The organism is Streptomyces xylophagus (assembly GCF_000716435.1).
GTDB classification, from domain to species: domain Bacteria; phylum Actinomycetota; class Actinomycetes; order Streptomycetales; family Streptomycetaceae; genus Streptomyces; species Streptomyces xylophagus.
The window spans coordinates 169602-227272 of the sequence record NZ_JNWO01000009.1; the positions used below are offsets into that span (position 1 = coordinate 169602).

47 protein-coding genes and 2 tRNA genes (2 of these 49 cut by a window edge) are annotated in these 57671 nt (G+C 69.8%); 20 read left to right on the plus strand and 29 right to left on the minus strand.

The genetic code is table 11. The features are described 5' to 3' along the window. The 11 genes from OO70_RS22850 to OO70_RS22885 all read left to right on the plus strand — a co-directional run. Positions 1 to 113 carry the 3' end of a DUF6879 family protein gene (locus tag OO70_RS22850; protein ID WP_043674515.1) on the plus strand. The gene continues 415 nt to the left of window position 1, outside the view, so the window shows 113 of its 528 coding nt (coding positions 416-528); the start codon falls outside the window, past its left edge; it ends in the stop codon at positions 111 to 113. A 24-nt stretch (positions 114 to 137) separates the two neighbouring features. Further along, complete coding sequence (locus tag OO70_RS22855; protein WP_043674521.1) at positions 138 to 989, plus strand: helix-turn-helix domain-containing protein; 852 nt, start codon at positions 138 to 140, stop codon at positions 987 to 989. Positions 990 to 1663: 674 nt separating this feature from the next. Beyond that, complete coding sequence (locus OO70_RS22860; RefSeq protein ID WP_043674524.1) at positions 1664 to 2758, plus strand: ComEC/Rec2 family competence protein; 1095 nt, start codon at positions 1664 to 1666, stop codon at positions 2756 to 2758. Next, positions 2755 to 3525, plus strand: coding sequence for a hypothetical protein (locus OO70_RS54680; RefSeq protein ID WP_158711508.1), 771 nt, complete (start codon positions 2755 to 2757; stop codon positions 3523 to 3525). The genes OO70_RS22860 and OO70_RS54680 overlap by 4 nt, the downstream gene beginning before the upstream one ends. A 480-nt stretch (positions 3526 to 4005) precedes the next feature. Beyond that, the gene (locus OO70_RS54685; protein ID WP_158711509.1) at positions 4006 to 4497 is read left to right on the plus strand and encodes a hypothetical protein; all 492 of its coding nucleotides are present in this window, start codon (positions 4006 to 4008) and stop codon (positions 4495 to 4497) included. Positions 4498 to 4507: 10 nt separating this feature from the next. Beyond that, positions 4508 to 5392, plus strand: a complete 885-nt coding sequence (locus OO70_RS52605; RefSeq protein ID WP_234336909.1) for a pentapeptide repeat-containing protein — start codon at positions 4508 to 4510, stop codon at positions 5390 to 5392. 1090 nt (positions 5393 to 6482) lie between these two features. After that, positions 6483 to 6899 carry a CBS domain-containing protein gene (locus OO70_RS22865; RefSeq protein ID WP_043674526.1) on the plus strand — a complete coding sequence of 139 codons (417 nt, stop codon included), beginning with the start codon at positions 6483 to 6485 and terminating at the stop codon, positions 6897 to 6899. A gap of 109 nt (positions 6900 to 7008) precedes the next feature. Further along, positions 7009 to 7425 (plus strand): Fur family transcriptional regulator, encoded by a 417-nt coding sequence (locus OO70_RS22870; protein WP_051741514.1) that lies wholly within the window; start codon positions 7009 to 7011, stop codon positions 7423 to 7425. Positions 7426 to 7576: 151 nt separating this feature from the next. Then, on the plus strand, positions 7577 to 8344 hold the full coding sequence (locus OO70_RS22875; RefSeq protein ID WP_043674531.1) for an ABC transporter ATP-binding protein: 768 nt from the start codon (positions 7577 to 7579) through the stop codon (positions 8342 to 8344). Beyond that, positions 8341 to 9204, plus strand: coding sequence for an ABC transporter permease (locus OO70_RS22880; RefSeq protein WP_043674533.1), 864 nt, complete (start codon positions 8341 to 8343; stop codon positions 9202 to 9204). The genes OO70_RS22875 and OO70_RS22880 overlap by 4 nt, the downstream gene beginning before the upstream one ends. Continuing rightward, the gene (locus tag OO70_RS22885; protein WP_043674534.1) at positions 9201 to 10343 is read left to right on the plus strand and encodes an ABC transporter substrate-binding protein; all 1143 of its coding nucleotides are present in this window, start codon (positions 9201 to 9203) and stop codon (positions 10341 to 10343) included. Before OO70_RS22880 ends, OO70_RS22885 begins: the two co-directional genes overlap by 4 nt. A gap of 48 nt (positions 10344 to 10391) precedes the next feature. Here OO70_RS22885 and OO70_RS22890 read toward each other — a convergent pair. The 4 genes from OO70_RS22890 to OO70_RS22905 form a co-directional block, all read right to left on the minus strand. Then, a tRNA-Met gene (locus OO70_RS22890) sits at positions 10392 to 10465 on the minus strand. Positions 10466 to 10684: 219 nt separating this feature from the next. Next, positions 10685 to 12496: a tetratricopeptide repeat protein gene (locus OO70_RS22895; RefSeq protein ID WP_043674537.1), complete on the minus strand. Its 1812-nt coding sequence runs from the start codon at positions 12494 to 12496 to the stop codon at positions 10685 to 10687. 205 nt (positions 12497 to 12701) lie between these two features. Beyond that, positions 12702 to 12775 (minus strand) — tRNA-Met (locus OO70_RS22900). A gap of 72 nt (positions 12776 to 12847) precedes the next feature. After that, complete coding sequence (locus OO70_RS22905) at positions 12848 to 15817, minus strand: UPF0182 family membrane protein (RefSeq protein ID WP_078651520.1); 2970 nt, start codon at positions 15815 to 15817, stop codon at positions 12848 to 12850. 153 nt (positions 15818 to 15970) lie between these two features. Here OO70_RS22905 and OO70_RS22910 point away from each other — a divergent pair, with 153 nt between their 5' ends. After that, complete coding sequence (locus tag OO70_RS22910; RefSeq protein WP_043674543.1) at positions 15971 to 16513, plus strand: PPA1309 family protein; 543 nt, start codon at positions 15971 to 15973, stop codon at positions 16511 to 16513. 86 nt (positions 16514 to 16599) lie between these two features. On the opposite strand, the gene OO70_RS22915 is transcribed toward OO70_RS22910, so the two are convergent. From OO70_RS22915 to OO70_RS22925, 4 genes are all read right to left on the minus strand, one after another. Next, positions 16600 to 17697, minus strand: coding sequence for a YlbL family protein (locus OO70_RS22915; protein WP_043674546.1), 1098 nt, complete (start codon positions 17695 to 17697; stop codon positions 16600 to 16602). 77 nt (positions 17698 to 17774) lie between these two features. Next, positions 17775 to 17939 (minus strand): hypothetical protein, encoded by a 165-nt coding sequence (locus tag OO70_RS55395; protein WP_169389425.1) that lies wholly within the window; start codon positions 17937 to 17939, stop codon positions 17775 to 17777. A 151-nt stretch (positions 17940 to 18090) separates the two neighbouring features. Further along, positions 18091 to 18552 carry a molybdenum cofactor biosynthesis protein MoaE gene (locus OO70_RS22920; protein WP_043674548.1) on the minus strand — a complete coding sequence of 154 codons (462 nt, stop codon included), beginning with the start codon at positions 18550 to 18552 and terminating at the stop codon, positions 18091 to 18093. A gap of 113 nt (positions 18553 to 18665) precedes the next feature. After that, positions 18666 to 19778: an SDR family oxidoreductase gene (locus OO70_RS22925; protein WP_043674550.1), complete on the minus strand. Its 1113-nt coding sequence runs from the start codon at positions 19776 to 19778 to the stop codon at positions 18666 to 18668. A gap of 192 nt (positions 19779 to 19970) precedes the next feature. Here OO70_RS22925 and OO70_RS22930 point away from each other — a divergent pair, with 192 nt between their 5' ends. Then, a complete protein-coding gene (locus OO70_RS22930; protein WP_043674552.1) occupies positions 19971 to 21401 on the plus strand; it encodes a zinc-dependent metalloprotease in 1431 nt (476 codons plus the stop codon). Continuing rightward, a complete protein-coding gene (locus OO70_RS22935) occupies positions 21398 to 21919 on the plus strand; it encodes an NUDIX hydrolase (RefSeq protein WP_043674555.1) in 522 nt (173 codons plus the stop codon). Before OO70_RS22930 ends, OO70_RS22935 begins: the two co-directional genes overlap by 4 nt. Before the next feature lie 76 nt (positions 21920 to 21995). Here the strand turns inward: OO70_RS22935 and OO70_RS22940 are convergent, their stop codons facing one another. The 4 genes from OO70_RS22940 to OO70_RS22955 all read right to left on the minus strand — a co-directional run bounded on the left by OO70_RS22940 (position 21996) and on the right by OO70_RS22955 (position 25853). Next, the gene (locus tag OO70_RS22940) at positions 21996 to 22751 is read right to left on the minus strand and encodes an AIM24 family protein (protein WP_043674558.1); all 756 of its coding nucleotides are present in this window, start codon (positions 22749 to 22751) and stop codon (positions 21996 to 21998) included. Between the two features lie 17 nt (positions 22752 to 22768). Next, positions 22769 to 23449 carry an AIM24 family protein gene (locus OO70_RS22945; RefSeq protein ID WP_043674564.1) on the minus strand — a complete coding sequence of 227 codons (681 nt, stop codon included), beginning with the start codon at positions 23447 to 23449 and terminating at the stop codon, positions 22769 to 22771. A gap of 11 nt (positions 23450 to 23460) precedes the next feature. Next, positions 23461 to 25143, minus strand: coding sequence for a TerD family protein (locus tag OO70_RS22950; protein ID WP_043674567.1), 1683 nt, complete (start codon positions 25141 to 25143; stop codon positions 23461 to 23463). Between the two features lie 113 nt (positions 25144 to 25256). After that, positions 25257 to 25853, minus strand: a complete 597-nt coding sequence (locus tag OO70_RS22955) for a M48 metallopeptidase family protein (RefSeq protein WP_043674569.1) — start codon at positions 25851 to 25853, stop codon at positions 25257 to 25259. 218 nt (positions 25854 to 26071) lie between these two features. On the opposite strand from OO70_RS22955, the gene OO70_RS22960 reads away from it, so the two are divergent. Further along, a complete protein-coding gene (locus OO70_RS22960) occupies positions 26072 to 27286 on the plus strand; it encodes a TOMM precursor leader peptide-binding protein (protein ID WP_043674572.1) in 1215 nt (404 codons plus the stop codon). Further along, positions 27279 to 28661 (plus strand): ABC1 kinase family protein, encoded by a 1383-nt coding sequence (locus OO70_RS22965; RefSeq protein ID WP_043674575.1) that lies wholly within the window; start codon positions 27279 to 27281, stop codon positions 28659 to 28661. The genes OO70_RS22960 and OO70_RS22965 overlap by 8 nt, the downstream gene beginning before the upstream one ends. 24 nt (positions 28662 to 28685) lie before the next feature. On the opposite strand, the gene OO70_RS22970 is transcribed toward OO70_RS22965, so the two are convergent. From OO70_RS22970 to OO70_RS22990, 5 genes are all read right to left on the minus strand, one after another. Continuing rightward, a complete protein-coding gene (locus OO70_RS22970) occupies positions 28686 to 28907 on the minus strand; it encodes a hypothetical protein (protein ID WP_043674577.1) in 222 nt (73 codons plus the stop codon). Between the two features lie 134 nt (positions 28908 to 29041). After that, the gene (locus tag OO70_RS22975; protein ID WP_043674579.1) at positions 29042 to 29371 is read right to left on the minus strand and encodes a hypothetical protein; all 330 of its coding nucleotides are present in this window, start codon (positions 29369 to 29371) and stop codon (positions 29042 to 29044) included. Next, positions 29368 to 29736, minus strand: coding sequence for a WhiB family transcriptional regulator (locus OO70_RS22980; RefSeq protein WP_019072119.1), 369 nt, complete (start codon positions 29734 to 29736; stop codon positions 29368 to 29370). The genes OO70_RS22975 and OO70_RS22980 overlap by 4 nt, the downstream gene beginning before the upstream one ends. 172 nt (positions 29737 to 29908) lie before the next feature. Continuing rightward, positions 29909 to 30226: a hypothetical protein gene (locus OO70_RS22985; RefSeq protein ID WP_043674583.1), complete on the minus strand. Its 318-nt coding sequence runs from the start codon at positions 30224 to 30226 to the stop codon at positions 29909 to 29911. A 168-nt stretch (positions 30227 to 30394) separates the two neighbouring features. Next, a complete protein-coding gene (locus OO70_RS22990) occupies positions 30395 to 32593 on the minus strand; it encodes an ATP-dependent DNA helicase UvrD2 (RefSeq protein ID WP_199827376.1) in 2199 nt (732 codons plus the stop codon). 184 nt (positions 32594 to 32777) lie between these two features. On the opposite strand from OO70_RS22990, the gene OO70_RS22995 reads away from it, so the two are divergent. Further along, on the plus strand, positions 32778 to 33020 hold the full coding sequence (locus tag OO70_RS22995) for a mycoredoxin (RefSeq protein WP_043674592.1): 243 nt from the start codon (positions 32778 to 32780) through the stop codon (positions 33018 to 33020). An 85-nt stretch (positions 33021 to 33105) separates the two neighbouring features. Here the strand turns inward: OO70_RS22995 and OO70_RS23000 are convergent, their stop codons facing one another. From OO70_RS23000 to OO70_RS23025, 6 genes are all read right to left on the minus strand, one after another. After that, positions 33106 to 33708 (minus strand): class I SAM-dependent methyltransferase, encoded by a 603-nt coding sequence (locus OO70_RS23000; RefSeq protein ID WP_043674594.1) that lies wholly within the window; start codon positions 33706 to 33708, stop codon positions 33106 to 33108. A 16-nt stretch (positions 33709 to 33724) separates the two neighbouring features. Next, positions 33725 to 34669 carry an NAD(+) diphosphatase gene (gene nudC / locus OO70_RS23005; protein ID WP_043674596.1) on the minus strand — a complete coding sequence of 315 codons (945 nt, stop codon included), beginning with the start codon at positions 34667 to 34669 and terminating at the stop codon, positions 33725 to 33727. Positions 34670 to 34824: 155 nt separating this feature from the next. After that, complete coding sequence (locus OO70_RS23010; RefSeq protein ID WP_043674599.1) at positions 34825 to 36237, minus strand: dipeptidase; 1413 nt, start codon at positions 36235 to 36237, stop codon at positions 34825 to 34827. A 70-nt stretch (positions 36238 to 36307) separates the two neighbouring features. Next, the gene (locus OO70_RS23015) at positions 36308 to 39814 is read right to left on the minus strand and encodes an ATP-dependent DNA helicase (RefSeq protein ID WP_043674601.1); all 3507 of its coding nucleotides are present in this window, start codon (positions 39812 to 39814) and stop codon (positions 36308 to 36310) included. 100 nt (positions 39815 to 39914) lie between these two features. Beyond that, on the minus strand, positions 39915 to 43379 hold the full coding sequence (locus OO70_RS23020) for an ATP-dependent helicase (protein WP_078651521.1): 3465 nt from the start codon (positions 43377 to 43379) through the stop codon (positions 39915 to 39917). A 257-nt stretch (positions 43380 to 43636) separates the two neighbouring features. Then, positions 43637 to 44023, minus strand: coding sequence for an MGMT family protein (locus OO70_RS23025; RefSeq protein WP_043674607.1), 387 nt, complete (start codon positions 44021 to 44023; stop codon positions 43637 to 43639). 186 nt (positions 44024 to 44209) lie between these two features. Between OO70_RS23025 and OO70_RS23030 the strand changes: the two genes are divergently transcribed. The 3 genes from OO70_RS23030 to OO70_RS23040 all read left to right on the plus strand — a co-directional run bounded on the left by OO70_RS23030 (position 44210) and on the right by OO70_RS23040 (position 50303). Beyond that, positions 44210 to 46963 carry a lysylphosphatidylglycerol synthase transmembrane domain-containing protein gene (locus OO70_RS23030; RefSeq protein ID WP_043674610.1) on the plus strand — a complete coding sequence of 918 codons (2754 nt, stop codon included), beginning with the start codon at positions 44210 to 44212 and terminating at the stop codon, positions 46961 to 46963. Positions 46964 to 47058: 95 nt separating this feature from the next. Beyond that, entirely contained in the window at positions 47059 to 48603 is a 1545-nt protein-coding gene (locus OO70_RS23035; RefSeq protein ID WP_043674612.1) for an alpha/beta hydrolase, read from the plus strand. 137 nt (positions 48604 to 48740) lie between these two features. Further along, positions 48741 to 50303 carry an alpha/beta hydrolase gene (locus OO70_RS23040; RefSeq protein WP_043674615.1) on the plus strand — a complete coding sequence of 521 codons (1563 nt, stop codon included), beginning with the start codon at positions 48741 to 48743 and terminating at the stop codon, positions 50301 to 50303. Between the two features lie 98 nt (positions 50304 to 50401). On the opposite strand, the gene moeZ is transcribed toward OO70_RS23040, so the two are convergent. The 6 genes from moeZ to OO70_RS23070 form a co-directional block, all read right to left on the minus strand. After that, positions 50402 to 51580 carry an adenylyltransferase/sulfurtransferase MoeZ gene (gene moeZ, locus OO70_RS23045; protein ID WP_043674618.1) on the minus strand — a complete coding sequence of 393 codons (1179 nt, stop codon included), beginning with the start codon at positions 51578 to 51580 and terminating at the stop codon, positions 50402 to 50404. A 63-nt stretch (positions 51581 to 51643) separates the two neighbouring features. After that, positions 51644 to 52393, minus strand: a complete 750-nt coding sequence (locus OO70_RS23050) for a spherulation-specific family 4 protein (protein WP_043674620.1) — start codon at positions 52391 to 52393, stop codon at positions 51644 to 51646. Continuing rightward, entirely contained in the window at positions 52381 to 53340 is a 960-nt protein-coding gene (locus tag OO70_RS23055) for an NAD-dependent epimerase/dehydratase family protein (RefSeq protein ID WP_043674623.1), read from the minus strand. The genes OO70_RS23050 and OO70_RS23055 overlap by 13 nt, the downstream gene beginning before the upstream one ends. 144 nt (positions 53341 to 53484) lie before the next feature. Continuing rightward, positions 53485 to 54918 carry a hypothetical protein gene (locus OO70_RS23060; protein ID WP_043674626.1) on the minus strand — a complete coding sequence of 478 codons (1434 nt, stop codon included), beginning with the start codon at positions 54916 to 54918 and terminating at the stop codon, positions 53485 to 53487. Further along, positions 54915 to 56660 (minus strand): DUF3492 domain-containing protein, encoded by a 1746-nt coding sequence (locus OO70_RS23065; RefSeq protein ID WP_078651532.1) that lies wholly within the window; start codon positions 56658 to 56660, stop codon positions 54915 to 54917. The genes OO70_RS23060 and OO70_RS23065 overlap by 4 nt, the downstream gene beginning before the upstream one ends. Before the next feature lie 223 nt (positions 56661 to 56883). Continuing rightward, positions 56884 to 57671: the 3' end of a dipeptide ABC transporter ATP-binding protein gene (locus tag OO70_RS23070; protein WP_043674630.1), read on the minus strand. Its footprint extends 838 nt past the window's final position; the window shows 788 of its 1626 coding nt (coding positions 839-1626); its start codon lies beyond the right edge, outside the window; it ends in the stop codon at positions 56884 to 56886.

Genomic DNA, 57671 nt, shown 5'->3' on the forward strand with positions numbered 1-57671 from the left:
CCATGATCGACCACGAGATCTCCAAGGACCCAACCGCCGCGAAACTGTGCGCTGAGTCCTTCGAGGCCGTATGGACGCGCGCAATCCCTCACAACCAGTACCAGATCCACTGACCAGAAAGCACCGGCAGCCACCCCATGCCCGCCTCACCCTCCTCGTCTGCCCAGGCCGCACGGGAAGCCGTCGCCCACCGGCTGCGCGACCTCCGCAAGGAAGCCGGCCTGACGGTCGTGCAGTTGGCTGCCGCGTGCGGCTGGCACTACTCCAAAACCTCACGCATCGAAAACGCCCTCACCGGGCCGTCCGCAAAGGACATCCGACGCTGGTGCACCGCGACCGGGTCGGACGGACAAGCGCAGGATCTCGTCGTGCAGTCCCTCAACGCCGAGTCGATGTACCGGCAATGGCGCGACCAGGTCCGCGCCGGACTACGCCACATCCAGGACAGCAGAATGCAGGCGTCCCGCGAGATCGAGAACTTCCGGATCTACTCCTCCAGCATCGTCCCCGGGCTCTTGCAGACAGAGGGCTACGCGCTCGCTGTCCTCGGCATCGCCGCAGGCATCCACGACCTGGACATCGACGACAGCGCAGAGGCCGCGCGCGCCCGGCTCGAACGCTCCCGCATCATCCACGAACAGGGACACCGCTTCGTCGTAGTCATCGAGGAAGCCGTCCTGCACTCCCAGGTGGCCGACCCCGACGCGATGGCAGCACAACTCGGCTACCTCCTCACTGCCGGAGCCCTGCCGGCCGTCTCCCTCGGCGTCATCCCCATGACCATCCGTCGGACGCACTGGCCCGAACAGACCTTTCACCTCTACGACGACAAGCACGTCTCCGTCGAGCTGGTGTCCGCCGAGGTGAACGTCACCCAGCCCTCCGAAATCGCCCTGTACGCGAAGGCGTTCGACCAGTTGCGCAGCATGGCCGTGTACGGCGCGGACGCTCGCACTCTGATCGTGAAAGCCATCGAAGCCCTGCGCTAAGCCCGGACTTTGACCAAATCGATGGTCGACCTACATCCACCCATCGGTTGCCACTTGCCGTTGTCACCGCGCCCGTGGACCTTGCCGTTTCCCAAGCCGTCGGTCTCCGGAGCTGTCGGCCCGCGCACGAGCTCGGCCCGGGACTGCCAGCTGGACATCGTAAACCTTGGTACTGAAGTCGAGTGCGGCCAAACAGGTCTCCGTGGCGCCGCCTACTGCGTCCCAGTTCGGCGGGATCCCACGGACAGCACCTCGGTTCGGTTCAACTAATCAAGAACTTGATTACTGAACTTAGCTACGCCAATTGCACTAGCTGGTAGGGGTGTGCTGGCCTACCGGTTCAGCTGCTGGAGGTAGCACGGAGCGTGACCGACTGCAGTCGCAGGGTCTCCATGCGTCCAAGTGGCGTTTCCGAGCTGGGTGTTTGCTGTGGGGCGCGCCTTCCATGTGGGTGTTAGAGCGAGAAACACAGACGGTCACTACACAACAGAAGCGATCACAAAAAGTCACGTTGAACTGGTGGTCTACTCCTTTTGCCTGCCCATGATTTGACGGAGCGTGAGGAAGCGTCAGTCCAGGTGGCTACTCTGTGTTGGCAGTTGGCCGAAGGTACGGGGGTGCGACGGCCGTCCTTTGTGTGATGCGCCAAAGCGCCTGAAGGTCAAGGAGTCAACATGGGTTACGAGATCGACTTCCTCCCGGTGGGGGAGGAGTCCAAGGGCGGCGATGCCATCGCGCTCCGGCACGGGAACCTCCACGCACTTCACCGTGAACAGACCGTCATAGTGGTCGACGGCGGGTATACCGAGTCTGGTGATGCCTTGGTCGAGCACATCAAGAACCGCTACGAGACGGACCGGGTCGACTACGTCATATCCACCCACACCGACCAGGACCACATCTGTGGCCTGAAGTCGGTGCTGGAGAAGCTGCACGTGGGACAACTGTTGATGCACTTGCCCTGGGACCACTCTGCGGAGATGGAGCGAGCGCGAACCTCAACCTACTGGCGGAACAAGCTGAACGACCCGGCACGCCGGATGCTGGAAGCCGCGATGGAACTGGAGGCGGTGGCCCAGGAGCAGGACGTCGAGGTTGTCGAGCCGTTCGCCGGTATGAGCACCAAGGATGACGTCTTCATCGTGCTCGGGCCAACCGAGCTGTACTACGAGGAGCTCTTGACGGAGCTCGTTGGGGAGACGTCGAAGTCGGCCGCGCAGCAGGCGTTCGAGTCCTTCATGCGGAAGATGTTGGAGGCCGCGAAGAAGCTGATACCGGAGACCTGGTGGAACGAGACGTTGCGAGACGACGGCACGACCACACCCACCAACAACGCCAGCGTGGTCTCCCTGCTGGAGGTCGACGACAAGAAGCTGCTGCTGACCGGTGATGCTGGGATCCCTGCACTCATGCACGTGATCGACGGGCTTGAAGAGAATGGATTCTCCCCGGGTGACCTCCGGTTCGTGCAGGTGCCTCACCACGGGAGCCGTAACAACGTCGGGCCGGCCGTGCTTGACCGCTTGCTGGGTTCGACGGTGGAGGGTGTGACGCGTGGCGTCGCGTACGTCTCGGCGCCGAAGAAAAATCCGGAGAACCGGCACCCGGCGAAGAAGGTGACAAACGCCTTCTTGCGCCGTGGATACCCTGTCCACGGGACGCAGGGCCGGTCTCTCCTGCACTACTACGAGGCTCCTGAGCGCTCAGGCTACGGGCCGTCGGAATCCATCCCGCTCCACAATCAGGTGGAAGACGACGGGGGCGCGTGAGCGTGCAGGTTCTCAATGCATACGAGCGCCGGGCACGGCTCGTGCCCGGCGTGCTCGCGATCGTGCCGCTGATCGTTCTCTTCGCAGTTCTGGGGCTGCGGCAGATACCGGCAGTCTCCTATGCCCTCGGAATCCTTGCCGTTGCGGGTGTGGGACCCGTACTGATTGTCGGTGCGGTCCGCAACTTCGGGAAAGCTGTTGAACGACGGCTGTGGAAAAGTTGGGATGGACCACCAACGACTGTATGGCTGCGGTTGAACGCACGAACAAAAAGTGCAGCGCAGCGCGAATCGTGGCGGAAGGCGGTTGAGGCCATATCTGGCGTCTGCTTGCTTTCCTTGGAAGCCGAACGACAAGACGTCGCCGGGGCGAATGATGCGATTGAGCGGGCAACCGAGCGTGTGCGCAAAAAGACCCGAGACAAGGAGAAGTTCGAGCTCCTGTTTTTTGAAAACCGAAACTACGGCTATGAGCGCAACATCTATGGTGTTCGGTGGGCTGCAAGAGGCATAAGTCTTTTCTCTGGGTTTACCTTGGTGGGCTACATGGCGTGGGGAGCGCCGTTGGTGGACCGGCCTCAGATATCAGCCACGAACCTGGTTGGTCTTGCGCTCTGTCTGGGCTGCCTCTTCAGCTGGTTCATTCTGCCGTCCAAGAAGCGTGTGAAAGATGCCGCCGACCGATATGCCAACGAGTTGCTTCATGCGGCATTGACGTTGCAGGAAGAGGCCGAAGCTCCTGATCGAAACACAAGTGCTGCGTCATGAAAATCCGCCCTGCTTACGGGGCGGTTTCACTCATAGCACTACTGGCCTTTCGGTCGTGATCCGTGCATGCCGGTCGGGTTACTGAATTTGCTCGGAAGGTTCCTCGGTTCCGGTCGCCATTGCAGTTTGTCCCAGGTTGCCTGCAATGGCGGCTCGGCGTTCCTGGAGCCGTTTCTCCTCGGCATCGAGCTCGGCCATGGCTCTCTCTTGGATTGTCTCGTCAGCGAGTTTCGTACTTGCTCGCTATGGGACGCGCACCCGCAAGCGCCGTCCCGTGATCGGCCACTACCTCACCAGGACAGGGCTTCCCGTCGTCCCGCCCGGGCCCAACATGAACAGTAAGGATCCTTGTCGTGACGCCCGGGGGGGGGCTCGCGGGTGGTCGCAGAGCTAGCCCGTATGGCCCTTAAAACGTGCGCAGGTCTGTCAATACGTCCACGCTAGGCGTAAGACCGTAACCAGCTCTCGGCGAGGATGACCATGAGGCTCTCTGAATTGAAACCAGGCGGGATAGTAAACCTCGTTTCGACAGATGGGGAGACGGTCGGACGTGTAATCGCTATCCACGTCAACAGGGAGAACGCTGAACCTGTAATTGCTCAAGTGCAGCCCTCGAAGGGGACAAAGCGCTTGCTCGTTCCCCTCTTTGACGCCGAGGCGTCTGAGGGTGAAGTCCAAGTCCCTTATACCGCGAAGAAGATTTTCGAGGGGCCAAGCGCCTCAAGGAACTCTAACGTTTCAGTTAAAATAATCAAAAGGGCCCTTGACGGGTACGGTATTAGTCTGGCTAGAACTCGCGCCGGAAGCGGAATTAAGAGAACGAAGCGTTTGGCTGGCAACCGCCCAAATCGGACACCGGGCTTGAGAATTGTACAGAATAAAATTCAGGCTCCGATTGTAATTCCCATTCGGCCTCCGAGGCCTATTAAGCCCTCCATCTTCGAAGACCAAGAAAACGACCCCCAATACTGAAGGTGGATTCATGTCCTCACCAACACGTTCCGGAGAATCTTCCGGTGACCGCCCTTCAGACTTTGAACCATTGCGCCAAGCGAACGAGAAGATCCGCGAGGCCGCGAAGTGGTTGATTGGCAGTTCGGCAGCGGTAGGTGCTGCCCTGCTTGCGGGGAGCCAGCTTTCCAACATTGGAAAGCTGGATTGGGGCGCGCGCTTCGTGGTTGCCCTCGTAGGTGCTGGTATTGGCCTTGCGGCGGTCGTTGCAGCAATCTGGCTCGCAGTGGGTCTGATGATTCCCGTTGTCGTCACCATTGACCAGCTTGACGACGCATGGACGGGGAAGAGGAGTCGGGACATGGCTACGGCTGTTGGATTTCTAATCAATACGCCGAGCCAAATGGGGGAATGGGACAGCCCAGGAGATCTAAAGCGTGCTTACGCCTCCTCAGAGAAGCGACTTGCTCGGGCGGCTGAGCGTGGCGAAGCTGAAGTCGTTCAGATTGAACAGCACAATTTGGATAGTATAGAAAGATGGATGGAGTCCATCGAGCAGGTTTCTCAAAACCGAGTCTTGGAGGGCAGGTTTAAGAGAACTCTTTGGAAACTTCTCGTCGCTGCTATTTTTGCGGCTGTCGGCATCGTAGCTTTCGCTTGGGCCTCAAATCCGCCCGAAGATACACCTTCTGCAACCTTGAAGAATGCGCGTCTCTCCGGGGACTTTCTCCGCGATGCAGATCTCAAAAACGCCAAACTGGACCACGCTGATCTGACCGGAGCCGACCTCACTGGTGCCAATCTTGAGGGAGCGTCACTCACGGGTGTGACATGGAAAAACACTGTTTGCCCTGACGGGAAGAACAGTGATGACGTTGGAGGATCATGTGCTGGCCATCTGACACCAGTTGGATAGGTCTCAATACTCCAACCTGCACACCAACGGAAGCGCACAATGACAGCTGACCGAGGTCATTGGCGTCCCTGCGTATCGGCGCTGTTGCGCAGCATGTGGCCATCCTCTGGCCAAGCCGAGTCATGGAAATGTGCTGGTCAGCGGCATCAGCGCTGGTTCAGGAAGTACAGTCTTGAAAGCCGTCATGGCAGCGGTACAGCCCTGGACCCCGTCCCTGGCCGGCTCCTGACCGGGCTAGATCTGTCAGGAGCCGGCCAGGGACATCGTCAGACGTGTGCCGCTACGGAAGTGCTTTGGGATTGGTGCTGACGAATCCATTGCCCGCAGGCCAGATGACCGCGCAGCCCTGCGCCTTCGCCAGCGCGAGAAGGTCTTCTCGCGGCATCGACGGGAATCGGCGCTGGCAGGTCACTGCTTGGCCATCGGCGAAGCCCTGCCGTCGGTTAGGTCCCGGACTAGCCTCCGGGCCCGCCCCCAGACAGGCCAGGGATGCAACCATTCCCTTCAGAGCTGGAACCCCCGGAAGCCGACCGCGCGCCAGAAACCATAGCCGCCGGAGCTGACCACGGACCCAACGGCGATCGACCGTCAGCTTTGGGCAGTTGGCCCCGCACCACAACCGCACCAGAACGAATGGGAAACCACAGTAAAAGCAGCCGAGCCCGACAAGACTCAATCCGGACCGTTCGCCCAGGTCAGCATGCCGACTCGCTGCAAATGCCCACAGCTTCCCAAGCTGATGCCCGGAGACGAGCGGGGCATTGCCACGGCGGCCTCGCCGGGCTGTCTGTGGGCCGTCCGAGGGTGGCCAACGACGACCAGCAACGACCAACGACGGCCGCAACCGTGCAGCTCGTCGGCGGGGTGGAGGGTGATCCTGCACCCCGCCAACGGGTGCGATCAATACATGCGCTACTGAGCACCACGAGACCCCCGCACACGCCCCCAACCGGCCTCCCGCGCCCCCTTGTTGACCCTTGCTTTACCTGCAACTCTGAGAGTCCCCCCACTTGTGAACTTGTGAATCCGATAACTAACGGACCCAAGGTCCGTGAACCACGCGGATTCCACTAGGAGGTGGCCTCATCCCATGCTGCACCCCACGCCGCATCCCACACTGGTCCGCGACGCCATGAGCACGGTGGTTCTCACCATCGGCCCCGCCCACACCCTCCGCCAGGCAGCCGCCCTGATGTCCTCGCGCCACGTCGGCGCGGCCGTGGTCCTCGATCCGGACGCCGGCGGCATCGGCATCCTCACCGAACGCGACATCCTCAACTCGCTCGGCCGCGGCCAGAACCCGGACACCGAGCGCGCCCACGCCCACACCACCACCGACGTCGTCTTCGCCACGCCGGCCTGGACCCTGGAGCAGGCGGCGAGCGCCATGGCCCACGGCGGCTTCCGTCACCTCATCGTCCTGGACCGCTCCGAGCCCGCCGGCATCGTCTCGGTCCGCGACATCATCCGCTGCTGGGCACCCGTACGACAGCAGGTCCCGGCCTGAAATCCGACCGACCCGACCGATCCGACTGATTGGACTGAGTCCAAGTCCAGCAGCCCTCCAAAGTCACACCTATTCGGGAACTGGTCAGCCTGCTGTTAAGCTGGCCTGCATGAGTGACCTACTGGACCGGCTGCGCGGACGCGGATGGCGGATGACCGCACAGCGGCGCGTCGTGGCCGAAGTGCTCGACGGCGACCACGTCCACCTGACCGCCGACGAGGTCCACTCCCGCGCCGTGGCCAAGCTGCCCGAGATCTCCCGGGCGACGGTCTACAACACGCTGGGCGAGCTGGTCTCGCTCGGCGAGGTCCTCGAGGTCTCCACCGACAAGCGGGCCAAGCGCTACGACCCGAACGCGCACCGCCCGCACCACCACCTGGTCTGCGCCAACTGCGGCCAGATCCGCGACGTCCACCCGGGTGGCAACCCCCTCGCCGACCTCCCCGACTCGGAGCGCTTCGGCTTCACGGTCTCGGACGTCGAGGTGACGTACCGCGGACTGTGCCCGAACTGCGCGAGCGCGTAGCAAGTCCCTTCACAGGCCCCGGCATCCGTTCGACACGGACGCCGGGGCTTTGTGCTGCCTACAGGCTTCCCGAATCTGACGGACCGTCATATCGTCGTGCGGCACCCCCCACCCGTGCAGACAGACGTACCGCCCTCCGCAAGGAGCAACCGTGGGAGACCCGCACCCAAAACTCCACGCCACCCGACTGACCCGCACCTTCGGCCGCGCCCCGCACCAGGTCCACGCCCTCGGCCCCCTCGAACTCACCATCGCCCCCGGCGAGTTCGTCTGCCTGGTCGGCCCGTCCGGCTGCGGAAAATCCACTCTCCTCCGCATCGCCGCCGGCCTGCTGCGCCCCAGCACGGGCACGTTGGAGATCCGCACGTCCAGCGCGCGCCCGGCGGCCATGATCTTCCAGGACTACGGCATCTACGACTGGAAGTCGGTCCGCGCGAACGTCCGTTTCGGCCTGGACATACAGCGTGTCCCGCGCCACGAGGCGAACGCCCGCGCCGACGAGTGGCTGACCCGCATGGGCCTCGCCGACTTCGCGCACGCCTATCCGGCGACCCTCTCCGGCGGCATGCGGCAACGTGTCGCCATCGCCCGCGCACTCGCCGTAAAACCCGAACTCCTGCTGATGGACGAGCCGTTCGCCGCCCTGGACGCGCAGCTCCGCACGATCCTCCAGGACGAACTCCTGGAGCTCACCCAGACGTTGCACACCACGACCCTCTTCATCACGCACAGCCTGGAGGAGGCGCTCGTCCTCGGTGACCGCGTGCTGGTGATGTCCGCCCGCCCGGGCCGGATCATCGCCGAACACCGCCCGCCGTTCCCGCGCCCGCGCACCGGCGACATCCGCGACAGCCCCGAATTCACCGCCCTGAAAAGCGAGTTGTGGGAGCTGCTACGGAAGGAGACGGTGCCCGCATGACCACGATCGCCCCCGACCGCGAGGAATCGGTCCTGGTCCGCCGCCCCGGCCCGCACGAACTCCGTCCCGTACGCACCCACCGCCGCCGGCGCGCCCTGGAACTCTCCCTCGCCGTGGCCGTACCCGTGGCGCTCGTCCTCTGGTGGCAACTGGCCGCCACTCAGGGCTGGATCGACCCCCGCGTCTACCCGGCCCCCTCCACGATCCTCTCCGACGGCTGGCACCGGGCCGCCGCCGGCGAGCTGTGGCCGGACGTGTGGGCCACGACGAAACGCGTCGTGGGCGGCTACGCGATCGGCACGGCGGCCGGGTACGCCCTGGGCCTGCTGATGGGGTCCCTGTCCCTCGTCCGGGCCGCGCTGGAACCGCTGTTGGACGCCCTGTACGTCGTACCGAAACTGGCCCTGCTGCCGATCTTCCTCAACATGTTCGGCCTGGGCGAGGGCCCGCAGGTGGCGCTGGTGGCCACCACCGTCTTCTTCTTCGTGTGGATCTCGACGATGTCGGCGGTCGTCGCGATCCCGTCCGGCCACCGGGACGCGGGCCGGGTCTTCGGCGCGACCCCGTGGCAGATGTTCCGCCACGTCCTCCTCCCCGCCTCCCTCCCCGCGGTTCTGGTGGGCGCGCGGATCGCGGCGGGCGTGGCCGTGCTGGTCATCGTCGCCTCGGAACAGATCGCCGCGACGAACGGCCTGGGTCACCTCATCTTCGACTCCCGCGCGCTGTTCCAGAACGACGTGATGTTCGTCGGCATCGTGTGCGTCGCTGTCCTGGGGGTCGTCTTCTCCGAACTGGTGCGTGTGGCAGGCCGGTTGCTCACACCGTGGGCACCGCGGGACCGAGGACGGGGGCAGTCATGAGAAGGCGTGCGTACGGTGTGGTGGTCGTCGTGGCGGCCCTGCTCGGGTCGGCGGGCTGCTCGTCCAAGTACTCGGGGGATTCCGGGACTTCGGACACGGCGGCGGGCAACCGCGCCGTCAAGCCGGTGGAGGGCTGCGGCGAGTCGTCCTGGACGGACCCGGCGGACCTCTCCCCCACCCGGGTCCCGGCCCGCTGCCAGCCGCTCGCCCCCGGCGCGCAGCCTCTCCCCAAGACGCGCAAGGTGACGATCGCGACGGGAACGCTGAGCGCGGAGTACGTCGCCCCGCTCGAAGTCGCCCTGGACAAGGGCGAGTTCAAGAAGGAGGGCCTGGACGTCACGCTCAAGGTCCTCCCGACCCCGGACGCGTTGCCGCTGCTGGCCAAGGGGGACATCGACGCGATGTGGGCGGCTCCCGAGGCAGCCGTCATGAACGGCGTCAAGGGCGGCTTCGACATCAAGTGGGTCGCCGGGAACTTCTCGCCCGACCCGAAGTCGAAGAGCGGCCTCTGGGTGAAGCTGAAGAACGGCGAGGCCGCGGCGGACGTCCGGATGGCCGGCCGCAGGATGGGCACGATGATCGGCAAGGGCTCGGTGATCGCGTACCCCATGGAGAAGGCCCTCGCGACCCACGGCGGCGGCCTCGACAAGATCCAGTACCAGCAACTCGGTTCGGCCGACGTCCTCACCGCCCTCCAGAACGGCGGCGTCGACTCCGCCTGGCTCCTCGACCCGGTCTGGCGCAAGGTCGACGACAACCCCGCGTACGCCTTCCTGGGCGGCCAGCCCCTCGGCGAGCCCCTGGGCGGCATGCTGTACGGCCGCAGCCTCCTGCACGACGACGTGGACGCCGGGGTGGCCCTCCTGCGGGCCTACATCCGCACGGTGGACACGTACTTCGCCGGCGACTACAAGCGCGACGCGAGCTTCGTCACCTACCTCGCGAAACTCCTGAAGATCGACGCGTCGGTCCTGAAATCAACGCCCTCTCTCACCATGGACTGGGAGATCCGCGCGGGAACGACGACCCGGCTGCAGTCCGCGTACAAGGCGGCCGGAGTCTCGAAGGGAGCGGCCCTCCCCGAGTCCAGGACCGTGGACCGCTCGCTGTACGAGGAGGCGGTGGGCCACCAGCCGTAGAAACACCGAGGGCCGGAACCCTTTCGGATTCCGGCCCTCGGCCTTCAGTAGCGGGGACAGGATTTGAACCTGCGACCTCTGGGTTATGAGCCCAGCGAGCTACCGAGCTGCTCCACCCCGCGCCGTTGTGATTGCAACGTTACGTCAGACGGCCGGACAGAAGCAAATCGCTTATCAACCCAGGCCAGCGACACCCAGCCCGTCCGCCGCCCACCTGCCGGCCCAGGCCGGCTACATCCAGCCCGTCCGGCGTTTGAGGACGAGGCCGTTCAGGCCGAAGCGGGGGCCTGGGGGCGGCAGCCCCCAGTGATGGGACGGGTAGGGGCGGCGGGGGCGAAAAACTACGCCGTCAGCTCCTGCCGCAACGCATCCCGCAACCGAGCCGCCCGCTCGGACACCTCCGACGGCCCCAAGGACACGGCCCGATCAGCCCACCGCTGCCCCTCGGCCAGCTCCCCGCGACGCGCGTAAACCAGGGCCAACCGCAACGCCGCCCGCCCGTGCCCCGCGTCAGCGGCCCGCGCCCACCACACCGCAGCCTCCGGCTCACTCCCCTCCCGAGCCAGCAACAGCCCAAGATTGAAGGCACCGTTACGGGACCCCGCCTCGGCCGCCTCCCGGTACCACCGAGCCGCCTCGACGACATCCCCACGCGCAGCCGCGAGCATCCCCACCCGCACCTGAGCGCGCCGGTGCCCCTGCGACGCCGCCCGCTCGTACCACTCCTCGCACTCGGTCTTCTCGTGCACCTGCTCGCCCAACTCGTGCGCGGGCGTGGGCGGTCGCCGCGCGTCGAGCACCGAGGCCAGCCGGTACGCCGCCTCCGCGCTCCCCCCGCCGGCGGCACAGCGGAGATGCCGCTCGGCCTCCCGCTCGTCGCCGTCCCGCAGCCGGGCGATCCCGACCTGCAACGCCGCTTCCGTGTGCCCGGCAGCCGCAGCCCGCTCGTACCAGGGCAACGCAACGCCCTCCTCACCGCGCCCGGCGAAGAGAATCCCGAGGTTGAACGCCGCGTCCACGCTCCCGGCCTCCGCGGCCTTGGAGAACCACGGCTCGGCACCGGTCGCGTCGCCGCCCTGGAGCAGCAGCACGGCGAGTGCGTTCGCCGCCTCGCGGTGTCCGGCGTAGGCCGCCCGTCGGTACCACTGCTCGGCCTGCGCGGTGCGCGTCTGCTCGGCGCAGAGCAGCCCGAGGTTGTACGCGCCGTTCACGTCACCGGCGTCCATCGCGGCCCGGTACCACCGCTCGGCGGTCTGTGTCTCGCCGCGCTCGGCGTGCAGCGCGCCCAGCGCGTTGGCCGCGTTGCCGTCGCCGTCCTGGGCAGCACGGAGCCACCACACGGCGGCGCTCTCGGTGTCGCCGGCGTCGCGCAGCAGGAACCCGAGCGCGCAGGCGGCCCGCGCCTCCCCGTCCTTCGCGGACGTCAGATACCAGCGCCCGGCCTCCTTGAGCTCGCCCCGCTTCTCCAGGATCGCCCCGAGGTGCAGCGCGGCCCGCTGATGTCCACGCGCGGCGGCCTGCCGGTACCACTGCTCGGCCTCGCCTCCCGCGGGCGGGTCGACACCGTTGTCAGCCCCGCCCTCGCCCTCGTGCGGCGCCTGTCGATCAAGCGCCCGTGCCAGCCGGTACGCGGCCTCGCGGTGCCCGCGCTCGGCGGCGGACCGCATCCACTGCTCGGCCAGGGTGTCCCCGCGGTGCTCCAGCAGATCGGCGAGCGCGTAGGCGCCCAGCGCGTGGCCCTGTTCGGCGGACTGGCGCAGCCAGTACTCGGCGGCGGGCTCGTCGCCGCGCTCGCGGTGGTATCGCCCGAGGGCGTGCGCGGCGGCGGCGGAACCGGCCACGGCGGCGATCCGCCACCAGCCGGCGGCCTCGTCGGTGTAGCCGCGCTGGTGGAGGAGGACACCCAGGTTGTTGGCCGCGGCGCGGTCGCCCTCGGCGGTGGCGGCACGCAGCAGAGGCTCGGCTCCGTCGAGATCACCGCGGCGCAGCAGCATCGCTCCGAGGACACTCGTCGCCTCGACGTCGCCGGCCTGTGCGGCGAGCCGTGTGCGTGCCTCGTCGACAGCCTCCGCCTCACCGGTCTCGTCCCGGTCGGAAGGCTGCACAAAACGCCCTGTATCCAACAGAGTTGCCTTGTCCCCCATAACGTCCATCGTCGCACCACCTGCAACCTGGGTACACCTGGTATACCGCAGCCAGTGAGGTCTCTACAGCGTTTTGTCGACATGCCCACAGAGAGACAAGCGAAACACGGTTTCACCAAGTCCCCCCGGCGGCACGGCCGTCACCCTCGTCGGCACATGCGTTCGCACAGCGCGAAGGCCCGGATCCTTGGAGGATCCGGGCCTTCGCGTTCAGTAGCGGGGACAGGATTTGAACCTGCGACCTCTGGGTTATGAGCCCAGCGAGCTACCGAGCTGCTCCACCCCGCGCCGTTGTGTTGCAACCGTACCACGGTGCGGGGTGGGCCTCTGACCTAGTGATCAACTGCCGCCTGAGCTGCGCTAACCACTCGAACTGCTCGGACTGCTACTGGGACTGCCACTGGCACTCGGACTACTGCTGGGACTCGCACTGCTCTTGTCGCTGCCACTGCTCTTGTTGGCCGCGGCCTGTGCGTCCTCGGCCCGCTTCAGCGCGGCCTGGAGATCCTTCTGCGCCTGTCCGTACGCCTCCCAGTCACCCTTCTTCAACGCCTCCTGCCCGGCGTCGAATGCCTTCTGGGCGTCGCTCAACGCCGCCTGGACCGTGGGATTACCGGATGCCGGTGGACTGGTGGTGCCCGTATCCGGTGGCGTCGTCGTACTGCTCTCCGCCCCGAAGACCTTGTTGAGCCCCTCGTCCAGCGTGTCCTCGAAGGCGGTCTTGCCTCCGTAGGCCACCAACACCTTGCGCAGGAGCGGGTACTTGAGTCCACCACCGCGTACGTAGACGGGCTCCACGTAGAGCAGTCCTCCGTCGAGCGGCACCGTCAGCAGGTTGCCGTACTCGATGTCGGAGTCGCCGCCCTTGAGCAGCTTGATGGACTCGGCGATGTCCTGTTCGGAGTTGAAGGCACTCTGCACCTGTTTAGGTCCGCCGACGGTCGTGCTGGTCGGCAGCTTCAGGATTCTGATCTTGCCGTAATCAGGCGTGCCGGCCTCGGAGTCGACCGCCATGAAGGCGCTGAGGTTGTCTCTGCCGTTCGGCGTGAACGTCGTCGTCAGGGAGAACGCCTGCGCGGTCTGATCCGGCATCTTCATGCTCAGGTAGTACGGCGGCACCGCGCTGCCCGACTTGTTGGTCGGGTCGTCCGGCACCTGCCACACCTCGCTGCCGCTGAGGAACGTCTGCGCGTCCGTCACGTGGTAGCGGGTGAGCAGTTCGCGCTGGACCTTGAACAGGTCCTGCGGGTACCGGAGATGGGCCATCAGCGAGGACGAGATGTCCTTCTTGGGCTCGACCGTGCCGGGGAACGCCTTCATCCAGGTCTTCAGGACCGGGTCCTCGGTGTCCCACTGGTAGAGCTTGACCTCGCCGGTGTACGCGTCGACGGTCGCCTTCACCGAGTTGCGGATGTAGTTGACCTGGTTCTGCTGGGCCACCACCGCGCGGTTGTTGTTGGAGGCGGTCAGCGAGTCGGCCGTGGTGTCCCCGAGGGTCGTCCGCGAGGCGTACGGGTATCCGTTGCTGGTCGTGTACGCGTCGACGATCCACTGGATATGACCGTCCACCACCGCCGGGTACGCGTCGCCGTCGATGGTCAGCCAGGGCGCCACCGCCTCGACGCGCTCCTTGGGCGTGCGGTTGTACAGAATCCGCGAACCCTCACCGATCGCACCGGAGTAGAGCATCTGCGGTTCGTTGAACGCCACCGCGTACGCGGCCCGGTTGAGCGGGTTGGAGAGGTTGACCCCGCTCTTGCCCGTGTAGCTGGTGGTCTTCTCGCCGCTGTCGTCGGAGTAGTCGATCTCCTTCTGGGGACCGCCGACGATCGAGTACGTGGTGGTCTTCTCGCCGTAGTAGATCTGCTGCTCGTACGTCCCGAGGTCACCCGTGGACGGCAGATCGGACTCGGTGAAGACCGGCCGGCCCTCGGAGTCGGCCTCCGTGCCCTTGGCGGCGACCACGCCGTAGCCGTGGGTGTAGCGGAAGTGGTCGTTGATCCAGTTGTTCTTCGGAATGCCGTTGAGGTTCAGCTCGCGCAGACCGATGACCGTGTCCTGGTCCTTGCCGTCCTTGCTGTAGCGGTCGACATCCAGGTTGGTCGGGAACGCGTAGTAGTTCCTGATCTGCTGGAGCTGCTGGAAGGTGGGCGAGACGATGTTCGGGTCCACGATGCGGATGCTCGCCGTGGAGTCGACGTCGGACCGCAGCTTGGCCTTGTCCTTGGTGGTGCTCGTCCCCGAGTACTCCGTGACCTTGGTGTCGTCGATGCCGTAGGCCTCGCGCGTCGCCTTGAGGTTCTTCTGGACGTACGGGGCTTCCTTGGCCTGCTCGTTCGGCTGGACCGTGAACTTCTGGACGATCGCCGGGTACAGGCCGCCGATGAGGATCGCGGAGAGCACCATCAGGCCGAAGCCGATGACGGGCAGCTGCCAGGTGCGCCGCCACAGGGTGGCGAAGAACAGCAGCGCGCAGATGACGGCGATGCAGAACAGGATCGTCTTGGCCGGCAGATACGCGTTCGCGTCGACGTACCGAAGGCCCGTCCAGTCGCCCGTCGCCTTGAAGTCGCTGGACTTGACCGCGAGTCCGTACCGGTCGAGCCAGTAGGCGACCGCCTTCAGCGCGACGAAGATGCCGAGCAGCACCGACAGATGCCCGGTGGCCGCGGCCGTGGCACGCGCGCCCGGGCTGGTGATGCGCAGCCCGCCGTACAGGTAGTGCGTCAGCGCGGCGGCGAGCAGCGAGAGGATCGCGGCGGCGAAGCCGAAGCCGAGCAGGAAGCGGTACCACGGCAGGTCGAACGCGTAGAAGGACACGTCGAGGTGGAACTGCGGGTCCTTCTGGTGGAAGGGCACGCCGTTGACCCACATCAGCCAGACCCGCCACTGACTGGACGCCGAGGCCCCCGCGATCAGCCCGACGAGAGCCGTGATCGCCAGAAGCAGCCACTTCTTGTACGGCGCGATGCCCATCCGGTACCGGTCGAGGCTCTGCTGCTCCATCGACATGGCGCTGAGTGGCGGGCGCAGGCGGTGCGCCAGCCAGATGTTCACCCCGACCGCGGCCGCCATCAGGAGGCCGAAGACGAAGAACAGGCCGATCTTGGTCGACAGGGTGGTGGTGAACACGGACGAGTAATGCACCGACCGGTACCAGAGCCAGTCCGTCCAGAAGCCCGCGAACATCGTGAACGCCATGCCGAGTACGGCAAGGACACCCAGTGTCATGAGCAAAGTCCGGACACGCCGGGACGGGCGGCCCACTCTGATCCGCGGCCCTGTCGGGCCTCCGCCGCGGTCCGGCATCTGGAAAGCCAAGGTGCGCACCTCGAAGTTCGCTGTTGGTCGCTGTCGTTGCGTCAGGTCCCCGGTTTCGCGGACCCTCCGTAGCCCCGCGTGATCGCGGGCCCACACCTATGCAACTTACTCACCGTTTACTCGGTTCCCGATTCCGGCCATGAACGAGGCAGGATTGTGACCATGTCCAACACTCCCATGGCAGCGAACCCCCTCACCCGGGCCGTACTCGAGATCGACGAGTACGCCTCCGGCCTCGGTTGGGACCAGCCCGCTCGCCTCTTCGCCCTGGTAGACACCGCGCGGCTGCGGGCCCAGGAACCCGGCCTCGCGGCCCAGCTCGGCCTGCGGGACGAGCCCGAGACCACCGGTCTCACCCCGATCGAGCAGGAGGAGATCCCGGCCGGAAAGCCGCTGGACGAGTTCCTCGGCACGATCGCCTGGCCCGACGCGGTGGCCGGCTGCGCGCTCACGGTCGAGCGCCTGATGCTGCCGCCGTCCGCCGAGGCCTCCGTCCCGGACGGCCTGAGCGAGAAGAAGCTCACCCAGTGGGTCGCCCAGCACCCGGACCGCCAGGAGGTCCGCATGACGGTCGCGGTCCTGCGCGACGGCACCCGCGACTCGGCCCTGCGCCTGCGCGAGAAGGACTCCCCCACGGAGGTCCTCACGGGCGGCGCCCTGGTCCCGGGCCTCGCCGAGGCCCTGTCGGCGACCTTCGAGGACTGACTTCGTCCGGTACGACTCCGGGGGCGCCCTCGACCTGAGGGCGCCCCCGGAGTCGTACGCGGGGTCTTCTTAAAGAAGAGGCCTGTTCAGCCCTTGGTGCTGCACTTCGGCAGGTCGGCGGTCTTGCCGCTGTTGATCAGCTTGAGGTCGCTGATCGCGTCCTTGATGGTGTTCACCTTGACGAGCTGGAGGCCACCGGGGGTGTCCTTGGCGGCCTCCGCGCAGTTCTCGGCGGGGGTCAGGAAGTACCGGGCGCCCTTGCTGCGCGCGCCGACCGTCTTCATCGAGATGCCGCCGATCGGGCCGACCTTGCCGTCGTCGTCGATCGTGCCGGTGCCGGCCACGAACTTGCCGCCGGTGAGATCGCCCGGGGTGAGCTTGTCGTAGATGCCGAGCGCGAACATCAGACCGGCGCTCGGGCCGCCGACGTCCGCGAGCTTGATGTCGATGGAGAACGGGAACGTGTGATCGGTTCCGGCCGAGATGCCGACGATGGCGCGCTTGGCGCCGGTGTCGTCGGAGGTCGCGGTGGTGATCGTGATCTTCTTCGTCGCGGTCGCCGTCTTGTTCGCCTTCACGGCGGCGGCCTGGTCCTTGGCCGGCACGATCGTGAACACGACGTTCTCGCCGGGCTTGTGCTTGGTGACCAGCTTCGCGACGTCGTCGGGCTGCTTCACCGTCGTACCGTCCACGGCCTTGATCACGTCACCGGCGTGCAGCTTGCCCTCGGCCGGGGAGTCCTTGAGGACCGTCGAGACGATCACCCAGGACTTCACGGGGATGCCCAGCTGGTCCAGGGCGGCGACCTTGGCGCTCTCCTGGGACTGGCTGAACTCCTCGGCGTTCTCCTGGGTCGACTGCTGCTCCGTCTTGCCGTCCGGGTACAGCGTGTCGTGCGGGACGATCTTGTCGTCGTGGGCGAGCCAGCCGTACACGGCCTCGACGAGGCTCATGTTGTAGTCGGCGCTGGTGACCCGGACCGTCGTCATGTTCAGGTGACCGGTCGTCGGGTAGGTCTTGCGCCCGGTGATCTGCAGTACCGGCTCGCCGTCGTGGTCCCCGAGCGTGTTCACCGTCGGGCCCGGCGACATCTCCGCGTACGGGACTTTGATGAAGACTGCCGCGCACAGGAGCGCGATCAGCATCAGGGTGGAGGCGAGCATCGTCGCGGTGCGGCGTGGCATGGCACGACAGTACGGGACGGCTCTGTCAGCGCACCGTCAGGGCCGCTCTCCGGTCACGCTTCCGTTCGCGCTTCCGTTCACGTGCCGGAGTGGGACTTCTCCATCGCCTCACGGAAGCGGGCATAGCCGTCCAATTCCGGACCGTCGCTGCGCACCTTGCGGGTCCTGTTGGCCCAACTGCCCCACAGACCGGCACCTATCGCAGCCACCAGCGGAATCAACAACCAGGCGAGTGCCGCCATGCCGACCTCCCAACCCCACAGAGTCACCTCAACTGACTGATCAGCAGATTAGCCAGCCCCACTGACAACGCTCATGCCCGGGGGGCGGTTACGCAACCGGAGGGCCGGTGAGAAGTCGATCGGGGTCGGGTGAGAAGTCGGTGAGCGGGCATCAGCAGGCGCCGACCCACTCCTCGGTGCCGTCGGAGAACTTCTGGTGCTTCCAGATCGGGACCTCGTGCTTGAGGTCGTCGATCAGCTTCCGGCAGGCCTCGAAGGCCTCGCCCCGGTGCGGACACGACACGCCGACGACGACCGCCAGGTCACCGATCCCGAGATCCCCCACCCTGTGGACGGCGGCCAGCGCCCGAACCGGGTATTCCGCCACGACCTTCTCGGCGACCCGCCGCATCTCGACCTCGGCACTGGGGTGGCACGAGTACCCGAGCGCGTCGACATCAGCACCGCCGTCGTGGTTGCGCACAGTCCCGACGAACAGCGCCGTCCCACCGGCCGCGTCGTCCCCGACGGCCTTGAGGACCTCGTCCACGGAGAGCGGCGTCTCCCGGATCCCGATCAGCTTGATGGGATCCTGCGCTGCCTGCTCACCGGGATGGTCGATCGTGGGTGCCATGCCTCCATCGTGCCGCACCTCGCCGACAGCGAGGAATAGAACTTTCACCAGGCACACGCGTGTGCCTGTTTGGAGCGTCCTACAGAAGTACGTCTTTTACGCGGACACGCTTCTCAGATCCGCCGCCGGGCCTTCCGTGCCCGCCGTACGACCGCCGCCGCGCCCAGCAGCGCGACCGTCGCGCCCGCGGCACCGGCCGCCGTCGCGTCCTTGCGGCCGAGCCGTCGCCCGACGACCGTGTGCCGCCCGGCGACCTCCTCCAGCAGCTCCGCGAGCACTTCCTCGTTGGTCCACTGCGGCCGCCAGCCCGCGTCGTGCAGCCGGCTCCCGCTGACCACCCAGGGGTACATCGTGTACGCGAGGTCGCCGGCCGGGGACGGGGTGAGCCCGATCCGGTGCAGCCGGGCCGCCGCGCCGAGCGCGACCGCGGAGGGCAGCTCCATGCGGCGGATACCGCTGAGCTCCTCGACCTCCTCCTGCTCCAGCCATCCGTCGCACCCGACGGCCAGCTCGCCCTCGACCTTCTCCAGGACGGCGTACTCCAGAGCGCTGCACAGGTCCTCGACGTGGCAGAACTGCCAGGCCGGCCGCGACCCGGCCACCACGAGCAGCCGGGGCGACTCGAAGTACCTGGTCAGCGCGGTGTCGGTGCCGCCGACGAGCACTCCGGGGCGGACGACGGTGACGTTGAGCCCGGGATGCGCCCGGGGCGCGCGGCGCGCGAGCCGCTCGACCTCCAGGAGGTCGCCCACGCCGGTGGCCTCCGCGGTGGCGCGCAGTTCGGCGTCCTCCGAGAGCGGCAGTTCGTTGTCGGGCAGCGCTCCGTAGACCATCGCCGAGGTGCACAGCACGACCCGGTGGACACCGGCGGCCGCGGCGGCGGTCAGCACGGTCTGCGTCCCCCGCACGTTGTACGCCGAACGGGCGGCCGGATCGGTCTCCAGATCGAGATCCAGCGCCAGATGGACGACGACGTCCGCGCCGCGCAGCTTCTCCGCGATGGCCGGATCCCGTACGTCGAGGATGTGCCACTGGGCCGCCGCGCACTCCCCGCGCCGCTCGTCGATGGCGATGACCTGCTTGATCTCCTCGGAGGCGGCGAGCCGCTCGGTCAGCAGCGCCCCGACCCCGGACGCGGCGCCGGTGACCGCGACGACGGGCCCGCGCACGGCGGGACTGGTTGAGTGGTTTCGCGCTGCGCGAACCTGCGGATCTGGGGAACTCACCGGGCGTCTCCAGCGGTTGTCTTCAGTACGGACGCGCGTGACGCGTCCGGACCAGGTGGCATCCATCCTGCCGCAGGCCAGGTCTCGGCGAAGCACCGAGGCCCGAACGGCCCGCGGTGTCTACGCTGGGTGGTGTTGAAGGGCAGTCGTGCCGTCGGAGAGAACCGGCGGCCTTAACAGCCGAGGAATCCCGTGAGTGACACCCCATTCGGATTCGGCCTTCCGCCGGAGGAGCCGGACGACGGCGACGAGGGCAAGAAGAAGGACCAGGAGAGCGGTGGTGGTCAGGGACCGGCCAACCCGTTCGGTTTTGGCGGGCTGCCCGGTGCCGGGGGCTTTGGCGGCCCCGGCGCGGACAATCCGCTCGCCGCCATGTTCGGCTCCCTGAACCCCAACGACCTGGGCGCCGCGTTCCAGCAGCTCGGCCAGATGCTCTCGTACGAGGGCGGCCCGGTGAACTGGGACATGGCCAAGCAGATCGCCCGCCAGACGGTCTCCCAGGGCACCCAGGACGGCGTCAAGGACGCGAGCATCGGCCCCGCCGACCGCAGCGCGGTCGAGGAGGCCGTCCGCCTCGCCGACCTGTGGCTGGACGACGCGACCTCGCTGCCGTCCGGCGCGGGCAGCGCTGTGGCGTGGTCCCGCGCGGAGTGGGTCGAGGCGACCCTTCCGGCCTGGAAGGAACTCGTGGACCCGGTCGCCGAGCGCGTCGGCGCGGCCATGGGTGACGTCCTGCCGGAGGAGATGCAGGCCATGGCGGGCCCGCTGATCGGCATGATGCGCTCCATGGGCGGCGCCATGTTCGGCACGCAGATCGGGCAGGCCGTGGGCACGCTCGCGGGCGAGGTCGTCGGCTCGACCGACATCGGTCTGCCGCTCGGCCCGGTCGGCAAGGCCGCGCTGCTGCCGCTGAACATCGAGGCCTTCGGCAAGGATCTGGGCATTTCCCAGGAGGAGGTGCGGCTCTACCTCGCCCTGCGCGAGGCCGCCCACCAGCGCCTGTTCGCGCACGTGCCGTGGCTGCGCTCGCACCTGTACGGCGCGGTCGACGGCTACGCGCGCGGGATCAAGGTCGACACCGCGAAGCTGGAGGACGTGGTCGGCCAGTTCGACCCGCAGAACCCGGAGCAGCTGCAGGACGCCCTCCAGCAGGGCATGTTCCAGCCGGAGGACACGCCGGAGCAGAAGGCCGCCCTGGCCCGTCTGGAGACGGCTCTGGCGCTCGTCGAGGGCTGGGTGGACGCGGTGGTCCACGCGGCCGCGAAGCCGCGCCTGACGTCCGCCGACGCGCTCCGCGAGACCCTGCGTCGCCGTCGCGCGACGGGTGGTCCCGCCGAGCAGACGTTCGCCACGCTGATCGGCCTGGAGCTGCGTCCGCGCCGGTTGCGCGACGCGTCCCGGCTGTGGGCCTCGCTCACGGACGCCCGCGGTGTCGACGGCCGGGACGGCCTGTGGGCCCACCCGGACATGCTGCCGACGGCCTCCGACCTGGACGACCCGGACGGCTTCGTGCACCGCGAGCAGCTGGACTTCTCCGAGCTGGACAAGATGCTCGGCGAGGCGGCGAGCGGCAGTGGCGAGAAGCCGAACCTGAAGAAGGACGAGGACGAAGACTCCGAGTGACTCTGTACGACGACGCGGTCCTCGTGCTCAAGAGCTACGAGGACCAGGACGAGCTGCGCCAGGCCTACCTGGACCACCTGGCCGCGCACCCGGACGGCATGTGGAAGTCCTGCCACGCCGGTCATGTCACGGCGAGCGCCCTGGTGATCGACCCCGAGCAGGGTCGCGTTCTGCTGACCCTCCACAAAAAGCTGCGGATGTGGCTCCAGATGGGCGGCCACTGCGAGCCGGAGGACACCTCCCTGGAGGCGGCTGCCCTCCGCGAGGCCACGGAGGAGTCCGGCATCACCGGACTGACCCTGCTGCCGGGCGGCCCGGCACGCCTGGACCTCCATCCGATCCCGGCACCGTGCCACTTCCACTACGACGTCCAGTACACGGTCGTGGCACCTCCAGGCGCCGTCCAGGAGATCAGCGACGAGTCCCTGGACCTGCGCTGGTTCCGCTACGACGAGGTGGCGGCCGTAGCGGACGAGTCGGTCGTGCGGCTGCTGGAGGCGACGCGCGCCAGGCTCTGAGCGGGGTCTGGCAGGCGTTGAACGTGTAAGGGGCGCCCGCAACGGCGGGCGCCCCTTACGTTGGTTTTCCGGACGCTCAGCTCCAGGCGTTGCCCTGGTTCTGCGCGTGTACGCCCTGCTGGCCCATGCCGAACTGCGCGGCGAGTCCTTGGCCGATCGCGGCGTTCTGCGGGGGCAGGAGTTCGCTGGGCTGCACGAGCGCGTAGCCGCTGCCCATGAAGCTCAGCTCCCAGCCCTCACCGGTGTTGCCGCGACGCCGCCACACGCCCGAGGAGTGCGTCTGGGCCTGCATCTGGACGCGCAGGCCGGTGGACCAGGCGACGATCGCGTCGGCGTCGCAGTTGACGTACTTGTCGGGCGTGACCTGCATCATCAGGGGCGCGCCCGAGGTCATCAGGGCGACCTTGCCGCGGCCGGTGATGTTGAGCTGGTACTTCCCGGAGCCGGAGATGCCGTACTGGCTGTCCACGGCGATGACCTCGTGGTGCAGCGAGGAGTCCATCGCGAGGACGTAGCTGCTGTCGACGGTGAGGCCGTCCTGTTCCACATCCACTACGTGGACGTGCTGGGCGAGGTTGGCGAGGAAGACCGTGCCCTGCCCGTGGCAGCGCATCAGGCTGAGGCCCTCGCCGGTGGCCGCACGCGCGTAGGCCTGCTGGGTGTTCTGGTACTCGGCGTCGAACTCGACGAGCCCCTGGTAGGCGACCATCGTGCCCTTGCGGGCGAGGATGTCGTCGTGGCCCTCCAGGACGATGCGCAGCATCTGCTTGTTCTGGAGGCTGTAGCGGTCCTGGGACTGCGAGTCGTTGAACGCGAAAAGCGGGCTCTGCATGGTGTCGTGTTCCCCCCTCAGCCCCGGAACCGGAGTCGGTCGGTGCTGTCCTCGCTGGGCTGGACGACGACGATGCCCGTCCCGGAGAAGGCCATCTGGTAGGCCTCGCCGCTGCCGCGGCCGATCAGCGACTGCGCCTTGAAGCTGCGCTTTCCCTTCACCTTGAGGTTCGGGGACCAGGCGACGAGCGCGTCCGGGTCGACGTAGGTCTCGTCCTCGCCACCGCCGCAGTCGACGACGATCGGCTTGCCCCGGGAGGTCAGCGCGACCCAGCCCTGGCCGGTGATCTTGGTGTTCCACAGGCCCTGCCCGGCGAACTTCGCGAGCCCCTTGACCCGCTCCACGCCCCAGGTGAGGTGCGCGTCGAAGGCGAGCAGGTTGGTGGCATTGACGGAGATCCCGTCGCCGTTGAGGTTGATCACGACGACGTCCGCGCCGTAGTCGGCGAGGTAGAGCAGTCCGTCTCCGGAGCACTTCATCAGAGGCGCGCCCTCGCCGGTCATCCAGTCGCGCGCGATCTGGCGCACGGCCGGCGGGTTGGGCTCGTACTGGATGAAGCCCTCGTAGGCGATCATCGAGCCCACGCGCGCGAAGAGGTCGCTTCCGGTCTGCATGGCGACCTTCAGCATGTTGTTGCCGTGGTTCTCCATGCGGGCGGTGACGGGTGCGGGGGCGTAGCCCGCGAGCGGCTGGTTCATGACGGGCTCCCTCAGACCTCGTACGGCTGGACGACGATGAAGTTGCCGGGGGCGGCCCGGAACTGCAGGTTGACGCTCTCGCCGGTGTCTCCGGGGTACGCGTTGCGGCGCATCCGGACCTGGCTGGAGACGATCACCTGGGCGGCGGCGGACCAGGCGACGACCGCGTTGCAGTCGGCGAACGTGGTCGGCGTGACCGGCAGGACGACGGGCTCGCCGTGGGTCTTCACGACGATGGTGCCGGTCCCCTGGAACTGCATCGTGAACAGCGCGCCCCCGGGGATGCCGTGTCCCTCGATGCGTCTGACCTCGTACTGGAGGCTCTCGTCGAAGGCGAGGACGTTCTCGGCGGAGACGCAGATCGCGTCCCCCTGGAGCTCGACGGGGTGCAGGTTGGTGGAGTGCTCGGCGAGGAACACCTGGCCCTGGCCCGTGCAGCGCATCAGCTGCATCTCCTGGCCGGTCGCGTTGCCGACGATCCGGCCGGCGAACCCGGCACCCTTGTAGCCGAAGTCGACCTTGCCCTGGTAGAGCACCATGCTGCCCTGGCGGGCCAGCACGGGCTGGCCGCCGATGCCGAGGTCGACGCGGACGAGCTTCTTGTTCTGCTGCGTCCAGCGCTGCCCGGTGGGCGTCTCCTTGAACTTCTCCAGCGCGGCCGACACACCGGCGCCCTGGGGAGCGCCCGAGGGCACTCCGTAGGCGGCCGCCTGCCCCGGGACCTGCCCGAACGCGGGCGGCTGCTGCCCGTACCCGGGAGGGGCGGGCGGCTGACCGTAGCCAGGGGGCGGGGTCGGCTGACCGTAACCGGGCGGCGGGCCCGGCGCGTGCGGAGCCTGGGGCTGCGCGTAGCCGGGCGGCGGGGGCGGGCTCTGGCCGGGGGCCTGCTGTCCGTACGGCGCCTGCGGCTGGCCGTAGGGCGCGGGCACGGGACCCGGGGGCGGCACAGTGCCCGGCCCGGGCGGGGTCATGGGCGCGATGATGGTCGGCGCGGCATGCACGGAGGGCACGGGCACCGGAGGGGGTGCGTACCCCTGTGGGACGGGCTGGGGGGCCGGGGCGGGCGCCGGGGCCGCGGGGGCGCCGAACGCGGGCGGGGCGAAGCCGGGGGCGGCACCGGACTGCGGCGGCGCGGGCTGCGACTGCTGCGGCTCGGGCGTCTCCTCCTCGGCGACCTCGCCGCCGAAGTTCTTCAGCAGCGCTTCGAGGCCGCCGTCGAAGCCCTGGCCCACGGCAGCGAACCGCCAGACGTCCTTCAGGTAGAAGTCGCCCAGCATCACGGCGCGCTCGGTGGTGAACTCCGACCCGTTGAACGAGTAGCGGGCCACCTCCTCGCCGCCCGCGACGATACGGACGTACCCGGGGGCGATCTGCGACATCTGCCCGGCGCCGTCGAGCGTGGCCGTGAACGCCAGCTTGTGGATCTGCGGCGGGATCCTGTCGAGCGTGACCCGGAAGGACTCCGAGTCGCCCGCCTGGGCACCCAGGAGCTGAATGGACTCCTCCGGGGACTTCGGCTGGTTGAAGAACACGAAGTACCGGTCGTCCGAGAGCCGCTCCTCGGCGTCGAGACCGAAGCAACTGATGTCGAACGTCAGTCCGGGGCCGGTGATCTGCACGCCTACGTACAGATCGGTGCCCGCGGTGAGGTCACTGATCTTGGCCTTGTGGCCGCGTTGGAATTCCCTGGCCATGCGTAACGACCGTCCCCCATCCCGATGCAAGTGCGTCGCGTCAGGCTAACGGCAATCTCTGACACCGGAGGAAGTCGGTACAGACCCGGTACACAATCCCCCACAGGGGACGGTCACTCGTCCCGGGTGCCCGGCGGATGGGGCAGCCGCTCGGCCGCGACCACCCCTTCGAGGTACCCCTTGGCCCGCTCGGTGCGCGGATAGGCCTCCAGGAGCCGCCAGAAACGCGGACCGTGTCCGGGCACCAGGAGATGCGCCAGCTCGTGCAGCAGCACGTAGTCGACGACGTACTCGGGCATGCCCTGCAGCCGGTGCGAGAGGCGGATGCTGCCCTCGGAAGGGGTGCAGGAGCCCCAGCGCGTGTTCTGGTTGGTGACCCAGCGCACCGAGGTGGGCCGGGCGCGGCCGTCGAAGTACTGGGCCGACAGGCGCTCGGCGCGCTCGGCCAGCTCTGTGTCACCGAGCACGCGTTTGCTTTCCTGGGCGGCCAGCTTGTCGAGCATGACGGTGACCCAGCGCTTCTCCTCCGCCTCGGACATCCGGGCGGGGATGAGCACGACGGTGCGATCGCCCTCGCGGTACGCGGAGACCGTTCTGCGCCGACGCGCACTCCTGCGGACCTCGATCGCGCTCGCCCCCGAGCCGCTTGGCGGCTGGCTCGTCGTACTGCGCTGTGGTTTTCCGGCGCTGTGCAGTGGGTCGGCGGGCACGCCACGACGTTACCCTCTGCACACGCGGGAAGTCCCGCCCCTGGGACGGTTCGGTGTCGATCCCCCACCTAGCGTTTGATTCGTACGACGAATACCCCCCGCCTGTGGACAACTTTCGGCACCCGGCGCGCGGGCCGGGCAGGCTGGCATCGCCGACGGAACACCGACCACGTCCGCCGGCACACGGGACGTACTTCCTACGGCTACGGGGGCCTGTCATGCATCCGATGGTGAAGCCCGCGCTGCGGCGCGGCTGGCGCGATCTCAACACCGTGCAGTTCGGGATGACACCGGCGCACGCGATGACGCTGGGCCCCATGGACACGGCGACGGGCAGTTTCCTGGAGCTGCTCAACGGCACGCGCGGACTGCCACTCCTGCGCGAGGAGGGCCACCGGATGGATCTGCCCGAAGGGCATGTCGACCAGCTGGTGGAGCGGCTTACGCACGCGGGTCTGCTCGACGACGCGAAGGGGGGAGGTCCGGCGGCCGACGCTCTCCGCGCGAAGAAGGACGTCATCGACCGGCTGCGCCCGGATCTCGCGTCGCTCTCCCTGATCACCGGCGAACCGGGCGCGGCGATGGGCCGTCTGGCGGCGCGTCGCGGACTGCGGGTGCAGGTGAGAGGCGCGGGCCGGGTGGGCGCGGTGCTGGCCGCACTGTTGTCGGGCGCGGGAGTCGGCGAGGTCGACGTACGCGACGGCGGTCACACCGAGCCCTGGGATGTCGCTCCGGGCGGGCTGCCCGTCGAGGCCGTCGGCGAGCGCAGGGACGAGGCGGCCCGGCGCGCGGTACGCCGGGCGGCCCCGGGGCGTCCGCCGCGCCGCACCTCCCGGCCCGCGCCGGAGGAGAGCGACCCGGGTCTCTCCCTGGTGATCCTCGCCCCGCGCGACGACGTCGCCGTGCACGCGCCCGACCCGTCCGCCGCCGAGGACCTGATCGCCTCGGGGACACCGCATCTGTACGCCGGTGTCGTGGAGGGCACAGGAATCGTGGGCCCACTGGTCCTCCCGGGTGAGACGGCCTGCGCGGGCTGCCTGCACCACTCCCGCACCGACCGGGATCCGACCTGGCCGCGTCTGGTCGCACAGTGGCGCTCCGGGAAGCAGCCCCAGGTGCGCCCCTGCGATCTGGCGCTTTCCACGACCGTCGCCGGGCTGGCGGCCGCGCACGCGCTCGCTTTCCTGGACGGGCAGTCGCCGTCGAGCGCCGGCGCTCGGTGGGAGGTTTCGCTGCCCGGTCTGCACTGGCACGCACGGCCGGTCTGGGCGCATTCCGCATGCCCGTGCGGGGCCGCGGAGAAAGGTAAGGAGGGACACACCTCTACGGACGAGGATCGACACGCGACAATGGCAGGGGACCGGCCGTCGAGGGACTTGCGCCGTAAGGCAGACTCGGCCCGGCCGGCTGGGACTTGGAGGGCGCATGTCTGATCTTCCGCGAAAGGCGGTCACCCGTACCGCCAAGCTCGCCGCGCTCCCACTCGGCTTCGCCGGGAGAGCGACGTGGGGGCTCGGGAAACGGATCGTGGGCGAGTCCGCGGAGATCGTCGGCCGTGAACTGCAACAGCGCACGGCGGAGCAGCTGTTCAAGGTGCTCGGCGAGCTCAAGGGCGGTGCGATGAAGTTCGGGCAGGCACTGTCCGTCTTCGAGTCGGCACTGCCCGAGGAGGTCGCCGGTCCCTACCGTGCGGCGCTGACCAAGCTCCAGGAGGCGGCGCCGCCGATGCCGACGCGCACCGTGCACGGTGTGCTCACGGAGCGGCTCGGCGAGGACTGGCGCGAGCTGTTCCTGGAGTTCGAGGACAAGCCGTCCGCCGCGGCGTCGATCGGCCAGGTGCACCGGGCCGTGTGGCACGACGGCCGCGAGGTCGCGGTCAAGGTGCAGTACCCGGGCGCCGGCGAGGCCCTTCTGTCCGACCTGACCCAACTGAGCCGTTTCGCCCGCCTGTTGGGCCCGCTCATCCCCGGGATGGACATCAAGCCCCTCATCGCCGAACTCCGCGACCGGGTCTCCGAGGAGCTGGACTACGGCCTGGAGGCGCAGGCCCAGCAGGTGCACGCGGAGGAATTCGAGGGCGACCCGGATGTCATGGTGCCCGCCGTGGTCCACCAGTGCGACCAGGTCCTGGTCACCGAGTGGATCGACGGGATTCCGATGTCGGAGGTGATCGCCGACGGCACCCAGGAGCAGCGCGACCGGGCAGGCCAGCTCCTGGCCCGCTTCCTGTTCTCCGGCCCGGCCCGCACCGGCCTCCTGCACGCGGACCCGCATCCGGGCAACTTCCGGCTGCTGCCCGCCGACCCGGACGGCAAGGGCGACTGGCGCCTGGGTGTCCTGGACTTCGGCACGGTCGACCGCCTCCCGGGCGGCCTGCCGACTCCCATCGGCGACTCATTGCGCATGACGCTCGACGGCGACGCCGAGGCGGTCTACGAGCTGCTGTGCACGGAGGGCTTCGTCAAGGAGTCGATAGAGCTGGACCCCGACGCCGTCCTCGACTACCTCGTGCCGATCATCGAGCCGGCCCAGGCCGACGAGTTCACCTTCAGCCGCAGCTGGATGCGCAGCCAGGCCGCCCGCATCGCGGACCCGCGCTCCCCCGCGCACCAGTTGGGCAAGCAGCTCAACCTGCCTCCGGCGTACCTCCTGATACACCGAGTGACATTGAGCACAATCGGCGTCCTGTGCCAGTTGGGCGCGACGGTACGGCTGCGCGACGAGCTGGAGGAGTGGCTGCCGGGGTTCGTGCCGGAGGAGGAGTACGAGGAGTACCTGGACGAGGAGGAACCCGCGGCGGAGGCGTGAGCCGAACCGCGAGTGCCGCGCGGCCTACCACCAGGCCGAGTCCAGCCGTCCCTCGATCGCCCTGAGGTTCTGCCTGGCGCAGGTGTCGCAGAGGTAGTGGCGGGTTCCGTTCTCCACGGAGCAGGTCCAAGTGAGCTGCGGGCCTTCGGACCGAGTGCCGCAGCGGGCGCAGACAAGAGGCTGGGGCTCCGCGGTGGAGGCGCTGGTGTCACTGCCTCCGTCACTGCCTCCGGGAAGACTCGTCACGCGACGACGATATCGCCGTGCCCGGGGATCGGCGGGCAGAACGCACCGCGGGGGCCGGTCCGTTCGGACGGACCGGCCCCCGCGGGGAGCATTCGCCTCCCGGGTAGGGAGGCCACCGCTTCAGGTGTGATCGATTACTGCATGACGGCCATGGCGAGCGCACGCCGGGCACGCATCGAGGCGCGCTCGGCCCGGCGCTGCATCCGGCGGGCGGTCACCAGGCGCACGGCCCGGCGTTCCCGCTCGGCCTCGTGCAGGCGCTCGTGCATATGCGCACGGGCCAGGGCTTCTGGGATGAGTTGCATCTCTCGGGTCCTGTTCTGGCGCGACTCGGTCGCACCCGGGGTGGTGAAGTCTGGGATCGCGGAGCCCACGGGCTCGCTGGGAGTGGACGGCTTCATCGGGGCCTGCTTCTTGGGGTCGTGCGTGAGGGGGCGGTCGATCGTTCCGAGGGTGATGTTCATGCCGTGACCGGGTTCTTGCGCGGACGGCCACGCGGCCGCTTGCGGGCCACGACGACACCCTGGACGAAGAGCTCGCCACCCCAGACGCCCCAAGGCTCACGCCGCTCCTTGGCGCCGGCGAGGCAGGCCTCGATCAGCGGGCAGGTGCGGCAGAGGGACTTGGCGTACTCGACATCGGCCGGCGACTCGGCGAAGAAGACCTCCGGGTCGTAGGAACGGCAGGGGACGGGTACGCCGAGGTTCTCGATGGCGTCGTCGAGCGCGGTGAGCGCAGTGAGGGGAGTCAAGGTGGAGTCCTCCGTGAGGCCGGGCGGGGGGATCGTTTCGGAAGGCGGTACGGACGGGGCGTGCGCTTCGAGTTGCACGGTTGTTCTTCCTCGTCTGGTCGGTCCGGCCCTGTTGGGCCGGGTGTCGGCTGGTACCGGGTTCTTTTCTTGTCCCGAGGCCCCTTCGCTCCGTCGTCCCCGTTCGGGGAAAACAGAAGGGCCGCGGATCCCGGGTGGGGTTCCGCGGCCCTGAAGGCGCCGGCCTGATCGATCAGGCTGGATCACTCCAGGGTTCTGGCCCACGGAAGGCCCACATCTGGTGGTGCTGCGTCGTCTGCTTCCGGCCTCCGGCACCGGCCGCAAAGGCATAGGCCTGCGCCTGTGCCGCTACTGCTTCCAGTGCCTTGGTCGGTCGCTCATTGCGCTCACGGACGGGAAGGACCGCGAGAGACAGGGCGGACGCCGGACGGGCGGCAGGAATGCCGGACAGACCGGTGCCCAGGTTCGAAACGCCGAGCATGCACAGGGAGACGACCGAGGGATCGGTCATTTTCACGGTGCTGACGGAGCTGGTGTTGATGCTGATCACTGGAATCGCCTCCTCTCGGCGTCTCGGGGGACCGGGGGTGAGACCGGTCCTTCGGATATGCAAGTACAGCACGGAATCAGGGCCTTCGAGAAGGCCCCCTGTTCCCGTGCCTAAGAACCTATGGGGATTGCTGGGGCATGCGCAAACTATTTTCTCGACGAGTTTCCATCAGTCCCCCTCGACACCCTCCGCAGGCTCCTGACCGCCGCAGATGGCCAGGACATCGGCCCCGTAGCGGTTGAGTTTGCGCGCGCCGACGCCGGGGATCCGGGCGAGCTCGCCGTCGTCGTCGGGGACGGTCTCGGCGATCGCCATCAGCGTCTTGTCGGTGAAGACGCAGAAGGCGGGCTGACCGCTGCGCTGCGCCTGCACCTCCCGCCACTCCCGCAACCGCTCATAGAGGCCCTCGTCCATGTCCGAGGGGCAGTCCTCGCAGCGCATCAGCTTCATCTCGCCGGCGTCTGTGAGCGTCCGTCCGCAGACGCGGCAGCGGGCCGGGGTGCGTTGCGTCCGCCGTGGGACGGCTTTGGGGCCGCTGCCCTGGTAACCGCGCTCGATGCCTCCCGGGGCGACCGTGCCGGGTCTGCCCGTGGCGCCGGTCGAGCCGGGGCGCAGGCCGTTCAGGAAGCGGCTCGGACGACGGCTGGGACGACCGCCGGGCGAGCGGGACAGCGCCCAGGAGACGTGGAGCCGCTCTCTGGCGCGGGTGACTCCGACGTAGAGGAGGCGGCGCTCCTCCTCGATCTGTTCGTCGGTCTTCGCGTAGGTGATCGGCATCATGCCCTCGGCGACGCCGACCAGGAAGACGACGTCCCACTCCAGGCCCTTGGCCGAGTGCAGGGAGGCGAGGGTGACGCCCTGGACGGTCGGGGCGTGCTGGGCGTTGGCCCGCTCGTCGAGTTCGGCGACCAGGTCGGCGAGGGTGGCTCCGGGTTTGGCCGCGGCGAAGTCCTGGGCGAGATTGACCAGGGCCGCGAGCGACTCCCAGCGCTCTCTGACGGCGCCGGAGCCGGCCGGGGGCGCCGAGGTCCACCCCTCGCCCGAGAGGACGGCACGGACCTGGGAGGGCAGGTCGATGACGTCGTCGAGCAGCGAGTCGTTGCCCCCGAAGCGGGCCGCGCCGCGCAGGGCGACGCCGGCCTTGCGTACCTCGGGGCGGTCGAAGAACCGCTCGGCACCGCGCAGTTGGTAGGGGACTCCGGCGTCCGCGAGGGCCTGTTCGTAGGTCTCGGACTGGGAGTTGGTGCGGAACAGGATCGCGATCTCGCTCGCCGGGACACCCGCGTCCATGAGGTCCCGGATGCGACGGGCGGCGCCCTCGGCCTCGGCGGGTTCGTCGGTGTACTCGGTGTAGACGGGCTCGGGGCCCGCGGCGCGCTGGGAGACCAGCTCCAGGCGATGGTCGGCGGCACGGCCGCTGGCCTGGGAGAGCAGGCCGTTGGCGAGGTGGACGACCTGGGGTGTGGAGCGGTAGTCGCGGACCAGCTTGACGACCGTGGCGCCGGGGTGGCGAGTGCGGAAGTCGAGAAGGTGGTCGGGGGTGGCTCCGGTGAAGGAGTAGATCGTCTGGCTGGCGTCGCCGACGACGCACAGGTTGTCGCGGTCGCCCAGCCACAGCTCCAGGAGGCGCTGCTGGAGCGGGCTGACGTCCTGGTACTCGTCGACCACGAAGTGCTGGTACTGCGAGCGGACCTGCTCGGCGATGTCGTGCCGATCCTGGAGGACGGCGACGGTCAGCAGCAGGACGTCCTCGAAGTCGATGACCCCGCGGTCGCGTTTTACCTCCTCGTAGGCGGCGTAGAGCTGGGCGATCTCGGCAGGGGCGCGAGGGATGTCGCGGCCTGCCTTGGCCGCCGCGGCGGCGTAGTCGGAGGGAACGGTCTGGGTGACCTTGGACCACTCGATCTCGCCGGTGACGTCCCGCAGTTCGCCGCGGTCCAGGCGGATGCGGCAGGCGGCCGCCGCGTCGGCGACGAGCTGGATCTTGCGGTCGACGAGCCGGGGCATGCTGCCGCCGATCGCTTTCGGCCAGAAGTACTGGAGCTGGCGCAGCGCGGCCGAGTGGAACGTACGCGCCTGGACTCCCGTGGCGCCGAGCTGGCGCAGCCGGCCCCGCATCTCGCCGGCCGCCCGGTTGGTGAAGGTGACGGCCAGCACGCTGGAGGACTGCAGGACTCCGGCGCGCACGCCGTAGGCGATCCGGTGGGTGATCGCCCGTGTCTTGCCCGTGCCGGCGCCCGCCAGCACGCACACCGGACCGCGCAGGGCGGTCGCCACCTCGCGTTGCTCGGGGTCCAGCCCTTCGAGCACCGCGTCGGCCGAGTCCGGTACCTGCGGGAACAGGGAGGAGTGCGTTGCTGCTGTCACACGGCCATGCTGCCAGGTCGCCGGAGACGGGTGAGCCGGTTGTCCACAGGGAGGCACCCGCAGTCGTACTAATGCGGCAGGCGTCACGTGCTGTGGGATACCCCCGGCGGGAATGGCGGCCGTGTCGCGTACGTTTCCGTCACTGCGAGCACCCATCCCCTGAGCTGTTGAGGAGCGCGAGAAGATGTCGGGCACTGTGACGATGTACAGCACCACGTGGTGCGGTTACTGCCGTCGGCTGAAGAGCCAGATGGACCGCGAGGGAATCACGTACAACGAGATCAACATCGAGCAGGACCCGGCTTCCGCGGCGTTCGTCGAGAAGGCGAATGGCGGAAATCAGACGGTGCCCACCGTGCTGTTCGCGGACGGTTCGACGCTCACGAACCCTTCGTTGGCCCAGGTCAAGCAGAAGATCGGCGCCTGAACGACGGTCGGCGCACGCGGCTTCGCAGAAGGCGGTCCCTGATGTCGGGGGCCGCCTTCTTGTCGTTCGCCTCACGTCGTTCGTCTCACGCGACCGGCTTGTCCCACACGGCCACGAAGCGCCACAGGAGCCGTCGCCGGAAACGGGCGCCGGGCAGCAGGCGCCGGACGGCTTCTCGGGCCTCTCCCCAGCACATCGCCGAGTCCTCGATGGGCATGCCCTCGGGTCCGCGTTTCCCGCCGTTCCGTCGCGCCAGGAACCGGCTGACGGGCAGCCCGCAGCCGCTGATCACCCAGTCCAGGAACGTCCGGTTGTACGCCAGGCCGACGATCACCAGTCGGCCGCCGGGTGCGAGCAGACTCACCAGTCGTGCCACGGCGTCCTCGAACTCCGTGTGGTGGACGACGGCGACCGCGCTGACGAAGTCGTACTTGCCTTCGTCGAGTGCGGTGCCGGCGAGGTAGTCCGCCTCCACGAAGGTGACGTTTTCCGGCGTGTCCGCGCGGGCGAGCCGGATCATCTGCGGTGAGCGGTCGACGCCCGTCACGGATCCGGCTCTGCCCGCCAGCTTGCGGGCGAGCAGGCCGTCTCCGCAGCCGACGTCCAGGGCGGCGCGGCAGCCGTCGGGCACGGTGTCGACCACCACGGGGTGGTAGTGGACGTTGTGGTTCCAGTACGGGTCCGGCATCCGCGCCCCGGTCGCCTCAGACGAAGGTTCGCGTCGGCAGCGGCTTGCCGTACCAGAGCTCGATCAGTCGGGCCGCGATGGAGATGCCGTACGGGGGCAGCACCTCTTCGGACTCGAAGGCGGCGCGCAGTTCCTCGCGGGAGAACCAGCGGGCCTCGTGGATCTCGTCGCCGTCGACGTTGATGTCGGTCGAGGTGGCGCGGGCCATGAAGCCCAGCATGAGGCTGGACGGGAAGGGCCAGGGCTGGCTGGCGACGTACTCGACGTGGCCGACGGTGATGCCTGCCTCCTCGAAGACCTCGCGGCGCACCGACTGCTCGATGGACTCGCCGGGCTCCACGAAGCCGGCGAGTGTCGAGAAGCGGCCCTCGGGCCAGTGGACCTGGCGGCCGAGCAGGATGCGGTCCTCCTCGTCGGTGACGGCCATGATCACGGCGGGGTCGGTGCGCGGGTAGTGCTCGGCTCCGCAGGCGGGGCAGCGGCGGATGTGGCCGGCCGCGGCGATCACCGTGCGCTCACCGCAGCGGGAGCAGAAGCGGTGCAGGCGCTGCCAGTTCTCCAGGGCGACCGCGTGCACCATCAGGCCCACGTCCCGGGGCGACAGCAGCAGGCCCGCCTCGCGCAGGCCCGCAGCGCGCGCCGACTGGTCGATACGGCCGGGGAGGGCGTCCTTCTGGAGGGCGAAGTAGCTCACGCCGTCGTCGTCGGTGCCCAGGAAGTAGCGGTGCGCCTCGGTGAGGGGGGCCTCGAAGGACGGGGTCATGACGAGTTCGGTCTTGCCGTCGGGTGTCTCGTCGATGAGGACCTGGCCGCCGGAGACCACGAAGCAGCGGGTGGTGGGGTGGCTCCACGCCGCGGCGAGCCAGGCCTCGTCGAGCCGGTGGTGGGCGGCTCGGTCGATGCCGCTCGGGGCGGTGAGCGAGATGGGTCGGTCGGCTGTGTGGTCGGTCCAGGTGGTCACGGGTGCTTCCAACTCCCCCGGCAATGCGGATTGTTTCGGCGGGCGGTTCAGCGGGACGTTCGGCAGGCGGCGACCGGGTCCGGCGGGGACGGGGCGGGCGGGGCGGTTCTTCCAGTGTGCCCGCGCGTATTGCCGTTCCGGATCGCTCGGGGTCGTCAGGGCGCACGGCGCCAGGTGTCTGCGAGGTCTCCCCACAGGTGGGCGGTGGTTTCGACGCCCTTCAGGAGGAGGTCGAGTTCGACCTTCTCGTTCGGGGCGTGCCAGCCGTCGGAGGGGACGGAGATGCCCAGGAAGAGGACGGGTGCTCCGAGGACTTCCTGGAGGTCGGCTGCCGGTCCGGAGCCGCCCTCGCGGGTGAACAGGACGGGCTTCTCGAAGGCGCGGGCCATGGCGCGGACGACGGACTGCAGGGCCGGGTGGTCCAGAGGTGTCAGGCACGGGCGCGTGGCCGCGCTGAAGGTGATCTCCTGCCGGATTCCGGCGGGCACCTGCTGGGCGGCCCAGGCTCGGACGACCTTCTCGATGTGGTCGGGGTCCTGTCCCGCGACCAGCCGGAAGGAGAGCTTCACCATGGCCGAGGACGGGACGATCGTCTTGCTGCCCGGGCCTTGGTAGCCGCCGCCGATGCCGTTGACCTCGGCGGTGGGGCGGGCCCAGATGCGCTCCAGGGTGGTGTGCCCGGCCTCTCCCTGGATGGCGTACGACTTGGCGGTGCGCAGCCACTCCTTCTCGTCGAAGGGCAGTTCGGCGAAGAGGGCGCGCTCCTGGTCGGTGAGTTCGACGATGCCGTCGTAGAAGCCGGGGACCGCCACGCGTGCGTGCTCGTCGTGGAGTGCGGCCACGAGGCGGGCGGCGGCGGTCGCCGGGTTGGGCACGGCGCCGCCGAAGGAGCCGGAGTGGATGTCCTGGTCGGGGCCCTGCAGCCGGATCTCGCACTCGGCGAGGCCGCGCATGCCGGTGCACACCGTGGGGGTGTCCTCGGACCACATGCCGGTGTCGGAGACGATCACGGCGTCGGCGGCGAGCCGGCCGGCGTGTTCCTCGACGAGCGCCCGGAAGTGCGGGGAGCCGGACTCCTCCTCGCCCTCGACGAGCAGCTTCAGGTGGACGGCGGGGGCGGTGCGGCCGGTGGCGGCGAGGTGGGCGCGGACGCCGAGTGTGTGGAAGAACACCTGACCCTTGTCGTCGGCCGCGCCGCGCGCGTAGAGGCGGTTCCCGCGGACGACGGGCTCGAAGGGTTCGCTGTCCCAGCCGTCCTCGCGGGCGGCGGGCTGGACGTCGTGATGGCCGTAGACGAGGACCGTGGGTGCCTCGGGGTCGTCCGAGGGCCACTCGGCGAAGACGGCGGGGGCGCCCGGGGTCGGCCAGACCTCGACGGTCGGGAAGCCGGTCTTTCGAAGTGCGGCGGCGAGCCAGTCGGCGCTGCGCCGGACGTCGGGCGCGTGGTCGGGCTGCGCCGACACGGACGGGATGCGCAGCCACTCGGCGAGGTCGTCGAGGAAGACCGCGCGGTGCTGCTCGATGTACGTGCGGACCGCGCTGACGGCACTGTCAACGGTGTGGCTCATGGTCACGAGCCTATCGGCCCGCACTGACATCCTCGGTGGGCGGTTCCTCACAGTTTGCTTGCGCGCCCGGCTAATCGCCCTGGACGCCCGGCTCCTCCAGCAGCAGCCGCTCCAGTGCGACCCGGTCCGGAAGCCCCTCGGGCCGGACGACCTCGCCGCCGCGCACGTACAGGAACGCGGCCGTCACCGCCTCCAGGGGCACGCCCTGCCGCTCGGCCCACGCCACCCGGTAGATCGCGAGCTGGAGCGGGTCGGCGGTGCGGGTGCGGCTGGTCTTCCAGTCGAGGATCTCGTACGTCGCCGCGTCGCCGTCGCCCTGTTTGTAGACGGCGTCGATACGGCCCCGTACGACGCGGCCGGCGATCGCGAGCTCGAAGGGGCTCTCGACGCGGTAGGGCGTGCGCCGGGCGTACTCGGTGCGCTCGAAGGCTTCCTTGAGGGCCTCCAGGTCGCGTTCGTCGGCGATCTCCGCGTCGCTGCCGGGCAGTTCCTCCGGCTCCAGCATGGGCAGGGTCAGCGCTTCGAAGCGTGATTCCACCCAGGCGTGGAAGCGGGTGCCCCGACGTGCGGCGGGTTGCGGGGGGTGCGGCATGGGGCGCGCGAGTTCCTGCGCGAGCCCGTCCGGGTCGGCCGCGAGGAGCAGGAGCTGAGTGGCGGTCAGAGAAGTCGGCAAGGGTACGTCGGTGACGCTCCGGCGGGCGCGCAGGAGTTCGCCGGTGAGTGCGTCGAGGTCGCGGTCCCAGGAGGCGATGGCGCGGGCTTCCTCGGCTGTGAGGGGCGTGCCGGGCGGTTCCGTGGGGTGCGGGCGTGCGCCCCCTGGCGCACTGGAGTGTTCGACGGGGTGGGGGGCCGCCGCCTGGTGCGGGACGGTCGGGCGGTCCGTGGTCCAGGCGTCCCAGTCGGCGGGGTCGTCCTCCGGGGGGCCGTCCTGGGCATCAAGGGGGACTTCCTCATAAGGAGGCTCGTCGTAGGGCGGTTCGTCGTCCTCCGGTGGCGGCGGCCAGTCGGGGTCGTCGTGAGCGTTCGGGTCGTGGGTGGCCGCGGGGTGGCCCTCGTCGTGGGAGGCGAGGTACTCCAGGTGGTCCATGACCATCTTGGCGGCCTCGTGGCGGTGGACCATCGCCACGTCGTCCAGGGGCAGCGGCCAGGCCTGGTCGGCGGTCGCCGCGTGCAGGACGGGGTTCTCCTCGCCCTCCTCGGGCTGGTCCGCCCAGGCCTCGATCTCGCCGTACCCGGCGGCGCAGTGGTCGTACAGGGCCTGCAGGAAGTCGGAGGGGCCGCGGGGCTTCTTCTGGGTGGGGCCCCACCAGTGGCCGGAGCCGAGCAGCAGGGAGCGGGGGCGGGTGAAGGTGACGTAGCCGAGGCGGAGTTCCTCGGTGTGCTGGTGGTCCTTCATGGCCTCGTGGAAGGCCTTGAGGCCTCTGGAGTCCCAGGAGGCGACGTCGGGCAGGGTGGCGGTGTCGCCGCGCAGGGCGTGCGGCAGGACCTTGCCCTGGGCGGTCCACTTCTCGCGGCCCTGGCTGCTGGGGAAGGTCCCGGTGACCAGGCCTGGGACGGCCACGACGTCCCACTCCAGGCCCTTGGACTTGTGGGCGGTGAGGACCTTGACGGTGTTCTCGCCGCCGGGCAGGGCGTTGTCGAGGCCCTTCTCGTACTGGGCAGCGGTGCGCAGGAAGCCGAGGAAGGCCAGCAGGGTCGCCTCGCCGTCGCCGGCGGCGAAGGAGGCGGCGACGTCCAGGAAGTTCGACAGGGTCTCGCGGCGGCGGGCGGCCAGGGCGTGCGGGGATGCCGCCAGTTCGACCTCCAGGCCGGTGACGGCGAGCACGCGGTGCAGGACGTCCATCAGGGGGTCGGACAGGGAGCGGCGCAGGTCGCGCAGCTCGGTGGCCAGGCGGGCGAAGCGCACGCGCGCGTCCGGCGAGAAGGGCAGCCCGTCGTCGTCCCCGGTGCCGTCGGCGCCGTACAGGGGTGTCTCCAGGAACGTGTCGAGGGCGTCGGCGAGCGATATCACCTCGGAGGGGTCGACCCCCTCGACGGCCTCGGCGAGTCGGCGGTCCGGGTCGTCGTCGGCCCCCACGCGTGTGTGCGCCACGAGGAGCCGGGCGCGCCGTCCCAGGAGGGCGAGGTCGCGGGGGCCGATGCGCCAGCGCGGGCCGGTCAGCAGCCGGACCAGGGAGGCGTTGGCGCCGGGGTCCTGGAGGACTTCGCAGACGGCGACGAGGTCGGCGACCTCGGGCAGGTGCAGCAGCCCGGAGAGCCCGACCACCTCGACCGGGATGTCGCGGGCCACGAGGGCACCCTGGATCTCGGCGAAGTCGGTGGCCGTCCTGCACAGGACGGCGATCTCGCCGGGCGCCTTCCCGGTCCGTACGAGGTGGGCGACGGAGTCGGCGAGCCAGTCGATCTCCTCGGCGTGGGTGGTCAGCAGCGCGCAGCGCACCATGCCGTCGCGCTCGGCGCCGGGGGCCGGGCGGAGGGCCTCCACGCCCGCGTGCATGGCGCGCAGGGGTTCCGCGAGGCCGTTGGCGAGGTCGAGCAGGCGGCCGCCGCTGCGGCGGTTCTCGCTGAGCGCCTGGCGGGCGGCGCGGCGGCCGTCGGCGTGCGCGAAGTGCTCCGGGAAGTCGTCGAGGTTGGCGACTGACGCGCCGCGCCAGCCGTAGATCGCCTGGCAGGGGTCGCCGACGGCGGTCACCGGGTGGCCCGTGCCGGCGCCGAACAGGCCTGCCAGGAGGATGCGTTGGGCGACCGAGGTGTCCTGGTACTCGTCGAGCAGCACCACCCGGAACTCGTCGCGCAGGATGTCGCCGACCTCGGGGCGGGTGCGCGCCAGGGTCGCGGAGAGGGCGATCTGGTCGCCGAAGTCGAGCAGGTCGCGCTCGCGCTTGGCGGTGCGGTAGCGGCTCACCAGTTCGGTGAGTTCGCGGCGGGCGGCGGCCGCCTCGGGGACCTTGCGCAGCTCGGCGTTGCTGAGCTTGCGGCCTTCCAGGTCACGCAGCAGCTCGGCGTCGTACGCGCGCAACTGCTCGGGGCGTACGAGGTGTTCGGACAGCTCGCCGTCGAGGGTGAGGAGGTCGCTGACGAGGTCGGGGAAGGAGCGGGTGAGTGCCGGGTAGGGGCCGGGGGCCTCGCGCAGCACACGCGCGGCGAGCTGGAAGCGGGTGGCGTCGGCGAGCAGGCGGGACGTCGGTTCGAGGCCGATGCGCAGGCCGTGGTCGGTCAGGAGGCGGCCGGCGAAGGCGTGGTAGGTCGAGATCACGGGCTCGCCCGGGGGGTTGTCCGGGTCGATGACGTCGGGGTCGGTGACGCCCGCCTTGATCAGCGCCTTGCGGACGCGCTCGGCGAGTTCACCGGCGGCCTTGTTGGTGAAGGTCAGGCCGAGGACCTGCTCGGGGGCGACCTGGCCGGTGCCGACGAGCCACACCACGCGGGCCGCCATCACCGTCGTCTTGCCCGACCCGGCGCCGGCCACGATCACCTGCGGGGCGGGCGGCGCGACGATGCAGGCCGTCTGCTCCGGGGTGAACGGGATGCCGAGGAGCTCCTTGAGCTGATCGGGATCGGTGATACGGGCGGGCATGTCGGAGAGGCTAGCGGCGGGCACTGACAGTCGAGGACCAATCGCCCTCAGAGGCAGAAGAAGCGCAGGTCAGCACATGTGGTGCGATACGTCACGCGGGTTACTCGACCACGTGTCGTCCCTCGGGGCGTGCACTGCAGGAGGCCCGGAACGCGCAGTGCGCGCAGTGCTGCCCGGCTGTGGGCGTGAAGCGTTCGTCGAGGACCTTGCCCGCGGCCGTGGCCAGCAGCTCACCGGCCCACTCCCCCTCCAGGGGCTCCTGGGCCTGCACCTTGGGCAGCGTCTCTCCGCCGTCCCGTTGCGCGGCGCCCTGGCGCAGCTGGACAAGTTCGGCGCCACCCGGTTCGGGGCGCACTCCGTCGAAGGCCTCGTCCACGGCGCCTTCGCGGACGGCGAGTTGGTAGACGGCGAGTTGGGGGTGGCGTTCCACCTCGCGGGCGGTCGGCGTCTGCTTGCCGGTCTTGAAGTCGACGACGTAGGCGCGTCCTTCGCCGTCGGTCTCGACACGGTCCATGGAGCCGCGGATGCGCACTTCGTAGTCGCCCGCTTCGAGAGTGACGTCGAAGTCGTGCTCACTGGCGACCGGCGTACGGCCGGTGCGGACACCGTTGGAGTCGACGTGCCACTTCAGGAAGCGTTCGAGCGCCACACGCGCGTTGTCCTTCTCCTGCGCCGACTTCCAGGGGGCGTCGAAGGCGAGCGCGTTCCACACCGTATCGAGGCGCTCCATGAGGACGGCGAGGTCGGCGGGGGTGCGTCCGGAGGCGACCTCGTCGGCGAGGACGTGCACCACGTTCCCGAAGCCCTGGGCGGCGGTCGCGGGGGCGTCGGCCTTCACCTCGCGGCCCAAAAACCATTGCAGGGCGCAGGTGTTGGCGAGCTGGTCGAGGGCGCTTCCGGAGAGCACCACGGGCTGGTCGCGGTCGCGCAGCGGCACCTTGCTCTCGGTCGGCTCGAACATGCCCCACCAGCGGTACGGGTGCGCGGACGGGACCAACGGGCGGCCGTCCTCGTCGGCGAGCGCGGCCAGCCGGGCCAGCCTCCGCGCGGCGGCTTCCCTGAGGGTGGCGGACACGCGCGGGTCGACGGTCGTGGCGCGCAGCTCGGCGACCAGCGCGGCGACGGACAGCGGGCGGCGCGGGCGGCCGGTGACGTCCTTGGGCTCGACGCCGAGTTCCGTGAGGAAGCGGGACGGCTGGTCGCCGTCGTCCGCGGGTGCCTTCACGGCGGTGACGACGAGGCGTTCACGCGCGCGCGTGGCGGCGACGTAGAACAGGCGGCGTTCCTCGGCGAGGAGGGCTCCCGGAGTGAGCGGTTCGGCGAGTCCGTCGCGGCCGATGCGGTCGGCCTCCAGGAGGGAACCGCGTCGGCGCAGGTCCGGCCAGAGGCCCTCCTGGACGCCGGCCACGACGACCAGGCGCCACTCCAGGCCCTTGGAGCGGTGCGCGGTCATCAGGCGTACGGCGTCGGGTCGTACGGCGCGTCGTGTGAGGGTGTCGGCGGCGATGTCCTCGGCGTCGATCTCCTCCAGGAAGTTGAGGGCGCCCCGGCCACCGGTGCGCTCCTCCGCGCGGGCCGCCGTCGCGAACAGCGCGCAGACGGCGTCCAGGTCACGGTCCGCGTTGCGCCCGGCCGCGCCGCCGCGCCTGGCGGCCCGCTCCAGGCGCCCGGGCCACGGTGTGCCCTGCCAGAGGTCCCAGAGCGCCTCCTCGGCCGTACCGCCGCCCGCCAGGCGCTCCCTCGCCTTGCGCAGCAGCGCACCCAGGCGCTGGGCTCCACGCGCGTACGTGGGGTCGTGCGCGACCAGCCGCTCCGGCTCGGCGAGCGCCCGCGCGAGCAACTCGTCCGAGGGTGGCGGCACGGCGTTGCCACCGGCCCGCTCCTCCTCGCGCAGCGCCCGGCCCAGGCGGCGCAGGTCGGCGGCGTCCATGGCGGCGAGGGGGGAGGCGAGCAGAGTGAGGGCGGTTTCGGTGTCGAGCCAGGAGGGGACGGCGGGTTCTTCGGAATCGGCTTTCACCGTGGCCTGTTCTTCGCCAGCTTCCGCCACCGTGTCTACGTCGTCGGCTTCCGCCATGGTCTGTTCGTCGTCGGCCTCCGCCATGGCGTCTACTGCGTCGACCTCCTCCTCCGGGGCTCGTGTGGCTTCCGTGTCGGCCTCGGGCCGTACCGCAGCCTCCGCTACCGCCACCGCCCGCAAGGCCGTCAGCAGTGGTGCCACCGCCGGTTCGTGGCGCAGGGGCAGGTCGTCGCCGTCGATGTCCAGGGGGACGCCGGCCGCCGTGAGGGCGCGTCGGACCGTGGGGATCGTACGGGAGCCGGCGCGTACCAGGACGGCCATGTCGCTCCAGGGGACGCCGTCCTCCAGGTGTGCCCTCCGGAGGATGTCGGCGATGTTGTCCAGCTCCGTGCCGGGGGTCGGGTACGTGTACACCTCGACGCGGCCGCCGTCCCGTACCGGGGACAGCTCGCGGTGGGCGCGCACCTTCTGTGCCGGGAGCCGGGTCAGGGGCATGCGCTGGGTCAGCAGCCGGGTGGCGGTGAGCAGGGCGGCGCCGGAGCGGCGGGAGGTCCGGAGCACCTCCACGGGGGCCGGGCTGCCGTCCGCGCGCGGGAAGGCGCTCGGGAAGTCCAGGATGCCGTTCACGTCGGCGCCCCGGAAGGTGTAGATCGACTGGTCGGGGTCGCCGAAGGCGACGAGGGTGCGTCCGCCGCCGGCGAGGGCGTGCAGCAGGCGTACCTGGGCCGGGTCGGTGTCCTGGTACTCGTCCACGAACACGGCGTCGTACTGCGCGGCGAGTCGTTCGGCGGCTTCGGGGCGGTGGGCGAGGAGTACCGCGCGGTGGACGAGTTCGGCGTAGTCGAGCACTCCTTGGAGGTCGAGTACGTCGAGGTACTCGGCGAGGAACGCTGCGGCGGCGCGCCAGTCGGGGCGGCCGATGCGGCGGGCGAAGGCGTCCAGGGCGCGAGGGTCCAGGCCCAGTTCGCGACTGCGGGCGAGGACCGCGCGGACCTCGTCGGCGAAGCCGCGTGTGGTGAGGCAGGCCCGCAGTTCGTCGGGCCAGCGCACATGGGCGAGGCCGAGCTTCTCCAGGTCGGGCTGGCCGGCGAGCAGTTCGCGTACGGCGACGTCCTGTTCGGGGCCGGACAGCAGCCGTAGCGGCTCGACGAACAGGTCACTGTCCTGGTGGGCGCGGACCAGGGCGTAGCAGAACGAGTGGAAGGTGGTCGCCCGGGGCGCGCGGGCGGCCCCGATGCGCAGCGCCATGCGGTCGCGCAGCTCGACGGCCGCCTTGCGGCTGAACGTCAGCACGAGGACGCGCGCGGGGTCACCTCCCCGGGCGATCCGGGCCGCCACGGACTCCACGAGTGTGGTCGTCTTGCCGGTGCCCGGACCTGCGAGGACGAGCAGCGGACCGGTCTCGTGGTCAACCACCGAGCGCTGTGGCGCGTCCAGGTGAGGGGGAGCCGGCCGGGTCGGCGGGGTACGCACCAGTCGGTAAGCGCCACGGTTCCCCTGTCGCACCTGGGGGTGCGACAGGCGCCTGGTGGAGGAAGAGGAGCTCACGTGGTTCGCCGGTCCTGGTGGGTGTGCTGGTTGCTGGACCACCGCGCGTGGAAGGCGGTGGCCGCGGGGTGAGGGGGACACGTGCCGCCGACGCTACGCCGACGGGCCGTACGGAAGCAGGGCTTCCCCTTCTTCCCTCACGGCTCGCACGACCCTCGCGTCCCTCGCCACTCGAACGTACGGCATGCCACGGACGTGCCGGGTTTCCCCCGTACGGGCCACAGGTCGCCCCGGGGCGCGTCCCATGGCGGAAGCTGTCAGGTGTGACCGTCCGCGCGCTCGCCGCCGTCCCATCGCGCCCGTTTCATGTCGACACGGGGCAGGTGACCCTCGGTGGCCCTGCTCGCCTCCTTCAGGGCGGTGCCCTCCGCGCGGTAGTGGTCGAGCGCCTCCAGCTCGTGGCCGGGGAGCAGGACGCCGTCCGCGCGGACGACCCGCCACCACGGAACGACTCCTCCGTAGAGGGCCATCACGCGGCCGACCTGGCGTGGTCCGCCCTCCTCCAGCCACTCGGCGACGTCGCCGTACGTCATGACGCGCCCGGGCGGAATCCGTTCGGCCACGTCGAGGACCCGCTCGGCGTACTCGGGCAGCGCGTCGTCGTGCTCCGGGCCGACGCCGTCCGGAAGGCTCTCCTCGCTCATCCGCCCCATCCTGCCGCACCCCACCGACAATGCGACGCGCTGGCGACTGTGCGTAGCGCTCGCCCCGGAGCGGCGCGTGCGGCAGACTGTGCGCCCCCGCATTTGCACCCTGATGCCCCCGTGTGTCGGTGGGGCATGCCACCATCGTGCGGGCGGTGACCGGTGATACGAGATCAAGAAGAGACGATGAAGCAGCAGGGTGTGCATCCCGAAGACGCGGAGGGCACCTCTGACGCTGCGTCGCGCCCGGACACCGCCGCCGACGAGAACGAACAGGACCCCACGGAGGGGCCCACCGAGAAGCCCGCGTCCGACCCCGTGACCGGCCTCGAGGACTGCGACGACACGCACGCCGAAGAGGTCGAGGGCGACGAACCGCTGCTCCCCGCGCGCGTGCACCGCCCGTCCGATCTCATGCGCCTCCTGGTGGGCTTTCTCGCGATCGTCGTACTGCTGGCGATCGCCGCGTTCGCGCACGGCACGACCTCGGGGCTCGAACAGGACATCAACAAGGGCACCGGGCAGGCACCCGACCTGCTGATCAAGATCGCGGGGCTGGCCTCCAGCATCGCCATCCTGCTGGTGCCGGTCGCCTTCGCGATCGAGCGGCTGATCAAGCGGGACGGGCTGCGCATCGCCGACGGCGTGCTCGCGGCGGTCCTCGCGCACGGAGTGACACTCGCCACGGACCTGTGGGTCGCCAAGGCCGCCCCGGGCTCGATCCAGGAGGCGCTCACCCAGCCCTCCCCCGGCGACATCCACGCCCTCACCGACCCGGTGCACGGCTATCTGGCGCCCGTCATCGCGTACATGACGGCCGTAGGCATGTCCCGGAGGCCGCGCTGGCGCTCGGTGCTGTGGATCGTGCTGCTGCTGGACGCCTTCTCGATGCTGGTCACCGGGTACACGACGCCGTTCTCGATCATCCTGACGGTGCTGATCGGCTGGACCGTGGCCTACGGGACGCTGTACGCGGTGGGCTCGCCGAACGTCCGGCCCACCGGCCGGACGCTGATGGCGGGCCTGCGGACGGTCGGCTTCCACCCCGTGGGCGCGGCCCGCGAGGAGGCCGTCGACACGGAGAACGGCGACCGCGGCCGACGCTACTTCGTGACCCTGGAGGACGGTCCACCGCTGGACGTCACGGTGGTCGACCGGGAGCAGCAGGCGCAGGGCTTCTTCTACCGCGCGTGGCGCAATCTGACGCTCCGCGGCTTCGCGACCCGCAGCAGCCTCCAGTCGCTGCGCCAGGCGCTTGAGCAGGAGGCCCTGCTGGCGTACGCGGCGATCGCGGCCGGCGCCAACGCGCCGAAGCTGATCGCGACCTCGGAACTCGGCCCCGACGCCGTGATGCTCGTCTACGAGCACACCGGCGGACGCACCCTCGACTCGCTCGCGGACGAGGAGATCACCGATGATCTGCTGCGCAACACCTGGCATCAGGTGCAGGCGCTGCAGTCGCGGCGCATCGCCCACCGCAGGCTCGCCGGTGACGCGATTCTGGTGGATCGTTCCGGCACGGTGATCCTCACGGACCTGCGCGGCGGTGAGATCGCCGCCGGTGAACTGCTGCTGCGCATGGACGTCGCCCAGTTGGTGACGACGATCGGCCTGCGGGTGGGCGCCGAGCGCGCGGTGGCCTCGGCGGTCGATGTCCTCGGCCCCGACGCCGTGGCCGACTGTCTGCCGATGCTCCAGCCCATCGCGCTGACGCGCTCCACGCGCGCGACGCTGCGTCGACTGTCCCGGGAACGGGCCCAGCGGGAGCGCGACGCGATCCTCGAGGCGTCCCGGCAGACCAGGCTGGCCCACGCGGAGGAGACTCCGGAGGGGTCCACGCCCGTACTCGAGAAGCCCGACAAGAAGGCCGTACGCGCGGAGCAGCGGGCCGAGAAGCGGGCCATCGACGAGGCGTTGGACGAGGCGCGCGAGGAGGATCTGCTCACCCAGATCCGTCACCAAGTGCTGCTGATCAGGCCGCAGGCGCACGTCGAACCGGCCCGTCTGGAGCGGGTGCGGCCGCGCACGCTGATCAGTTTCATGGCGGGCGCGATCGGTGGGTACTTCCTGCTGACGCAGCTCACGCACATCGAGTTCGGTCCGCTCGTCGCCAACGCCCAGTGGGGCTGGGTGGCCGCGGCCGTGCTGTTCTCGGCGCTGAGCTACTTCGCGGCGGCGATGGCGCTCCTGGGGTTCGTGCCGGAGCGGGTGCCGTTCCTGCGGGCCGTGGCGGCGCAGGTCGCGGGGTCGTTCGTGAAGATCGTGGCCCCGGCCGCGGTCGGCGGTGTCGCCCTGAACACGCGCTTCCTGCAGCGTGCCGGGGTACGGCCCGGGCTCGCGGTGGCGAGTGTCGGCGCTTCGCAGCTGTTCGGGCTGGGCTGCCACATCCTGATGCTGCTGTCGTTCGGCTATCTGACCGGCACCGAGAAGACGCCCTCCCTGTCGCCGTCCCGGACGGTCATCGCCGGTCTGCTGACGGTGGCGGTGCTGGTGCTCGTGGTGACCTCGGTGCCCTTCCTGCGGAAGTTCCTCGTCACGCGCGTGCGGTCGCTGTTCGCGGGCGTCATCCCGCGCATGCTCGACGTGCTGCAGCGGCCGCAGAAGCTGGTCACCGGCATCGGCGGCATGCTCCTGCTGACGGCGTGCTTCGTGATGTGCCTGGACGCGTCGATCCGCGCGTTCGGCGACCAGTCGACGTCGCTCAGCCTGGCCAGCGTCGCCGTCGTCTTCCTCGCGGGCAACGCGCTCGGTTCCGCGGCGCCGACCCCGGGCGGCGTGGGCGCGGTCGAGGCGAGCCTGACCCTCGGTCTGATCGCCGTCGGCCTCCCTAAAGAGGTCGCCGCTCCGGCGGTACTGCTGTACCGGCTGCTGACGCTGTGGATTCCGGTGCTGCCGGGCTGGCTGTTCTTCAACCATCTGTCCCGCAAGGGCTCCCTGTAGAGCACGCACGCGTGGGCATGCGGGGTAGCACGCGTGCGTACCCCGTACGGCCCGTGCCCCGAGCGCCGTGCCGTGTACGACCTCAGGATGGGATCATGCCGACCCCCTCCCGGCTGCGTGCCGCTGCCCTGACCGCCACCGTCGTCCTGCTGTCCGCCACGCTGGCGGGCTGCGGCGGCGACTCCAAGGACGAGGATCCGACGGCCCAGAAGCTGAGCTGGAAGGACTGCCCGGCCCCGTCCGAGTCCGAGGGCGGCGGCACCGCACCGTCACCGCTGCCGAACGGCGGCAAATGGCAGTGCGCCACCATGAAGGCGCCTCTCGACTGGAGCAAGCCCAGGGGCGACACGATCGGGCTCGCGCTGGTCCGGGCGAAGGCCAGCGGTCCCGCGAACAAGCGGATCGGTTCACTCGTCTTCAACTTCGGCGGCCCCGGCGGCTCGGGAGTCACCACGCTCCCCGCGTTCGGCGAGGACTACGCGACCCTGCGCACCCGGTACGACCTGGTGAGCTTCGACCCGCGCGGAGTCGGCCGCAGCGCCGGCGTCAAGTGCGAGAGCGACTCCCAGCTCGACCAGTACTTCCAGCAGGACGCGACCCCGGACACCTCGGCCGAACGCACCAAGCTCCTGGCCAACACCAAGCAGTTCAACGCGGCCTGCGAGAAGAACTCCAAGAAGATGCTCCCCCAGGTGCGCACCACCGACGCGGCCCGCGACATGGACCTGATGCGCCAGGTCCTCGGCGACGACAAGCTGCACTACTTCGGCATCTCCTACGGCACCGAACTCGGCGGTGTCTACGCCCACTTGTTCCCGAAGCACGTGGGGCGTGCCGTCTTCGACGCGGTCGTCGACCCGACCCAGAACTCCGAACAGGGTTCCCTGGGACAGGCCAAGGGCTTCCAGCTCGCGCTCGACAACTTCGCCGACGACTGCACGTCGAAGACCACGGACTGCCCGGTCGGCGACACCGCGCAGGACGTCAAGGACCGCATCGCCAAGCTGCTGAAGAGCCTCGACAGCAAGCCGATCCCGGGGATCTTCCCCCGCCAGCTGACCCAGACCGCCGCGACCAACGGCATCGCGCAGGCGCTGTACTCGAAGGACTTCTGGGAATACCTCACCGAGGGGCTGGAGCAGGCCTACAGCGGTGACGGCAAGGTCCTCATGCTGCTGTCCGACTCGATGAACGGGCGCAGCGAGAACGGCGAGTACAGCAACATCACCGCGGCGAACGTCGCCATCAACTGCGCCGACGACAAGCCGAGGTACACCGCCGACTACGTGGAGCGGAAGCTGCCCGAATTCCGGGCGGCCTCGCCCCTGTTCGGCGACTTCCTTGCCTGGGGCATGGTCACCTGCACCGACTGGGCCGTGCCGGGCGCCGCCGACCATCCCGACGTGAGCGCGAACGGGTCGGCGCCGATCCTCGTCGTGGGCAACACCGGGGACCCGGCCACGCCGTACGAGGGCGCGAAGAAGATGGTCGACGCGCTGGGCAAGGGCGTCGCGGTCGAGCTGACGTACAAGGGCCAGGGGCACGGGGCGTACGACAGCAAGAACAAGTGCGTGCAGAGCGCGGTAAACGGCTATCTGCTGAACGGGAAAGTCCCGGCGGCCGGCACCGTCTGCTCCTGAGCACATCCCCGAATTCCCGGCAAAAGTGCAGGTCAAACGGTTATCCACAGGCTGTCACGGGCTCGGCTCGCGCCGCCTACTATGGCCTGACCGCCATCCGCGGCGTGACGCGGACGGCCTGCGAGGGGGGAATGCACATGGCGCGATTCGTACGGTGGACGGCCCTGATGGCCGCCGCCGCACTGCTGACGGCCGGCTGTAGCAGCGGCTCGTCGGACGACGGCAAGGACGGCGCGGGCGCGGGGGACACCAAGCCGTCCGCAGCCGACTCGTCCTCTTCCACGTCCACCACGGCCGCGCTGCCCGCCTCACTGACCGCGCAGAAGCCGGCCTGGGGGCGCTGCAAGGCCACCGGCGACTCGGCCGCGCCGAGCAGCGACTGGCAGTGCGCGACGCTGAAGGTGCCGCTGGACTGGACGAAGCCGGACGGCTCGACGATCGGTCTCGCGCTGATCCGCTCCAAGGCGACCGGCGGCAACCGCATCGGCTCGCTGCTGTTCAACTTCGGCGGCCCCGGCGGCTCGGGCGTCGACTACATGCCGTCGTACTCCACCACCGTGTCCGCGCTGCACGAGCGTTACGACCTGGTGAGCTGGGACCCGCGCGGGGTCGGCGCCAGCGAAGGCGTCCGCTGCCGCAGCGACAAGGCGATCCAGGCCGCCGAGGACATCGACGCCACTCCGGACACGTCGGCTGAGGAGAACACCTACTTCCAGGACGCCGTCGACTTCGGCAAGGGCTGCGAGAAGGCAGCCGGGAAGTTGATGGCGCATGTGTCGACGACCGACACGGCCCGCGACATGGACCTGATGCGCCAGGTGCTGGGCGACGCGAAGATGCACTACTTCGGCATCTCGTACGGCACCGAACTCGGCGGTGTCTACGCCCACTTGTTCCCGAAGAAGGTGGGGCGGCTGACCCTGGACGCGGTCGTCGACCCGAGCGCCGACTCGGTGGGCCACGCCCTGAACCAGACGAAGGGCTTCCAGCGCGCGCTGGACGACTACCTCAAGTCGACGGGCCAGGACCCGGATCAGGGCTCGCAGAAGATCGCGGCCCTGCTGAAGCGGCTCGACTCCACACCGCTGGCGACCTCGTCCGGCCGGAAGCTGACCCAGACGCTCGCGCTGACCGGCATCGTCCTTCCGCTGTACAGCAAGGAGGGCTGGCCGACCCTGACCAGCGCCCTGAACTCCGCGGAAGAGGGGGACGGTTCGGAGCTCCTGGCGCTCGCCGACGGCTACAACGACCGTGACAGCGCGGGGCACTACGGCACGACGACCCATTCCCAACGAGTCATATCGTGCTTGGACGACAAGCAGCGGCCGACGCCCGCGCAGATGCAGAAGCTGCTGCCCGAGTTCGAGAAGGTCTCCCCGGTGTTCGGCGAGTTCATGGGCTGGGACACGGCCGGGTGGTGCCACGACTGGCCGGTGGCCGGGCAGTACGACACTCCGGAGGTCAGCGCGCCCGGTGCGGCGCCGATCCTGGTGGTCGGCAACACCGGGGACCCGGCGACGCCGTACGAGGGGGCCCGCAAGATGGTCGACGAGCTGGGCAAGGGCGTCGGTGTGGAGCTGACCTGGAAGGGCGAGGGGCACGGGGCGTACGGGAGCGGGAGCGACTGTGTCGACTCGACGGTGAACGCGTATCTACTGAAGGGCACGGTGCCCAAGGACGGCAAGGTCTGCGCCTCGTAACGCGTACGTCCGCTCGGACCGCTGCCCGAATCTCTGCCCGGGCAGCGGAAAGGGGCCCGGCGCCTGTGGTGCCGAGCCCCTCCCGGGAAGGTGTGCGTCTAGTAGACCGGCTTGTCGGGCTCGATCTGGTTGACCCAGCCGATCACGCCGCCGCCGACGTGGACCGCGTCCGCGAAACCGGCGGACTTGAGGACGGCGAGGACCTCCGCACTGCGGACACCCGTCTTGCAGTGCAGGACGATCTTCTTGTCCTGCGGGAGGGTCTCCAGGGCGGTGCCCATGAGGAACTCGTTCTTGGGGATCAGCTTGGCGCCGGGGATCGAGACGATCTCGTACTCGTTGACCTCGCGGACATCGATGATCTCGATGTTCTCGCCGTCGTCGATCCACTCCTTGAGCTGCTTGGGAGTGATCGTCGAGCCGGCGGCCGCCTGCTGGGCCTCCTCGGAGACGACGCCGCAGAAGGCCTCGTAGTCGATGAGCTCGGTGACGGTCGGGTTCTCGCCGCAGACCGCGCAGTTCGGGTCCTTGCGGACCTTGACCTGGCGGTACTGCATCTCCAGGGCGTCGTAGATCATCAGGCGGCCGACCAGCGGGTCGCCGATGCCGGTGAGGACCTTGATCGCCTCGGTGACCTGGATGGAGCCGATGGACGCGCACAGCACGCCCAGGACGCCGCCCTCGGCGCAGGAGGGGACCATGCCGGGGGGCGGGGGCTCCGGGTAGAGGCAGCGGTAGCAGGGGCCGTGCTCGGACCAGAAGACGGAGGCCTGGCCGTCGAAGCGGTAGATCGAACCCCACACGTACGGCTTGTTCAGCAGGACGGCGGCGTCGTTGACCAGGTAGCGGGTCGCGAAGTTGTCCGTGCCGTCGACGATCAGGTCGTACTCGCGGAAGATGTCCAGCACGTTCTCGGCCTCGAGGCGCTCCTCGTGCAGGACCACGTTCACGTACGGGTTGATGCCCAGCACGGAGTCGCGGGCGGACTCCGCCTTGGAGCGGCCGATGTCGGCCTGGCTGTGGATGATCTGGCGCTGCAGGTTCGACTCGTCGACCTCGTCGAACTCCACGATGCCGAGCGTGCCCACGCCCGCCGCGGCCAGGTACATCAGCGCCGGCGAGCCCAGTCCGCCGGCGCCCACACAGAGCACCTTGGCGTTCTTGAGCCGCTTCTGCCCGTCCATGCCCACGTCGGGGATGATCAGGTGGCGGGAGTACCTGCGGACCTCGTCTACGGTGAGCTCGGCAGCCGGCTCGACCAGGGGTGGCAGCGACACGGGGACTCCGTTGGTCGGTCAATCACTACAGTTGTTCTCCCCGTAACACTGCCATGCCCTTCTTCATTCCGAGACACCCGTTCCGATCCGCGAGACGATCTCGTCCCAGTAGCCGGGCATCGTCTCCCAGGGGTCGGTGCGGCCGCCGCGATCGGTGCGGTCCGTGAAGTAGATGGTCGAGGCGCCCTGCCAGCGGGCGATGCGCAGCGCCTCGTCGAGATGGCCGCGCGGAACGCCGTGCACGAAGTGGCAGAAGCGTTCGGGCGGGTGGTCGGCGGTCCACTCGGCGACCTGCGACCAGCGGTAGTGGCTCCAGGGGCCGGAGAAGGTCACCAACTGGTCGGCGCACTCGGCGTATCCGGGGTGCGGGTGGGTGCCGTGCCCCAGGACGATGTGGGCGCCGTCGCAAATCTCGCGGAGCGCGGTGACCGTGCGGCGGACCTCGGGAAGCGCGGCGCCTTCGGTGGGGCAGCGGTCCAGGAGGAAGCCGTCGACCCGGTACCAGTCGCGATAGCGGTGCGCCTCGGAGATCAGGTCGCCGAAGGTGCGGGCGCCGTGCGCGGAGTCCAGGTGGCCGAGGACCCGGACGCCGGTGTTGCGGAGCCGGCCGGCCGCTTCCAGGCAGTGCGGGTCGGGGCGGGCCCCCGGGCCGGAGGAGACGTTGAGGACGACCCAGTGCAAGGGGGTGCCGGGGCGGGTGAGTTCGCCCCATTCGGTGGGGGCGACGAGGGGGTGGGCGTAGCCGGGGATGCCGAAGCCGGTGCGGACGCCGGTGGTCGCGGTGCCCGGGGTCGTGCTGGTCAGATGCGGCATGCCGCCTCCATCCAGATGTCGGCGAGGGACTCCTCGAGGTTGATCCGGGGCCGCCAGCCGAGCCGGTCGCGCGCGGTGCGCACATCGGCCTGCTGCCAGCTGCCGCAGCCGTCCGGGTACGGGTACGCAACCGGGGCCGCGTGGTCGGGGTCGCTGCGGGGGTGGCCGATGGCGGCCCGCAACGGCCCGGGCGGGCCGTCGAGTTCGTGCAGCGCGCCGCCGTATCCGGCGACGCGGGCGAGGACGGCGGCGGCGTCGCGCAGCCGGACCGCACGACCGGAGCCGATGTTGATGACACCCTGCGCCGCGGAGAGCGAGGCGGCGTGGACCGCGCGGGCCACGTCCCGTACGTCGACGAAGTCGCGTTGCGCGCCCAGGCCGCCGAGTTTGAGTTCGCCGTCGCCGGACTGCATGGCCCGGCGCATGGCCTCGGCGAGCCGGCCGAGCGGGGAACCGGCGGGGGTGCCGGGTCCGGCGGGCGAGAAGACGCGCAGGACGACGGCGTCGAGACCGGAGCCCAGGACCAGTTCGGTGGCGGCGAGTTTGCTGACGCCGTACGGGCCGCCGGGGCGGGGTACGGCGTCCTCGGCCGTGGAGGAACCGGGCTGGCTCGGCCCGTACTCGGCGCCGCAGCCGATCTGCACGAGCCGGGCTCCGCAGCCGCTGCGGCGCAGTGCCTCGCAGACGGTGGCGACGGCGACGGTGTTGTGCCGGGTGAGTTCGCGGGCGCCGCCTCTGGTGGCGCCGGCGCAGTTGATGACGACTCCGGGGTGGACGGCGTCGAGGAACCGGGTGAGCGCTCCGGGGCTGCCGGACGCGAGGTCGAAACGGACGTCGGCGTCGTCGCCGCGGCCGAGCGCGGTGAGCTGGACGGCCGGGTCGGCGAGCAGGCGGTCGGCGACGAAGCGGCCGAGGTAACCGTTGGCTCCGATCAGCAGGACCCTCATCGGACGGCTCCCGGGGCCGACTCTCCGGATCGGGAGGTGATCATCTGGTGTTCTCCTTCACAAGGTGATGCGGTTGCCTCCGGCGGTGGGGCCGGGCGCCTGCGGCTGGGTGACGGGACTGGTTGGCGTGGGGGCATGTCCGTGTCACCGCGGCTCGTCCGCCGGCGCGTGCGCGGAGGCTCTGGTCAGCGTGCGGGTGGTGTGGAACAGGAGGATCAGGGCGGCGACTCCGCAGGCGAGGGCGGGGATGCTGCCCGGGCCCCAGGAGTCCATGAGGGTTTCGACGGGGGTGGCCAGGAAGCCGCAGCCGGGGAGCCGGCCGATGAAGTCCAGGCACAGGGCCGTCGCCTCGGTCGCGGCTGCCGCGCCGAGGGCGAGGGTCGGCGCGTGGGTGAAGCCGTGGACGGTGAGGAGGCGGGCGAGCAACAACAGGGCGCCCAGGGTGAGGGCCTGCGCGTAGGCGGCAGGCTCGCCCAGGACCGCGCCGCAGAGAGCGAGCAGGGCGGTGAGGGCACACAGGAACAGAGCGAACGTGCCGAGCAGCAGCGGTTGCACGGAGTCGGCGAAGTCCTCCAGGCCGCGGCTGGTCGCGAGCTTGCGCCGGGCGCGTACGGCGAAGTGGTGGGCGCACCAGGCCGCGGGGGCGCAGGCCAGGGTGAGGGCCAGGACGGGTGCGGTGGCCGGCGACCAGGGTCCGCCCGTGGCGCCGGTCGGCAGGCCGTCGGGCCCGCCGTCGTCCGCCGCGCGGAGCAGTCCGTCGCCGAGGAGGGCGTAGGCGAGCAGCCAGTACGTCCACAGGCGCGTACCGGGCGGCGTGCGCCACGCGTGCGTGCCGGGCGGGGTGCTCAGCGGACCGCGGCCGAGCGCCAGGCGCACGCCGAGGGCCACGGCCAGGACGCCGACGACGGCCACCGTCAGCCGCAGCCGACCGTCCGTGAGGCGCAGGCCGGTCACGGTCGCGGCGCAGAGGACTCCGGGCAGGAGGGCGAGTACGGCCCAGCCGGCGCGGGGTGGCTGCGCGGCCGCGGCGTCGGGGTGCGGGGTCGCCGCGTCGTCCCTGGGCACGCGTGCGTACATCTCCTCGGCGAGCGAGAAGACGTCCCGGTGCCGGAAACGGGCAGCGGTCCGGTCGGTGACCCCGTGCGCCTCAAGGCCCGCCGCGATCTCCAACGGGTCGACGGCACGCTCGCACAGCTCACGGTGCCGGTGCATCAGCGCCTTCACGGGGTCGGCTGCGCCGCGCCGGGTGGGGGCGGGTTTGCGGGGGGTCTGGTCGGGCGTGGTGCGGGGGGTGAGTGGCTGCTTCGGGTTCCTCTCCCCCGAGTCCCCCTCGCTCAGGTCCCGAACCCCGACTCCGCCCGGCACGTCCCGCGCCGGCCCCTGCTCGCCCGGTACGCCGAGATCGTCGAGTTCCTCACCGCCGAGTGGGCGCGCGAGCGTCGGCGTCCCTGGCTCGCCCGGCGCTTCCCCCTCCGTCTCCGACTCCCCCCGTCCGCCAAGCCACTCCTCCGACTGCGCATCCCACGCCCCCGCGCCACCGGGCCTCCCGGGGCGGTCGAGTTCGCCGAGGCCGCTCATCGGGCCGCCTCCGTCGCGGGCAAGGGAGTTGTCGCGCGTACCGGCGCTCCCGCCGCCCAGCGTGGGCCGCCTCGGGCGACGACGCGGGCCGTCGGGCCCGTCCTGGGGCCGGTCCAGCGGCCGGGGACGTGGCCCTCGGCGGGGGCGGCGAAGGGAAGGGGGTCACCGGCGTCGTCGAGGACTACGCGGTGGATCGGGGAGTGCGAGACGATCTCCAGGTAAATGCCGTGAAATGCCGTGATGTTCTGTTCGATGGTGAACAGTTCGAGTGCGCGGGCGCGCGCGGCGGCGCCGAGGCGCTCACGGCGCTCGGGGTCGCGCAGCAGGCTCACGCACGCCTCGGCGAGCGCCCGTGGATTGCGCGGGGGGACGACGAGCCCCGTGCCGCCGATGACCTCGACGACCGCGCCGACGTCGGTGGACACGGTGGCCCGGCCGCAGAACATGGCTTCGACCAGGCCGATCGGGAAGCCCTCGACGACGCTGGAGAGGACGATCACCGTGCCGGCCGCGTACGCCTCGGCGAGCGTGGGGGCTTCCGGGCCGCCGATCTCCTCGAAGGACACCGGGTTGTCGCCGACCGCGTGCACACCCTCGGCCTCGTCGGGAAAGAGTTGCGCGGCCAGTGCCCGGCAGTGGCCCAGGTAGGCCTCGCCCTCGGCGCCGGAGGCCGCTCCGACGATCCGCAGGCGCGCCTTGGGCTCCTCCTTGCGGATCTCCGCGAAGGCGTGGAGCAGGGAGATCAGGTCCTTCGCGGGTTCGATACGGCCGACCCACACGAGCGTGTCCGCGTCGGCGCGGTCGGCCTCCTCGCCCACCTCCGCGAAGCGGGACGCCTCCATGCCCGGGTAGACCGTGCGGATCTTCGTACGGTCGGCGCCGCAGCGTTCCTGCCAGCGGCGGGTGTGGCTGTTGCCGGGGGTGATCAGCGCGGCCCGCCGGTAGATCTCGGCGGCCAGCCTGCTGTGGAAGGCGCCGAGCAGGGCCCGTACGGCGGGCGGGGCGTCGGCGGAGGCCAGGTAGTGCGTCCGCAGCTGCACGCCGTACTCGGTCACCAGCAGCGGTACGCCGGCGAAGTGCCGGGCGAGCAGGCCGGGCAGGGCCGCGGTGCCGCCGGCCGTGGCGTGGCAGAGGTCTACGGAGCCGAGGGCGTCGTCCTCGTACCAGTCGAGCGAGAGGGGGCGCAGGGCGCGTTCCAAGTGCGCGGCGACGGTGAGGAGTTCGGGTACGCGCGCCTCGCGTGCCGTGCGGAGTGCGCCGGGCGCACGACAGGCGCGTTCCAGCGCACGTACGGCGCGTTCGGAGCGCAGCGCGGTGACGAGTCCGCCCTCGTCGCGGGCGAGTTCCGCGAGCCCGTACAGCGCGTTGGCGAAACGGTCCGCCACATCGGCGGAGGCCGCCGCCGGAAGCTCCGTGGGCCCTGTGACGGCGGTGTCGGAAGCCTGCCCGTCGCCCGCGCACAGCACGGCCGCCAGTTCCTCGTAGCACTCGCCGAACCGCCGGCGCGCGCGGCGCCCGTGCACCACTCCGTCGTCCTCGGCGCTCCACAGCGGCGCGGTACGCACCCGGCTGACCTGGGGCGGCAGTTCGAGCCAGCCCTCGCTCTCCTGGCGCTCGCTGCGGCTGAGCGCGTAGATGTCGAACTCGTGCTGCCCGAGCCCGCGTACGAGCCGGTCGCACCAGAGTCTGGCGTCACCGCTCACATACGGATAGCCACCCTCCGTAAGCAGTCCTATGCGCACGGGCACACCCCCGATCTCCCATATGGGGAGCCGCCGTTGACCCGGCGGCTCGCAGCGGGACGAACGTATGCGGACAAGGCGGTGGCGCGATGGACGGTTGTCCATCGCGCCACCAAAAGGGGTGAACGGTCGTAACTTTCCCGTGCGGGTCGCGTTCGCTCGCGCTAAGGGATCACTTCGGGATCACTGAACGACCATCAGGAAGAGGATCGTTCAACGATCCTCACGCCGTCGCCAACTCCCGTCGCACCGCCCTGCGCTGAGCCGCGACCTGGGGATCGAGGGCCGGTACGGCGGCGAGGAGTTGCTTCGTGTACGGGTCCTGCGGGGAGTCGTAGACCTCGTCGGCGGGGCCTTGTTCAACGATCCTCCCGCGTCGCATCACTGCGACCCGGTCGCTGACCTGGCGTACGACGGCGAGGTCGTGGGCGACGAACACGAGCGCGAGGCCCAGTTCGCGCTGGAGTTCGCCGAGCAGGGCGACGACCTGGGCCTGTGTGGTGACGTCGAGCGCGGAGACGGGTTCGTCGCACACGATCACGCGCGGGTCGGCCGCGAGCGCCCGTGCGATGCCGACGCGCTGGCGCTGACCGCCGCTGAACTCGTGCGGGTAGCGGTCGTAGTGCGCCCCTTCGAGCCCCACGCGCTCCAGCAGTTCGCTTACGCGCCCCCGAATGCGCCCCTCGTCTCGTTCGCCACGCGCGCGGAGCGGGTCGGCGATCGACTCGCCCACGCTGCGGCGGGGGTTGAGGGAGGAGACGGGGTCCTGGAAGACCATCTGGACGTCGGGGCGTACGCCTCCGCCGGGCTTGATCTCGCCGGCCGTCGGCTTCAGCAGCCCGACCAGCATCCGGCCCAGCGTCGTCTTGCCGCTGCCGCTCTCGCCCACGATGCCGAGGGTCTCGCCCCGGTGGATCGTCAGCGACACGTCGTCCACGGCCGCGAACGCCCTCTTCCCGCGCCCGAATTCGCGCCGCAGGCCCGTGGCCTCCAGGACGACCTCCGCGTTCG

Bases quoted from the DNA above. Each gene is read 5' to 3' on its own strand.
- OO70_RS22855 (WP_043674521.1), top strand. From the start codon at position 138: ATGCCCGCCTCACCCTCCTCGTCTGCCCAGGCCGCACGGGAAGCCGTC.
- OO70_RS22860 (WP_043674524.1), top strand. From the start codon at position 1,664: ATGGGTTACGAGATCGACTTCCTCCCGGTGGGGGAGGAGTCCAAGGGC.
- OO70_RS54685 (WP_158711509.1), top strand. From the start codon at position 4,006: ATGAGGCTCTCTGAATTGAAACCAGGCGGGATAGTAAACCTCGTTTCG.
- OO70_RS52605 (WP_234336909.1), top strand. From the start codon at position 4,508: ATGTCCTCACCAACACGTTCCGGAGAATCTTCCGGTGACCGCCCTTCA.
- OO70_RS22865 (WP_043674526.1), top strand. From the start codon at position 6,483: ATGCTGCACCCCACGCCGCATCCCACACTGGTCCGCGACGCCATGAGC.
- OO70_RS22870 (WP_051741514.1), top strand. From the start codon at position 7,009: ATGAGTGACCTACTGGACCGGCTGCGCGGACGCGGATGGCGGATGACC.
- OO70_RS22880 (WP_043674533.1), top strand. From the start codon at position 8,341: ATGACCACGATCGCCCCCGACCGCGAGGAATCGGTCCTGGTCCGCCGC.
- OO70_RS22885 (WP_043674534.1), top strand. From the start codon at position 9,201: ATGAGAAGGCGTGCGTACGGTGTGGTGGTCGTCGTGGCGGCCCTGCTC.
- OO70_RS22895 (WP_043674537.1), bottom strand. From the start codon at position 12,496: ATGGACGTTATGGGGGACAAGGCAACTCTGTTGGATACAGGGCGTTTT.
- OO70_RS22910 (WP_043674543.1), top strand. From the start codon at position 15,971: ATGTCCAACACTCCCATGGCAGCGAACCCCCTCACCCGGGCCGTACTC.
- OO70_RS22915 (WP_043674546.1), bottom strand. From the start codon at position 17,697: ATGCCACGCCGCACCGCGACGATGCTCGCCTCCACCCTGATGCTGATC.
- OO70_RS55395 (WP_169389425.1), bottom strand. From the start codon at position 17,939: ATGGCGGCACTCGCCTGGTTGTTGATTCCGCTGGTGGCTGCGATAGGT.
- OO70_RS22920 (WP_043674548.1), bottom strand. From the start codon at position 18,552: ATGGCACCCACGATCGACCATCCCGGTGAGCAGGCAGCGCAGGATCCC.
- OO70_RS22940 (WP_043674558.1), bottom strand. From the start codon at position 22,751: ATGCAGAGCCCGCTTTTCGCGTTCAACGACTCGCAGTCCCAGGACCGC.
- OO70_RS22945 (WP_043674564.1), bottom strand. From the start codon at position 23,449: ATGAACCAGCCGCTCGCGGGCTACGCCCCCGCACCCGTCACCGCCCGC.
- OO70_RS22950 (WP_043674567.1), bottom strand. From the start codon at position 25,143: ATGGCCAGGGAATTCCAACGCGGCCACAAGGCCAAGATCAGTGACCTC.
- OO70_RS22960 (WP_043674572.1), top strand. From the start codon at position 26,072: ATGCATCCGATGGTGAAGCCCGCGCTGCGGCGCGGCTGGCGCGATCTC.
- OO70_RS22965 (WP_043674575.1), top strand. From the start codon at position 27,279: ATGTCTGATCTTCCGCGAAAGGCGGTCACCCGTACCGCCAAGCTCGCC.
- OO70_RS22975 (WP_043674579.1), bottom strand. From the start codon at position 29,371: ATGAACATCACCCTCGGAACGATCGACCGCCCCCTCACGCACGACCCC.
- OO70_RS22995 (WP_043674592.1), top strand. From the start codon at position 32,778: ATGTCGGGCACTGTGACGATGTACAGCACCACGTGGTGCGGTTACTGC.
- OO70_RS23000 (WP_043674594.1), bottom strand. From the start codon at position 33,708: ATGCCGGACCCGTACTGGAACCACAACGTCCACTACCACCCCGTGGTG.
- OO70_RS23010 (WP_043674599.1), bottom strand. From the start codon at position 36,237: ATGAGCCACACCGTTGACAGTGCCGTCAGCGCGGTCCGCACGTACATC.
- OO70_RS23015 (WP_043674601.1), bottom strand. From the start codon at position 39,814: ATGCCCGCCCGTATCACCGATCCCGATCAGCTCAAGGAGCTCCTCGGC.
- OO70_RS23025 (WP_043674607.1), bottom strand. From the start codon at position 44,023: ATGAGCGAGGAGAGCCTTCCGGACGGCGTCGGCCCGGAGCACGACGAC.
- OO70_RS23030 (WP_043674610.1), top strand. From the start codon at position 44,210: ATGAAGCAGCAGGGTGTGCATCCCGAAGACGCGGAGGGCACCTCTGAC.
- OO70_RS23035 (WP_043674612.1), top strand. From the start codon at position 47,059: ATGCCGACCCCCTCCCGGCTGCGTGCCGCTGCCCTGACCGCCACCGTC.
- OO70_RS23040 (WP_043674615.1), top strand. From the start codon at position 48,741: ATGGCGCGATTCGTACGGTGGACGGCCCTGATGGCCGCCGCCGCACTG.
- OO70_RS23050 (WP_043674620.1), bottom strand. From the start codon at position 52,393: ATGCCGCATCTGACCAGCACGACCCCGGGCACCGCGACCACCGGCGTC.
- OO70_RS23055 (WP_043674623.1), bottom strand. From the start codon at position 53,340: ATGAGGGTCCTGCTGATCGGAGCCAACGGTTACCTCGGCCGCTTCGTC.
- OO70_RS23060 (WP_043674626.1), bottom strand. From the start codon at position 54,918: ATGAGCGGCCTCGGCGAACTCGACCGCCCCGGGAGGCCCGGTGGCGCG.